58 protein-coding genes (2 of these 58 only partly in view) are annotated in these 56207 nt (G+C 61.5%); 29 read left to right on the top strand and 29 right to left on the bottom strand.

Features of this window, described 5'->3' with window-relative positions; all coding sequences use genetic code 11:
• The 4 genes from AC06G5_RS19570 to AC06G5_RS19555 all read left to right on the top strand — a co-directional run.
• Positions 1 to 1485, top strand: partial view of an amidohydrolase gene (locus AC06G5_RS19570; RefSeq protein WP_413705464.1) — the 3' portion only. The gene continues 312 nt to the left of window position 1, outside the view; only the last 1485 of its 1797 coding nucleotides appear in the window; its start codon lies beyond the left edge, outside the window; it ends in the stop codon at positions 1483 to 1485.
• Positions 1486 to 1503: 18 nt separating this feature from the next.
• A complete protein-coding gene (locus AC06G5_RS19565; protein WP_413426623.1) occupies positions 1504 to 3243 on the top strand; it encodes an amidohydrolase in 1740 nt (579 codons plus the stop codon).
• A 108-nt stretch (positions 3244 to 3351) separates the two neighbouring features.
• Positions 3352 to 4092 carry a TorF family putative porin gene (locus AC06G5_RS19560; RefSeq protein ID WP_413426621.1) on the top strand — a complete coding sequence of 247 codons (741 nt, stop codon included), beginning with the start codon at positions 3352 to 3354 and terminating at the stop codon, positions 4090 to 4092.
• A 46-nt stretch (positions 4093 to 4138) separates the two neighbouring features.
• Positions 4139 to 5527, top strand: coding sequence for a purine-cytosine permease family protein (locus tag AC06G5_RS19555; protein ID WP_413426619.1), 1389 nt, complete (start codon positions 4139 to 4141; stop codon positions 5525 to 5527).
• A gap of 28 nt (positions 5528 to 5555) precedes the next feature.
• Here the strand turns inward: AC06G5_RS19555 and AC06G5_RS19550 are convergent, their stop codons facing one another.
• The 7 genes from AC06G5_RS19550 to AC06G5_RS19520 all read right to left on the bottom strand — a co-directional run bounded on the left by AC06G5_RS19550 (position 5556) and on the right by AC06G5_RS19520 (position 12735).
• Positions 5556 to 6272 carry a L,D-transpeptidase family protein gene (locus AC06G5_RS19550; RefSeq protein WP_413426617.1) on the bottom strand — a complete coding sequence of 239 codons (717 nt, stop codon included), beginning with the start codon at positions 6270 to 6272 and terminating at the stop codon, positions 5556 to 5558.
• Positions 6269 to 7027 carry a M15 family metallopeptidase gene (locus tag AC06G5_RS19545; protein ID WP_413426615.1) on the bottom strand — a complete coding sequence of 253 codons (759 nt, stop codon included), beginning with the start codon at positions 7025 to 7027 and terminating at the stop codon, positions 6269 to 6271. Before AC06G5_RS19545 ends, AC06G5_RS19550 begins: the two co-directional genes overlap by 4 nt.
• A 31-nt stretch (positions 7028 to 7058) precedes the next feature.
• Positions 7059 to 8051 (bottom strand): lipoyl synthase, encoded by a 993-nt coding sequence (lipA, locus tag AC06G5_RS19540; protein ID WP_413426613.1) that lies wholly within the window; start codon positions 8049 to 8051, stop codon positions 7059 to 7061.
• A 139-nt stretch (positions 8052 to 8190) separates the two neighbouring features.
• On the bottom strand, positions 8191 to 9447 hold the full coding sequence (gene glyA / locus AC06G5_RS19535) for a serine hydroxymethyltransferase (protein ID WP_413704453.1): 1257 nt from the start codon (positions 9445 to 9447) through the stop codon (positions 8191 to 8193).
• Between the two features lie 30 nt (positions 9448 to 9477).
• Positions 9478 to 9861 (bottom strand): glycine cleavage system protein GcvH, encoded by a 384-nt coding sequence (gcvH, locus tag AC06G5_RS19530; RefSeq protein ID WP_413426609.1) that lies wholly within the window; start codon positions 9859 to 9861, stop codon positions 9478 to 9480.
• A gap of 381 nt (positions 9862 to 10242) precedes the next feature.
• A complete protein-coding gene (locus AC06G5_RS19525; protein ID WP_413704454.1) occupies positions 10243 to 11751 on the bottom strand; it encodes a sigma-54-dependent transcriptional regulator in 1509 nt (502 codons plus the stop codon).
• Positions 11752 to 11820: 69 nt separating this feature from the next.
• Complete coding sequence (locus AC06G5_RS19520) at positions 11821 to 12735, bottom strand: LysR family transcriptional regulator (protein ID WP_413426605.1); 915 nt, start codon at positions 12733 to 12735, stop codon at positions 11821 to 11823.
• 151 nt (positions 12736 to 12886) lie between these two features.
• Between AC06G5_RS19520 and speB the strand changes: the two genes are divergently transcribed.
• The 5 genes from speB to AC06G5_RS19495 all read left to right on the top strand — a co-directional run bounded on the left by speB (position 12887) and on the right by AC06G5_RS19495 (position 19746).
• Positions 12887 to 13885: an agmatinase gene (speB, locus tag AC06G5_RS19515; RefSeq protein ID WP_413426603.1), complete on the top strand. Its 999-nt coding sequence runs from the start codon at positions 12887 to 12889 to the stop codon at positions 13883 to 13885.
• Positions 13886 to 13950: 65 nt separating this feature from the next.
• A complete protein-coding gene (locus AC06G5_RS19510) occupies positions 13951 to 15462 on the top strand; it encodes an aldehyde dehydrogenase family protein (protein ID WP_413704455.1) in 1512 nt (503 codons plus the stop codon).
• A 333-nt stretch (positions 15463 to 15795) separates the two neighbouring features.
• The gene (locus tag AC06G5_RS19505) at positions 15796 to 17370 is read left to right on the top strand and encodes a purine-cytosine permease family protein (protein ID WP_413704456.1); all 1575 of its coding nucleotides are present in this window, start codon (positions 15796 to 15798) and stop codon (positions 17368 to 17370) included.
• Positions 17371 to 17387: 17 nt separating this feature from the next.
• On the top strand, positions 17388 to 19076 hold the full coding sequence (betA, locus tag AC06G5_RS19500) for a choline dehydrogenase (RefSeq protein ID WP_413426664.1): 1689 nt from the start codon (positions 17388 to 17390) through the stop codon (positions 19074 to 19076).
• A 211-nt stretch (positions 19077 to 19287) separates the two neighbouring features.
• Complete coding sequence (locus tag AC06G5_RS19495) at positions 19288 to 19746, top strand: GNAT family N-acetyltransferase (RefSeq protein WP_413426597.1); 459 nt, start codon at positions 19288 to 19290, stop codon at positions 19744 to 19746.
• Between the two features lies 1 nt (position 19747).
• Here AC06G5_RS19495 and AC06G5_RS19490 read toward each other — a convergent pair whose 3' ends face one another.
• Positions 19748 to 20065: an NIPSNAP family protein gene (locus AC06G5_RS19490; RefSeq protein ID WP_413426595.1), complete on the bottom strand. Its 318-nt coding sequence runs from the start codon at positions 20063 to 20065 to the stop codon at positions 19748 to 19750.
• Between the two features lie 216 nt (positions 20066 to 20281).
• Here AC06G5_RS19490 and AC06G5_RS19485 point away from each other — a divergent pair, with 216 nt between their 5' ends.
• From AC06G5_RS19485 to AC06G5_RS19475, 3 genes are all read left to right on the top strand, one after another.
• Positions 20282 to 20617: a hypothetical protein gene (locus AC06G5_RS19485; RefSeq protein WP_085718368.1), complete on the top strand. Its 336-nt coding sequence runs from the start codon at positions 20282 to 20284 to the stop codon at positions 20615 to 20617.
• A 188-nt stretch (positions 20618 to 20805) separates the two neighbouring features.
• Positions 20806 to 21468, top strand: a complete 663-nt coding sequence (locus tag AC06G5_RS19480) for an ATPase (protein WP_413426593.1) — start codon at positions 20806 to 20808, stop codon at positions 21466 to 21468.
• Positions 21469 to 21532: 64 nt separating this feature from the next.
• Positions 21533 to 21871, top strand: a complete 339-nt coding sequence (locus tag AC06G5_RS19475) for a hypothetical protein (protein WP_413426591.1) — start codon at positions 21533 to 21535, stop codon at positions 21869 to 21871.
• 170 nt (positions 21872 to 22041) lie between these two features.
• Here AC06G5_RS19475 and ppk2 read toward each other — a convergent pair whose 3' ends face one another.
• On the bottom strand, positions 22042 to 22959 hold the full coding sequence (gene ppk2, locus AC06G5_RS19470; RefSeq protein WP_413426589.1) for a polyphosphate kinase 2: 918 nt from the start codon (positions 22957 to 22959) through the stop codon (positions 22042 to 22044).
• 177 nt (positions 22960 to 23136) lie between these two features.
• Between ppk2 and AC06G5_RS19465 the strand changes: the two genes are divergently transcribed.
• The 4 genes from AC06G5_RS19465 (at position 23137) to AC06G5_RS19450 (ending at position 25554) form a co-directional block, all read left to right on the top strand.
• Entirely contained in the window at positions 23137 to 24066 is a 930-nt protein-coding gene (locus tag AC06G5_RS19465) for a Ppx/GppA phosphatase family protein (protein ID WP_413704457.1), read from the top strand.
• Positions 24067 to 24089: 23 nt separating this feature from the next.
• A complete protein-coding gene (locus AC06G5_RS19460; RefSeq protein ID WP_413428282.1) occupies positions 24090 to 24533 on the top strand; it encodes an arsenate reductase ArsC in 444 nt (147 codons plus the stop codon).
• Between the two features lie 62 nt (positions 24534 to 24595).
• Complete coding sequence (locus AC06G5_RS19455; protein ID WP_413428281.1) at positions 24596 to 24991, top strand: DUF1801 domain-containing protein; 396 nt, start codon at positions 24596 to 24598, stop codon at positions 24989 to 24991.
• A 173-nt stretch (positions 24992 to 25164) separates the two neighbouring features.
• On the top strand, positions 25165 to 25554 hold the full coding sequence (locus AC06G5_RS19450) for a c-type cytochrome (RefSeq protein WP_413428280.1): 390 nt from the start codon (positions 25165 to 25167) through the stop codon (positions 25552 to 25554).
• Here the strand turns inward: AC06G5_RS19450 and AC06G5_RS19445 are convergent, their stop codons facing one another.
• Entirely contained in the window at positions 25555 to 26430 is an 876-nt protein-coding gene (locus tag AC06G5_RS19445; protein ID WP_413428279.1) for a LysR substrate-binding domain-containing protein, read from the bottom strand.
• 134 nt (positions 26431 to 26564) lie between these two features.
• Between AC06G5_RS19445 and AC06G5_RS19440 the strand changes: the two genes are divergently transcribed.
• The 4 genes from AC06G5_RS19440 to AC06G5_RS19425 are packed head-to-tail and all read left to right on the top strand — an operon-like array spanning position 26565 to position 30806.
• Entirely contained in the window at positions 26565 to 27617 is a 1053-nt protein-coding gene (locus tag AC06G5_RS19440; protein ID WP_480458119.1) for an agmatine deiminase family protein, read from the top strand.
• A gap of 4 nt (positions 27618 to 27621) precedes the next feature.
• Positions 27622 to 28530: an N-carbamoylputrescine amidase gene (aguB, locus tag AC06G5_RS19435; RefSeq protein ID WP_413704459.1), complete on the top strand. Its 909-nt coding sequence runs from the start codon at positions 27622 to 27624 to the stop codon at positions 28528 to 28530.
• Position 28531: 1 nt separating this feature from the next.
• The gene (locus tag AC06G5_RS19430; RefSeq protein WP_480458116.1) at positions 28532 to 29632 is read left to right on the top strand and encodes an extracellular solute-binding protein; all 1101 of its coding nucleotides are present in this window, start codon (positions 28532 to 28534) and stop codon (positions 29630 to 29632) included.
• A 49-nt stretch (positions 29633 to 29681) separates the two neighbouring features.
• Positions 29682 to 30806, top strand: a complete 1125-nt coding sequence (locus AC06G5_RS19425) for an agmatine deiminase family protein (RefSeq protein ID WP_480458114.1) — start codon at positions 29682 to 29684, stop codon at positions 30804 to 30806.
• 146 nt (positions 30807 to 30952) lie between these two features.
• On the opposite strand, the gene AC06G5_RS19420 is transcribed toward AC06G5_RS19425, so the two are convergent.
• From AC06G5_RS19420 to AC06G5_RS19370, 11 genes are all read right to left on the bottom strand, one after another.
• Positions 30953 to 31381: a nuclear transport factor 2 family protein gene (locus tag AC06G5_RS19420; RefSeq protein WP_480458112.1), complete on the bottom strand. Its 429-nt coding sequence runs from the start codon at positions 31379 to 31381 to the stop codon at positions 30953 to 30955.
• Between the two features lie 2 nt (positions 31382 to 31383).
• A complete protein-coding gene (locus tag AC06G5_RS19415) occupies positions 31384 to 32118 on the bottom strand; it encodes an SGNH/GDSL hydrolase family protein (RefSeq protein WP_413704461.1) in 735 nt (244 codons plus the stop codon).
• Positions 32119 to 32145: 27 nt separating this feature from the next.
• A complete protein-coding gene (locus AC06G5_RS19410; protein WP_007988375.1) occupies positions 32146 to 32346 on the bottom strand; it encodes a helix-turn-helix transcriptional regulator in 201 nt (66 codons plus the stop codon).
• On the bottom strand, positions 32343 to 32717 hold the full coding sequence (locus tag AC06G5_RS19405; RefSeq protein ID WP_413428272.1) for a hypothetical protein: 375 nt from the start codon (positions 32715 to 32717) through the stop codon (positions 32343 to 32345). Before AC06G5_RS19405 ends, AC06G5_RS19410 begins: the two co-directional genes overlap by 4 nt.
• A gap of 131 nt (positions 32718 to 32848) precedes the next feature.
• Positions 32849 to 33427 carry a chorismate mutase gene (locus AC06G5_RS19400; RefSeq protein WP_413428271.1) on the bottom strand — a complete coding sequence of 193 codons (579 nt, stop codon included), beginning with the start codon at positions 33425 to 33427 and terminating at the stop codon, positions 32849 to 32851.
• 81 nt (positions 33428 to 33508) lie between these two features.
• Positions 33509 to 33799 (bottom strand): DUF7693 family protein, encoded by a 291-nt coding sequence (locus tag AC06G5_RS19395; protein WP_480458108.1) that lies wholly within the window; start codon positions 33797 to 33799, stop codon positions 33509 to 33511.
• A gap of 196 nt (positions 33800 to 33995) precedes the next feature.
• On the bottom strand, positions 33996 to 35546 hold the full coding sequence (locus AC06G5_RS19390) for an amino acid permease (protein ID WP_413428269.1): 1551 nt from the start codon (positions 35544 to 35546) through the stop codon (positions 33996 to 33998).
• A gap of 160 nt (positions 35547 to 35706) precedes the next feature.
• Entirely contained in the window at positions 35707 to 36867 is a 1161-nt protein-coding gene (locus tag AC06G5_RS19385; protein ID WP_413428268.1) for an iron-containing alcohol dehydrogenase, read from the bottom strand.
• Between the two features lie 3 nt (positions 36868 to 36870).
• Complete coding sequence (locus tag AC06G5_RS19380; protein WP_480458105.1) at positions 36871 to 38262, bottom strand: aldehyde dehydrogenase family protein; 1392 nt, start codon at positions 38260 to 38262, stop codon at positions 36871 to 36873.
• A gap of 7 nt (positions 38263 to 38269) precedes the next feature.
• Positions 38270 to 39643 carry a glutamine synthetase family protein gene (locus tag AC06G5_RS19375; protein WP_413428266.1) on the bottom strand — a complete coding sequence of 458 codons (1374 nt, stop codon included), beginning with the start codon at positions 39641 to 39643 and terminating at the stop codon, positions 38270 to 38272.
• 381 nt (positions 39644 to 40024) lie between these two features.
• Positions 40025 to 41614 (bottom strand): winged helix-turn-helix domain-containing tetratricopeptide repeat protein, encoded by a 1590-nt coding sequence (locus tag AC06G5_RS19370; RefSeq protein ID WP_413427532.1) that lies wholly within the window; start codon positions 41612 to 41614, stop codon positions 40025 to 40027.
• 262 nt (positions 41615 to 41876) lie between these two features.
• Here AC06G5_RS19370 and AC06G5_RS19365 point away from each other — a divergent pair, with 262 nt between their 5' ends.
• From AC06G5_RS19365 to AC06G5_RS19350, 4 genes are all read left to right on the top strand, one after another.
• Positions 41877 to 42629: an SDR family oxidoreductase gene (locus tag AC06G5_RS19365; RefSeq protein ID WP_413427531.1), complete on the top strand. Its 753-nt coding sequence runs from the start codon at positions 41877 to 41879 to the stop codon at positions 42627 to 42629.
• 43 nt (positions 42630 to 42672) lie between these two features.
• Positions 42673 to 43086, top strand: coding sequence for a cupin domain-containing protein (locus tag AC06G5_RS19360; protein ID WP_413704462.1), 414 nt, complete (start codon positions 42673 to 42675; stop codon positions 43084 to 43086).
• Between the two features lie 97 nt (positions 43087 to 43183).
• Positions 43184 to 44275 (top strand): HlyD family secretion protein, encoded by a 1092-nt coding sequence (locus AC06G5_RS19355; RefSeq protein ID WP_413704463.1) that lies wholly within the window; start codon positions 43184 to 43186, stop codon positions 44273 to 44275.
• Positions 44272 to 45840: a DHA2 family efflux MFS transporter permease subunit gene (locus tag AC06G5_RS19350; RefSeq protein WP_413704464.1), complete on the top strand. Its 1569-nt coding sequence runs from the start codon at positions 44272 to 44274 to the stop codon at positions 45838 to 45840. Before AC06G5_RS19355 ends, AC06G5_RS19350 begins: the two co-directional genes overlap by 4 nt.
• A gap of 69 nt (positions 45841 to 45909) precedes the next feature.
• Here the strand turns inward: AC06G5_RS19350 and AC06G5_RS19345 are convergent, their stop codons facing one another.
• From AC06G5_RS19345 to AC06G5_RS19320, 6 genes are all read right to left on the bottom strand, one after another.
• The gene (locus AC06G5_RS19345; protein ID WP_413704465.1) at positions 45910 to 46389 is read right to left on the bottom strand and encodes a phage infection protein; all 480 of its coding nucleotides are present in this window, start codon (positions 46387 to 46389) and stop codon (positions 45910 to 45912) included.
• 251 nt (positions 46390 to 46640) lie between these two features.
• Entirely contained in the window at positions 46641 to 47333 is a 693-nt protein-coding gene (locus AC06G5_RS19340) for an RES family NAD+ phosphorylase (RefSeq protein ID WP_413427527.1), read from the bottom strand.
• Positions 47327 to 47731, bottom strand: a complete 405-nt coding sequence (locus AC06G5_RS19335; protein ID WP_057399936.1) for an antitoxin Xre-like helix-turn-helix domain-containing protein — start codon at positions 47729 to 47731, stop codon at positions 47327 to 47329. Before AC06G5_RS19335 ends, AC06G5_RS19340 begins: the two co-directional genes overlap by 7 nt.
• Before the next feature lie 147 nt (positions 47732 to 47878).
• A complete protein-coding gene (locus AC06G5_RS19330; protein ID WP_413704466.1) occupies positions 47879 to 49468 on the bottom strand; it encodes an ArnT family glycosyltransferase in 1590 nt (529 codons plus the stop codon).
• A 195-nt stretch (positions 49469 to 49663) separates the two neighbouring features.
• Positions 49664 to 51160, bottom strand: a complete 1497-nt coding sequence (locus AC06G5_RS19325) for a methyl-accepting chemotaxis protein (RefSeq protein ID WP_413704467.1) — start codon at positions 51158 to 51160, stop codon at positions 49664 to 49666.
• Between the two features lie 295 nt (positions 51161 to 51455).
• Positions 51456 to 51590, bottom strand: coding sequence for a hypothetical protein (locus AC06G5_RS19320; RefSeq protein ID WP_413704468.1), 135 nt, complete (start codon positions 51588 to 51590; stop codon positions 51456 to 51458).
• A 58-nt stretch (positions 51591 to 51648) separates the two neighbouring features.
• Between AC06G5_RS19320 and AC06G5_RS19315 the strand changes: the two genes are divergently transcribed.
• The 3 genes from AC06G5_RS19315 to AC06G5_RS19305 all read left to right on the top strand — a co-directional run bounded on the left by AC06G5_RS19315 (position 51649) and on the right by AC06G5_RS19305 (position 52816).
• Entirely contained in the window at positions 51649 to 51843 is a 195-nt protein-coding gene (locus tag AC06G5_RS19315; RefSeq protein ID WP_480459911.1) for a hypothetical protein, read from the top strand.
• Positions 51844 to 51912: 69 nt separating this feature from the next.
• Positions 51913 to 52098 (top strand): hypothetical protein, encoded by a 186-nt coding sequence (locus AC06G5_RS19310; protein WP_480458099.1) that lies wholly within the window; start codon positions 51913 to 51915, stop codon positions 52096 to 52098.
• A gap of 190 nt (positions 52099 to 52288) precedes the next feature.
• Positions 52289 to 52816 carry a GNAT family N-acetyltransferase gene (locus AC06G5_RS19305; RefSeq protein ID WP_480457341.1) on the top strand — a complete coding sequence of 176 codons (528 nt, stop codon included), beginning with the start codon at positions 52289 to 52291 and terminating at the stop codon, positions 52814 to 52816.
• 93 nt (positions 52817 to 52909) lie between these two features.
• On the opposite strand, the gene AC06G5_RS19300 is transcribed toward AC06G5_RS19305, so the two are convergent.
• Positions 52910 to 53470 carry a lipid-binding SYLF domain-containing protein gene (locus tag AC06G5_RS19300; protein ID WP_480457339.1) on the bottom strand — a complete coding sequence of 187 codons (561 nt, stop codon included), beginning with the start codon at positions 53468 to 53470 and terminating at the stop codon, positions 52910 to 52912.
• A 388-nt stretch (positions 53471 to 53858) separates the two neighbouring features.
• Entirely contained in the window at positions 53859 to 54131 is a 273-nt protein-coding gene (locus AC06G5_RS19295; RefSeq protein WP_480458097.1) for a hypothetical protein, read from the bottom strand.
• A gap of 297 nt (positions 54132 to 54428) precedes the next feature.
• Here AC06G5_RS19295 and AC06G5_RS19290 point away from each other — a divergent pair, with 297 nt between their 5' ends.
• The gene (locus AC06G5_RS19290) at positions 54429 to 55787 is read left to right on the top strand and encodes an MATE family efflux transporter (protein WP_413427520.1); all 1359 of its coding nucleotides are present in this window, start codon (positions 54429 to 54431) and stop codon (positions 55785 to 55787) included.
• A gap of 102 nt (positions 55788 to 55889) precedes the next feature.
• A protein-coding gene (locus AC06G5_RS19285; protein WP_413704473.1) for a phosphoribosyltransferase crosses the window boundary here: on the top strand, positions 55890 to 56207 show its 5' portion. Its footprint extends 354 nt past the window's final position; 318 of the gene's 672 nt are visible here — the first part of the coding sequence; its start codon is at positions 55890 to 55892; its stop codon lies beyond the right edge, outside the window.

The following is a 56207-nucleotide window of genomic DNA, read 5'->3' as shown; positions in this document are numbered from 1 at the left end:
CTCGATGCCGAAAAGGACAAGGGCCCGGACGTGTGGCTGGAAGTCGGCAGCTGGGATCGCATGGGCATGACCGGGCTCGACGGCGACGCCGACAAGTCGACCCTGGACGCGCTCAAGACCAAGCGCCCGATCCAGGTGCGCTCCACCGACTTCCACACCGTGCTGACCAACTCTCGCGGTCTTGAACTGGCCGGGATCAACAAGCACACCGTCGATCCGGAAGACGGCAAATACCGACGTGACAGTGCCGGCAACCCGAACGGCATCTGTGAAGATGGCGCCGCCGAATCGTTGGCCGCTGTGGTGCCGCCCGCGACCGACGCGGAAAAACTCAATCAGGTTCGCGCAGCCCTCGACGCCATGCGCCAGCAAGGCATCACCAGTTTCTTCGATGCACTGTCCGGCCCGGAAAACGGCAAAGCCTTCACCCGCCTGCAACAGTCCGGCGAGCTGACCGCCCGGGCCTTGCTGTCGATCAAGCTGGACCCGGCCGCCGCTGCCGCCGACCCGGTTAAAACCATCGCCGAGGCCAAGGCCTTGGCCAGCACTTACGACCAGGGCGAAGTGAAAGTCATGCCGGGCGTGAACATGCGCCACGTCAAACTGTTCATGGACGGCATCATCAATGCCCCGGCGGACACCGGCGCCATGTTGACGCCGTATCTGCACAACAGCGGCACCGATCAGGCACCGAAGTGGACGCCGGGCAAAAACCTGGGCGAGCTGTACTTCCCGCCGCAGGTGCTCAAGCCGCTGTTGCTGCAAGCGGTCAAGGCCGGTTTCGATCCGCACCTGCATGCCACCGGCGAGCGCGCGGTACGGGACGCGCTGGACAGCGTCGCCTACGTGCGTCAGCAACTGCCCGGTCAAGACTTCCGCCCGGCCATCGCTCACGCCGAATCAGTCGATCCTGCCGACTATTCACGTTTCAAGGCCCTGGACGTCACGGCCACCATGTCGTTCCAGTGGGCGCAGCAGGCACCGTCCACGGTCGACGGCACCAGTGATCACCTTGGCGCCGAACGATTCGAACGCATGGAACCCTCGGGCAGCATCGCCCATGCCGGCGGTCGCGTGGCGTTTGGCAGCGATTGGCCGGTCGATCCCCTCGATGAGTTCCTGGCGCTGAAAGTCGGTGTCACCCGTTCCGGCGACCCCACCAACCCGCACAGTTATGGCCCCAAGTACGCCGGGCGACTCAATGCCGATCCGGCGCTGTCCCGTGCCGAAGTGCTGCGCAGCATCACCCTCAATGCCGCCGAACAGCTGAAGCTGGACGCCGTGGTGGGTTCGGTCGAAGTCGGCAAGTTCGCTGACCTGATCGTACTCGACAAGAACTTCATGCAGTTGCCCGAGGAGGAACTGGGGCGCAACGACGTGCTGCTGACGCTGGTCGGCGGCAAGGTCGTATGGGCCAGGGCGCCGTTCCTCGGGCTGGCGCCACAGGTGGTTTCCCAAGTCGTCAGTTCCCGATCCGTCCAATAAAAACCAGAGAGCGTTCCGATGCGATTCATTCCAAACCTGTTGGCCGCCGCGCTGGCCTTGTCCTCGCTACAAGCCATGGCCGCCGCCGACCTGGTGTTGTTCAACGGCAAGGTCTTTACCGCCGAACCTGGCCAGGCTCTGGTGCAAGCGGTGGCCGTGCAGGACGGCAAGATTCTGAAAGTCGGCAGCGATGCCGAAATCAATGCCCTGGCCGATGCCGGGACCCAACGTATCGACCTGGCGGGCAAGGTGCTGATGCCTGGCATGATCGACACCCACAGCCACCCGGTGGTGGGGGCGTTCGACAGCATGAAGGCCAACCTGCTGGACGAAGTCAAACCGATGCCGGAGCTTGAACAGTGGCTGATTGAGGAAGACAAGGCAGGGCGTGCCCGGGCCGGCGATGTGATCAGCGTCGCCGGGGTCAGCTCGGCCTACTGGGAGAAAAGCCGTGAGCTGGGCAAGGTGTTCAATCAGGGACGCTGGGCCGATCAGCCGATTGTCTTCAGCGGCATCGACGGACACACCGGTTGGGCCAACAACGCGATGCTCAAGCGTCTGAACATCGACGCCGCACTGGTCAAAAGCCTGCCGGAGAAGGAGCGCGGTTACGTCGGCCATGAAGCGGACTTCACCCCCAATGGCTACTTTGCCGAATCCCGCTGGGACCTGGTGCGCAACGGCATTCCTGCGCCAAGCCCGGAGACCATGCTCAAAGCCGCGAAAGAGGCGGTGCGGGTCAACAACCAATACGGTATCACTGCGTGGATGGACGCTGCGGCGAACGGCGGCAGTGAAGATTCGCTGTTTGACTTCAAAGCCACAACGGAAACCGTCGGCGTACTGCCGCTGTACAAGGCGCTGGCGCAGAACGGCGAACTGAGTGCTCACGTTGCCGCGTTGATGGTCACCAACCCGAAGAGCAAACCCGCCGATCTGGAAGTGATCGCCACGGTGATGAAACAGTTCGAGGGCGTGCCGAACCTGACATTCCCCGGCATCAAGGTGTTTGTCGACGGCATTCTCGAGTTCCCGGGGCAAACCGCTGCGGTCATCGTGCCGTACAAGAACAGCCACAAGGACGGGCAACTGCTGACCGACCCGGCGCACTTCGGTGAACTGGTGGTGGCGGCGGAAAAGCGCGGCTGGATCGTGCACATGCATGCGGTCGGCGACCGTGCCGTGCGTGAGTCGCTCAACGGCGTGGCGTATGCACGCAAGCTCAACCCGACGCCGGTGCCGCACAGCATCGCCCACCTGCAACTGGTCAATCCCAAGGAGTTTCCGCGCTTCAAGCAGTTGGGCGTGATTGCCTCCATGCAGCTGCTGTGGGCCACCGGCGAGTCTTACACCGTCGAATTGGTCAAGCCCTACATCAGTGCCTTTGCCTACGGCTACCAGTATCCCGCGCGGTCCCTGCATAACGCCGGCGCGACGATTGCCGGTGGCAGCGACTGGCCGGTGTCCAGCCCGAATCCGTTCAACGCCATCGCCCAGGCCAGCACGCGCAAGGGGCCATTGGGCGTACTCAATGCCAAGGAGAGCATCGACCGCCAGACCATGTTCTACGCCTACACCCTCAACGCCGCCAAAACCCTGCGCCTTGAGAAACAGATCGGTTCGCTGGCGCCGGGCAAGCAGGCCGACCTGATCATCCTCGACCGCGATGTGTTCAAGGTCAGCGATGACGAGCTGTTCGAAACCAAAGTCCTGAAAACCTTCTTCGCCGGCAAGCAGGTCTACGCCCCCGCGTCCTGACCTGCGCGCACCCCGACACACGTAAAAACCGCCAGCCCCTCGCAGCGCGAGGGGTATGGCATCGCCATGCCTGAAATTCCCCGTACGCCATAACAACAAGAGAATTGTATGAACGCATTTTCAGCATTGACCCTCGCTACGCTGGCTTTGGCTCCGTTGACCAGCCACGGCCTGGTCCTCAACGACGATTTCAGCCTGGACATGACCCTGGGCGTCGTCAGCGACTACCGTTCCCGCGGCATCTCGCAAAGCCTGGGCGATCCGGCCGTGCAGGGCGGCGCGACTCTGATGCACGGCAGCGGCCTGTACATCGGCGCCTGGACCTCCAGCGTGGATTTCGGCGGCGACTTCGATACCCGCCAGGAGCTTGAGTACTACGCCGGTTACTACTGGCAGGCCACGGACGCGATCAGCCTCGACCTGGGCTACATCAAGTACGACTACCCGAAGAATTCGGAATTCAACCTGAGCGAGATCTACGCCATTCTCGACGTCTATGGCGTGAAGCTCGGCGCCTATTACTCGAACGACACACCGAACGTTTTCGGTGAAGACCAGGACACGCTCTACACCTACGTCGGCTACAAGTTCACGCTGCCGGCCGAGGTCGGCCTGGAGCTGCGGGTGGGGCGCAATGACGTGAAAGACCCGGCCTTCTGGTCCGCCAACGGCGACAACCGCGAGGCTTACTACGAGTGGGAAGCCAGGCTGACCCGTGATTTCGTCGGCGTGACCTGGGGCCTGAGCTATGTCGACACCGACCTGACGAAAAGCGAGTGCAGTGGCTGGTACGGCTATGACGACCTGTGTTCGGTCACCGTCGTGGCGAGCGCCACCAAGACCTTCTAAGTTCTATCCCTGACAACAAAAACAGTTCCTCAAAGGAAACACCCTCATGAGTGCGCAACGCAGTCCGCTGATCGAGACCCGCTCGATTGATTTCATTCCCGAGGCTGAGCGTCACGGCAGTCTCTACAGCCAGTTCACCCTGTGGCTCGGCGCCAACCTGCAAATCACCGCCATCGTCACCGGCGCCCTCGCCGTGGTACTGGGCGGCGATGTGTTCTGGTCGCTGATCGGCTTGCTGGTCGGGCAGCTATTCGGCGGTGCGGTGGTGGCGCTGCACGCGGCGCAAGGGCCGAAGCTTGGGCTGCCGCAGATGATCTCCAGCCGAGTGCAGTTCGGGGTATATGGCGCGGCGATCCCGATCGTTCTGGTGTGCCTGATGTACCTCGGTTTCAGCGCCACCGGCGCGGTGCTGTCGGGGCAGGCGATTGCGCAGTTGATCAGTGTCAGCGACAGCGCCGGCATCCTGATTTTTGCGGCGAGCATCGCGTTCCTGACGATCTTCGGTTATCGGGTGATTCACCTGGTCGGGCGGGTGGCCAGCGTGCTGGGCATCATCGCGTTCGCCTACCTGTTCACCCGGTTGATGACCCTCAACGACATCGGCGTGCTGCTCGACAACCGGCATTTCGGCTGGAGCACCTTCCTGCTGGCGGTGTCGCTCTCGGCGTCCTGGCAGATCGCCTTCGGCCCTTATGTGGCGGACTACTCGCGCTACCTGCCGAGCAAGACTTCGTCGTGGAAAACCTTCGCCGCCGTCGGTCTAGGCACCGTATTGGGGGCTCAGGCTTCGATGGTGCTGGGGGTGTTCGCCGCCGCGTTGGCCGGGGCGAATTTCCGCGGGCATGAAGTGGCGACCATTGTCGGTCTGGGCAGTAGCGGTGTGATCGCGTCCTTGCTGTACCTGAGCATTGTGTTCGGCAAGGTCACGGTGTCCACCCTCAACGCCTACGGCAGCTTCATGTGCGTGGCGACCATCCTCAGCGGCTTTCGCCGTCATCTGGAAATCACTGCCCGCCAGCGCATGCTGTTCGTGCTGCTGATCGTCGCGGCGTCCACTGCGCTGGCGTTGCTCGGGCAGTACTCGTTCCTCAACTCGTTCAAGTACTTCATCCTGTTTTTGCTGACGTTCTTCACACCCTGGAGCGCGATCAACCTGGTGGATTACTACTTCATCAACAAGGAGCGTTACGACATCCCGGCGCTGTCCGACCCGAACGGGCGCTACGGTCGCTGGAACGTGCTGGGGATCAGCGTCTATGTGATCGGCGTGTTGATCCAGCTGCCCTTTGTCGATACCCATTTCTACTCCGGGCCGATGGTTGCGCAACTGGGCGGCGTGGATATTTCCTGGATCGTCGGGCTGTTGGTGCCGGGCGTGATCTATTACGCGCTGGCCAAACCGTCGATGAGTGCGGTGGCGGTTGAGCGGGGTTGATACCGGTAGCACCTATGGAAGTATTTGATTAACGCTTCGGTAGGCTCCAGCGCTCACGCAACTGTTCGTACTGCGCTTCGGGCAGTTGCACCAGCACCGGGGATTTGCCCGGGTCCAGCCAGTTGAACAACCGCGCGATATCCGCCGGGGCCATGGCGGTGCAGCCGCGAGTCGGCGCCGTGGGGCCGCGCCAGATGTGGAAGAAAATGCATGATCCGGCGGCGGGAGTGGCCAGGGTGTTGTGCCGGATGAATATGCCCTGGCGGTACAGGTCATCACTGCGGCGCATGCGTTCGGAACTGCTCCAGTCTCTTGCTACGGCCGAGCTGTCGACCAATTCGTTGTAGCGAGCTGACTGGCTGTCGTCCACGCATTCGATGGTCGCTGTCAGCGCCAGGTAGGGCAGGCGGGTTTCGGCTGAAGGTTCGTAGCCAAACGCCGTGCCCAGATCGAACACTCCAGCCGGGGCCTTGCCGTCGCCTTCCTGTTTGACCGGCCCTTCAGGTCGTCCGGGGTTGAGTTGGCCCTTGCCCCAGCCCATACCGTTCTTGCCGAGCACCACCGCAAAGGGGGCTTCGAATTTTTCAAAAGTCTGGCCGTGCCGTTCATAGCGCTGGGCAGTGGCCTGACTGTCATCCCAGCTTTTGCTGGTGACCACGATCAGTTGATCGCTGCCGTCGAGTCCTTGAGCCATTGCGGCCAGCGGAAAAATCGCCACCAACAGGGTCTTGAGGTGAATGTTCATGGCGCAAGCGGCGTGATGGGGAAGTCCATGACGTCCGGCTTCTGCGGATTCCCGCTGTACGTGAAGTGCCACCACTCGGCGGAGTAACCAACAAAACCTTCTTTGGCCATGGCCTGGGTAAGTCGCTGACGATTGGCCTTGGCCGTGGCGTTGATCAATGTCGAATCGGTGTGTGCACGCTCATCGAAGCAGTCAAAACCGGTGCCCATGTCGAGCGCACCGTCGTGCCAGCGCTGGCCGTAAGGCGCGGTGCAATCCACCGGCGTGGCCGCAGGTGTCCAGGTGTCGGCGGGCAGGGCGTCGGGGCCGGTCAGGGTCAGGTCGACGGTGTTGCCCCGGGAATGATTGGACACCCGGGCCACATAACCCAGGCGCCAGAAATCCTGCTTGTCGACCCGTGGATAGAACTCGGTCTTGAGCGGGTCACCGGGTTCGCTGGCAAAGCGGCCCATGTCCGCCACTGCACGGCTCGGGCGATAGCAATCGAACACCTTCAAACCGTAGCCCTCGGCTTCAAGCGCCGTTTGCACCCGGACCAGGGCGTTGGCGGCATCCGCCGACAGCAAGCATTCTGCCGCCTGGTAGCCGTCGAGCGGGTGCCCGGTAAAGTTGTGGGCGCTGGCGTAGCGAATGTCCTGCCCGATGCCCGGGGCAATGCTGCGCACATACACCATGTGCCCGGGTTTCGCCTCGTCGGCCATGCACGGCAGGGCAAGGCTCAGGCACAGCATCGACAGACAGGGTGAACGAAACATCGGGAACGGCTCCATGCATGACCAGTCACCATCATGATGGCTTGAAACCGTCTGCACCTCCATGAAGTTGTTGATCGGCGTGATAGGACGAACGCACCAGCGGCCCGGACGCCACGTTCCTGAAGCCCATGCGCGTGCCTTCCTCGGCGAACCAGGCAAAGGTGTCCGGGTGCACGAAGCGCTGCACCGGCAAGTGACTGCGCGAGGGCTGCAGGTACTGGCCGAGGGTCAGCATGTCGATATCGTGCTCGCGCATGCGCTGCATGACCTCGATGACTTCCTCGTCGGTCTCGCCCAGGCCCAGCATCAGGCCGGATTTGGTCGGTACGCGGGGCACGGCGAGCTTGAATTTTTGCAGCAGGTCCAGCGACCACTCGAAGTCCGAGCCCGGCCGCGCGGCCTTGTACAGGCGCGGTACGGTTTCCAGGTTGTGGTTGAACACATCCGGCGGCTCATCGGCGGTGATCGCCAGGGCCACGTCCATGCGTCCACGATAATCCGGCACCAGGGTTTCCAGTTGCACGCCGGGCGACAGCTTGCGGATCTCGCGCAGGCAATCGACAAAGTGCCGGGCACCGCCGTCGCGCAAATCGTCGCGGTCCACCGAAGTGATCACCACGTACTTCAGGCGCAGTTCGGCAATGGCCACGGCCAGGTTCATCGGTTCGTTAGCGTCCAGTGGCCTGGGCCGGCCATGGCCGACATCGCAGAACGGACAGCGCCGGGTGCAGATGTCGCCCATGATCATGAAGGTCGCGGTGCCACCGGAGAAACATTCACCGAGGTTCGGGCACGAGGCTTCTTCGCAGACGCTGTGCAGCTTGTGCTTGCGCAACAGTTGCTTGATCCGCTCGACCTCGGGAGAGACCGGCATGCGCACGCGAATCCAGTCGGGTTTGCGCGGGAACTCATCCGTGGGAATGATCTTCACCGGAATCCGCGCGACCTTTTGCGCGCCACGCAGTTTGGTGCCGACTTCCACTTTGGCCGGGCTGTTGCCGGCCGATTCGACAATGGCGTTCATGATGCTTTCCTTGTGCACAGACCTGTAGGAGCGAGCTTGCTCGCGATGGTCGCCAATGATTACGCGCGCATTCAGGATTAACGCGGTGCCTTTGGGTTCTTCGCGAGCAAGCTCGCTCCTACAGGGGGGTTGTGTTTGCTCAGTCGCGATAGACCGGGAAGTCCGCACACAGGGCGGCAGCCTGGCGGGCGACATTGGCCTCGATGTCGGCATCGCCGAGGTGATCGAGGATGTCGCAGATCCAGCCAGCCAGCGCAATGCTTTGCGCTTCCTTGAAGCCACGGCTGGTGATCGCCGGCGTTCCGATGCGCAGGCCGGAGGTCACGAATGGCGATTGCGGATCGTTGGGCACGGCGTTCTTGTTCACGGTGATGCCGGCACGCCCAAGGGCGGCGTCGGCATCCTTGCCGGTCAGGCCCTGGCGGATCAGGCTGACCAGGAACAGATGGTTGTCGGTGCCGCCGGACACCACGTCATACCCGCGCTCGATAAACACCTGCGCCATGGCCTGGGCGTTACGGATCACTTGCGCCTGATAGGTCTTGAAGCCTGGCTCCAGCGCTTCCTTGAAGCACACGGCCTTGGCGGCGATCACGTGCATCAGCGGGCCACCCTGACCGCCGGGGAACACTGCGGCGTTGAGCTTTTTCTCAAGCTCCGCATTGGCTTTGGCCAGAATCAGACCGCCACGCGGACCGCGCAGGGTCTTGTGCGTGGTGGTGGTGACCACGTCGGCGTAGGGCAGGGGATTGGGGTACAGACCCGTGGCCACCAGGCCGGCGACGTGGGCCATGTCGACGAAGAAGTACGCGCCGACCTTGTCCGCAATCTGGCGAAAGCGCGGGAAGTCCAGAGTCTTCGAGTAAGCCGAGAACCCGGCGATGATCATCTTCGGCTTGTGTTCGACAGCCAGGCGCTCGACTTCGTCGTAATCGATCAGGCCCGTGGTGGTGTCGATGCCGTACTGCACGGCGTTGTACAGCTTGCCGGAAAAACTCACCTTGGCGCCGTGGGTCAGGTGCCCGCCATGGGCCAGGCTCATGCCGAGCACGGTGTCGCCGGCCTGCAGCAGGGCCAGATAAACCGCCGCGTTGGCCTGGCTGCCGGAGTGCGGCTGGACGTTGGCGTAATCGGCGCCGAACAACTGTCTGGCGCGGTCGATGGCCAGTTGCTCGACCACATCGACGTGCTCGCAGCCGCCGTAGTAGCGCTTGCCCGGATAGCCTTCGGCGTACTTGTTGGTCAGGCCGCTGCCTTGCGCTTGCATCACCCGTTGGCTGGTGTAGTTTTCCGAGGCGATCAGTTCGATATGGTGTTCCTGCCGCGCATCTTCGGCGTTCATCGCCGCCAGCAGTTCGTCGTCATAGCCTTTGATCTGGTCGTGCTTGCTGAACATGGTGTGATCCTTGTGTGGAAGGGGTGGGCTTCAGGCGTCGGCGTGTTCTGCGGTCAGGCGCTCGTAGGCGTCCTGATCCAGCAAGTCGCTCAACGCCTCGACATCGACCGGTTTGAAGCGAAAGAACCAGCCTTCGCCCAAGGGGTCTTCATTGACCAGTTCCGGAGTGCTCTCGAGCGTCGCGTTGATCTCGACCACTTCACCGTCCAGTGGCATGCCGATACTGCTGGCGGCTTTCACCGATTCCAGCACCGACACTTCAGCGCCTGCAGCGAAGGCGCCCAGTTCAGGTACCTGAACGAATACCACATCCCCCAGCGCCTGCTGGGCAAACGCGGTGATGCCGACGGTGACCAGGCCATTGCTCTCAAGGCGCAACCATTCGTGATCGACGGTAAAACGCAATTGGCTCATATCAACTCCTTATTGTTTTAAGGCTCGAGGCGGGGCGACGAGCGGGGTTGGAGGAGTGATAGCAAGGGCGGTGCCAATGTTATTTATTTGTTTTAAATCAATCACATGGAGTGATTTTGTAAGGCGCTGGAGATTTCTGCTGTATTGAAATGAATACAGGTAAACCGGGCTGTGGGGGCGGACGCCGTAATGGCGGGTGGGAAAGGTTTTGTCTTGATTTCGCTACGCTGTATCGATTTGAAGACGAAGAACCCGGCAACAACACTGATCCCCTGTGGGAGCGGGCTTGCTCGCGAATGCAGTGTGTCATTCACCGTCAATGTCGCCTGACCCACCGCTTTCGCGAGCAAGCCCGCTCCCACAATTTTGACCGAGCCAGGTTCAGGGTTTGGCGGGAATCCCGTATTTGCGCAGGCGAATCGCAATCGCGCTATGGGACGTCTGCAACCGTGCAGCGAGCAAGCGGCTGGACGGGTAGCTGCGATAAAGCTGTTCCAGCAGGTTCTTTTCAAAGTCGCCCACAGCCTCTTCCAGGCTGCCGACTTCGCCGTCGTTTTGCCGTTCAACAGCGGTGCGGGCGATGTCGAGGTCGTCGATGTCCACCAGCGGATTTTCGCAAATCGCCGCCGCGCGAAAGATCACGTTTTGCAGTTGCCGCACGTTGCCCGGCCAGCGGTTGCCGAGCAGGGCGCCGAAGGTACTCGGTGCCAGACGACACGCCGGTCGCTGGATCTGTGCACAGGCCTGTTGCATGAAGTGATTGGCCATCAACAGGATGTCGTGACCGCGCTCGCGCAACGGCGGTACTTGCAGGTTGAGCACGTTGAGGCGGTAGAACAGGTCTTCGCGAAAACGCCCTTCGGCGACCATTTTTTCCAGGTCACGGTGGGTCGCACTGAGTACCCGCACATTGACCCGCACCTCCTTGTCGCCACCCACCCGACGGAAGCAGCCATCACTCAGAAAACGCAGCAACTTGGCTTGCAAGTACGGTGACATTTCCCCGACTTCATCGAGGAACACCGTGCCCTGGTCGGCCAGTTCCAGCAGGCCGAGCTTGCCACCCCGTTGCGCGCCGGTGAAGGCGCCGGGGGCGTAGCCGAACAGCTCGCTCTCGGCCAGACTCTCCGGCAGTGCCGCGCAGTTCAGGGCCAGGAACGGCGCGTCGTGCCGTGGGCTGATGGCGTGGCAGGCGCGGGCCACCAGCTCCTTGCCGGTGCCGGTTTCACCCTGGATCAACAGCGGCGCATCGAGGGCCGCCACCCGTTGCGCACGCGCCTTGAGCGCGCGGATCGGCGGTGATTCGCCGAGCAGCGCATCGAAGCCTTCGGCATGGTCGTGGTGCAGCGCCGACAGGCGTTCACCGATGCGATTGGGTTGATACAGGGTGAGCAGGGCGCCGGCGTCGGTGATCGGCATTGCATCGAGAAGAAACGTCTGGCCACCGAGACTGACCTCGTGCATAGGCAGGCGGAAATGGTGATCGATCAAGGTGCGTTGCAAGTCGGCATCGTCGAACAGCGCGGTCAGCGATTCACCGGCCGGTTCGCGTCCGCAGAGGGCGATCAGCGCCGGGTTGGCCAGCAGCACATGTCCACGGTCATCCACCGCCAGCACCGGGTCGGAACTCGCTGCCAGCAAGGCGTCCAGTTGCAGGCGCCGGCGTTGCCCCGGAAGGATGTCGACCATGGTCACCGCTTGCACGCCGCGTACGTCGAAAAGTGCCTCTCGCAGTTCTTCGAGCACGTCGGCGCCGAGGGTCGGGGCGTCGATGTAGACGTTCGGCGGCACCATCTCGACGGCGTCCAGATTGAAACTGCGTCCACCGAGCAGGGCCAGCACTTCCTGGGTGATTCCGACGCGGTCGATGAAGGTGACGTGGATGCGCATGACGGGCCTGCAAGGTTGGCGAACTAAAATCAGTATGCCCGGCAAAATTTGAATTTGGCGAGCGTCACATCAGGGCTTGGCGGTTTTACGGGCGCTGGCGGCCAGGTCCTCAAGGAACGCCTGCAGGATCGGCGGCGGTGCCGTGCCGCGCCGGGTGATCACATCGAACGGCGACTTCAGGCGCAGGCTCGCGGGTGCCAGTTGATGCATCTCGCCGCTCTTGACCCACTGGCTGGCGAAGTGCTCGGGCAGGAAGCCCACATAGGCGCCGGAGATGATCAGGATGGCCGACGCCTCGATGTTGTCCACGGTGGCCGCCGCCTTGGTGATACCCAGGTGTTCCAGGTCGTATTGCTGCATGTAGCCACGCACGACGATGCGCCCCGCGCCGACCTCTTCGAGCAGCTCGGCGCCCTCGGCCTGGCTGCCGAACAACGGGTGTCGCCGGCCGCAATACAAGCCCAGGGCTTCCTGGTACAGCGGCGATTGCAACAGGCCCGGCACATGGATCGGGAAGTGCCCGATAGCCAGGTGCAGGCGGCCGTCGAGCACCCGTTCTTCGAGTTCTGCCGGGGTGCCGACGTACACGTTCAGGTGCACGTCATGCCCGCGGGAGACGAAGCGCTGGGTGGTGCGCGGAATCGGCGAGTCGGGGTCGGTAATCGTGGTGTCGATGATCCCCAGGTTGAGCTTGCCGCTGATGTGCTGCTTGAGCACGTCGGCGTCCATACAGAAATTCTCCACCGCCGACAGCAGGCGCTGGGTGGCTTCATGAATCGCCACGCCTTGTTCGGTCAGGCGAAAGCCACTGCGCCCGCGCTGGCAGAGTTTGACCCCGAGCCGGGTTTCCAGGTGGGTCATCTGTTCGCTGATGGTCGACTGCCCGGCATTCAACGCTGCCTGCGCGGCCGAGAAGCCGCCGCAGCGCACAATCGTGGCAAACACCCTGAGCAGTTTCAGGTCGACATCGTGCAGCTGGATCATCGGGGACCTCCGGCATGGGGATGCATCGGTAATGCCGATATGAGTATCTGATGTTTAGCATTTTTTCCACGAAAACCTGCGCCCATAGTCTTTCCAACGGCGGTCGCCTTGCAGTCCGCCAGGCCGATAACAAGAAGTGGAGAGGCTAGAAATGTCGAACAACGGTTATGAATCCGGTCGCCTGAACCTGCCATTCGTGGGTCATTGCACCTTTGGCAAATCCCCGGTGTGCACCGATTGGGATGCACTGGATGCCGACGTCGCGGTACTTGGCGTGCCCAACGACATGGGCACCCAGTGGCGCTCCGGCGCACGCTTCGGACCACGAGGGATTCGTGAAGCATCGACGCTGTTTTCCTTCGGCCATGCCGGCGCCTACGATCACGAAGATGACGTGATGTACCTCACCGCATCGGATGTGCGCATGGTCGACGTCGGTGATGCCGACATCGTCCACACCGACATGGCCACCAGCAACAAGAACACCGAATACGCCGTGCGCAAGATCCTCGATGCCGGCGTGATGCCGGTGGTGCTCGGCGGTGATCACTCGGTGCACGCGCCGGTGATCAAGGCTTTCGAAGGGCGTGGCCCGATCCACATCATTCACTTCGATGCGCACCTGGACTTCGTCGACGAGCGCCACGGTGTTCGCTACGGCCACGGCAACCCGCTGCGCCGCGCCTCGGAAATGAATCACATTGTCGGCATGACCCAGATGGGCATTCGCAACGTGTCGTCCTCCAACCGTGATGACTATGAGGCAGCCCACGAAGCCGGCTCGAAAATCCTCTCGGTGCGCGACGTGCGTCGCCTCGGCGTCGAGGGTGTGCTGGCGCTGATCCCGCAGAACATCAACTACTACATCACCATCGACATCGACGGTTTCGACCCGTCCATCGCCCCCGGCACCGGCACCCCGAGCCACGGCGGCTTCCTCTACTACGAAGTGCTGGAAATCATCCAGGCCCTGGCCAAGCGCAGCAAAGGCAACATCGTCGGCATGGACCTGGTGGAAGTGGCACCGGTCTACGACCCGACCGGCATGACCTCGATTCTCGCCGCGCAACTGCTGCTCAACAGCATCGGTTTCATCTTCCACGAGCGGGGCAAGGTGCGGGCCGCCGAGAGTGAAGCCGTTCCGGTCTGACAGCCTTTCCGATCATCGAAACCAGTGACCCGGCAGGACCTGTCTGCCGGGCAGAGAGAACAAAAATGGACACGATCGTCAAAAATTACCTGCAGAAGTTCGGCGTCAGCGAAGCCACCCAGACCTTCCTCGGCAAGGTCCAGAAAATGTTCATCGGCGGCGCCTGGGTCGAGTCCGGCAACGGCGAAACCTCCGATGTTATCGAACCCTCGACCGAAGGCCTGCTCACCCGCATTCCCATGGGTACCGTCGATGACCTGGACCGCGCCGTACAAGCCGCGCGCGCCCAGTTCGACGGCGGCGCCTGGCGTCAGGCCAAACCGGCCGAGCGCGAGCGGATGATGCAACGCCTGGCCGACCTGATCGAGCAGAACGCCGCCGAACTGGCGCAAATCGAATCGATCGACATGGGCAAGTCCGTGGCCTTTGCCAGGGACGTGGACATCCAGGGCACCGTGGATACCCTGCGTTACTTCGCCGGTTGGGCCACCAAACTGCATGGGCGTACCGTCGAGCCTTCGCTGCCGGGCAACTACCTGGCCTATACCCGCAAGGAAGCGGTGGGCGTCGTCGGCGCCATCGTGCCGTGGAACTTCCCGCTGCAGACCATGGCCTGGAAACTCGGCGCGGCGCTCGCCACCGGTTGCACCGTGGTGGTCAAGCCCGCCGAGCTGACCTCGCTGTCGGCCCTGCGCTTCGCTGAACTGGTGCAGGAAGCGGGCATCCCCGACGGCGTGATCAACATCGTCACCGGGCGTGGCAGCGTGGTCGGTGCGGCCATGGCTACCCACCCCGGCATCGACAAACTGACCTTCACCGGTTCGACCCCGGTCGGCCAGACTGTCGGCCGCGCAGCGCTGGATGACATGAAGCGCCTGACCCTCGAACTCGGTGGTAAATCACCGGTCATCGTTTGCGCCGACGCCGACATCCCGGCCGCCGCCCAAGCGGTCGCCAACGGCGTGTTTTTCAACTCCGGGCAGGTATGCGACGCCGGTACGCGGGCCTATATTCATAGCAGCGTCTACGACGAATTCCTGCGTGAGCTGATCGCCTACACACGCACCCTGAAAATGGCCCCGGGCCTGGACCCGGACTGCTTCATCGGCCCGCTGGTCTCGGCCCTGCAGAAGCAGCGCGTGACCGAGTACATCGAAACCGGCAAGGCCGAAGGCGCCGAGCTGGTCTACGGCGGCCAACCGGTCGATGGCCCAGGCTTCTTCGTCGAGCCGACCATCTTCGCCCACTGCCGCAACGACATGCGCATTGTCCAGGAAGAGATCTTCGGCCCGGTGCTGGTCACCGCACCGTTCGACGATGAAGAAGAGGCACTGGCCCTGGCCAACGACTCGCCTTATGGCCTGGCTGCCGCACTGTATTCCAACGACCTCGGGAAAGTGCACAGCCTGATCCCGCGCCTCAAGGCCGGCTCGGTCTACGTCAACGCCCACGGCACCCTCGATCCGTCGATGCCGTTCGGTGGCTACAAGCAGTCCGGATTCGGCAAGGACCTGGGCGCCGAGCAGCTCGATTACCTGCTCGAAACCAAGGCGGTGTGGATCACGCTGCCAGGCTGACCCGCCCTCTGTAGGAGCGAGCTCGCTCGCGATGAACCCGGGAACACCGCGGGGTGTCAGGTTGCCAGCGTTATCGTTGACGACCATCGCGAGCAAGCTCGCTCCTACAGTCCGGTACGGTTTCAGCAACAACGCCAGGTAGGCACGAGTGAACTCAATCCCTGTAGGAGCGAGCTCGCTCGCGATGAACCCAGGAGCAACACGGGGTGTCAGGTTGCCAGCGTTATCGTTGGCTACCATCGCGAGCAGGCTCGCTCCTACAAATTAATCGGCACGGACGCGCGAAAAGAACGCGGTTATCTCGTCATGATCTTCCAACAATAAGAGTCCGTCATGAACACTAACGCCAAGTCCGCCACGAGCGTGTCCGCCCTCGACGAAAAATCCGTCGTCGAGGGGCATTCGATCGACTTCATCCCCGAGAACGAGCGCACCGACAAACTGTCGAGCCAGGGCCCGTTCTGGTTCCTCGGCAATTTCACCTTCTTCACCATGACCATCGGCTTCGTTGGCCCAAGCGTCGGCCTGACCGCGCTCTGGACCACGCTCGCCGGCACGCTGGGCATCATGTTCGGCACGCTGTTCATGGCGTTTCACGGCTCGCAAGGCCCGCACCTTGGCCTGCCGCAGATGATCCAGTCCCGTGCGCAGTTCGGTTATCGCGGGGTGATCCTGGTATTGCTGGCGACGCTGTTCGTGTTCGCCGGCTTCAACATCGTCAACCTGGTGCTGATGATGCAGGGGCTGCACACACTGTTCGGGTTCAACCCGGCGGTGATCGCGGTGGCGGTGACCATACCGGCGGCGGTGCTGGCGATTCTCGGCCATGACTGGATGCACCGCAGCTTCAAATGGGCGTTGTTCCTGTCGCTGCCGCTGTATGGCCTGGTGACCGTGGCAGTGTTGATGGGTTGGGTGCCGGACGCGGCCATGCCGGCGCTGGCGGCGGGTGAAGCGGCCCCGGCGCCACTGGGTTTCAACTGGACCGGTTTCATCGCGCAGTTTGCCGCAGCCGCCAGTTACAACATTGCCTATGCGCCTTATGTGTCGGACTACTCGCGCTACCTGCCAAAGAACACGTCCAGCGGCAAGTTGATCGCGGTGGTGTTCCTCGGGGCTTCACTGTCCGGTGCGTGGATGATTTCGGTAGGCGGCTGGTTGGCCGATCACCTGCACTCCACTGACGTGCTGGTCGCCCTCGGGCAAGTCGGCAACACCGTGTCGCCGCTGGTGGGCACGGCGGTGGTGGTGGTCACCATCCTGGCGTTCCTGCCGGTGATCGCGATGAACATCTACAGCGCCAAGCTGACCACGCTGACCTGCGTCGACTCGATCAGGCACATCGAACCGACGCGCAAGGCTCGCATCCTCGCCATCGGCTTCGTGATCCTGCTGCAACTGGGCGTGGCCCTGAGCATCCAGAGTTCCGGCAAAGGCCTGTCGGTGCTGGGGATCTACCTGGTGGTGATGCTGTACTTCCTGGTGCCCTGGACCTCGGTCAACCTCACCGACTACTTCTTCGTGCGCAAGGGCCGCTACGCCATCCCGCACTTCTTCATGCCCCACGGCAACATCTATGGCAGCTGGGGACTGCGCGGTATCGCCGCCTATGCCATCGGTTTTGTCTCGATGATCCCGTTCTTCTACATCTTCGATGGCGTTGAACAGCGCGAGGTGTATGTCGGCCCGCTCGCCAAGGCGCTAGGCAGCATCGACATTGCCTGGCTGGTCGGGCTGATCGTGTCGGGACTGGCGTACTACTGGCTGAGCCGCTCGATCGACCTCAAGCGCGAAGAAGCGGTTATCCAGCAGATCGAAAAGACCTCCCCGCAATACACCACCGGCGACACGCTGACCCACAAGCAGCAACCACTGCCGGTATTCACTGAATCGACGGTCGGGAGATAGTCATGACCACGCAAAAAATGGCAACGCAAAAATACGACTACATCATCATTGGCGCAGGATCGGCAGGTTGTGTGTTGGCCAACCGCCTGAGCGAAGACCCGGCCACCTCGGTGCTGGTCCTGGAATTCGGCGGCAGCGACAAGAGCGTAGTGATCCAGATGCCCAGTGCCTTCTCGATCCCGATGAACACCAAGAAGTACAACTGGCGCTACGAGACCGAGCCGGAGACTTACCTCAACGGCCGGCGCATTCACTGCCCACGGGGCAAGGTGCTGGGCGGATCGTCGTCGATCAACGGCCTGGTGTACATCCGTGGCCATGCGCTGGACTTTGATGAGTGGGAATCCCTGGGCGCTGAAGGCTGGGGCTATCGCAACTGCCTGCCGTACTTCAAGCGCGCCGAGAGCTATGAATCGGGTGGCGACAGCTACCGCGGGCAAACCGGGCCGCTGCACACCACCAACGGCAACCACATGAAAAACCCGCTGTACGGTGCCTGGGTCGAAGCCGGTGCGGAGGCGGGCTACATCAAGACCGAAGACTGCAACGGCTACATGCAGGAAGGCTTCGGTGCCATGCACATGACCGTGAAGAATGGCGTGCGCTGCTCCACCGCCAACGCGTACCTGCGCCCGGCCATGGGCCGGCCGAACCTGACGGTGATCACCCATGCGATGACGCGGCAGGTCATCCTCGAAGGCAAGCGTGCGGTCGGGGTCATGTATGACCAGGGTGGCCAGACCCATCAGGTGTATTGCAACCGCGAAGTGCTCATCTCGTCCGGGCCGATCGGCTCGCCGCACCTGCTGCAACGCTCGGGCATCGGCCCGGCGCACGTCCTGCGCAAGGCCGGGATCGGCATACGCCATGACCTGCCGGGAGTAGGGGAGAACCTGCAGGATCACGCCGAGGTGTACATCCAGTTCGGCTGCAAGGAACCGGTGACCCTCAACAGCAAGATGGACCCGCTGAGCAAACTGATGATCGGTCTGCGCTGGCTGCTGTTCAAGGACGGCCTGGGCGCCACCAACCACTTCGAGGCCGGTGGTTTCATCCGCTCCGAGAAGGGCCTGCGCTGGCCGGACATCCAGTTCCACTTCCTGCCGGCAGCGATGCGCTACGACGGCAACAAGCCGATCAAGGGCCACGGCTTCATGGTGCTTACCGGGCCGAACAAACCGAAAAGTCGCGGCTATGTGCGGGTTCGTTCGGCCGACCCGTACGAGCATCCGGAAATCCGTTTCAACTACCTGGAGCGGGAAGAGGATCGCGAAGGTTTCCGCCGCTGTATCCGCCTGACCCGCGAGATCATCGGCCAGAAAGCCATGGACCGTTTCCGCGACGGCGAAATCGCCCCGGGCGCGCAGGTGACCAGCGACGAAGACCTCGACGCCTTCGTGCGCGACAACCTGGAAAGCACCTACCATCCCTGCGGTTCGTGCCGCATGGGCGAGGACGACATGGCGGTGGTCGATTCCCAATTGCGCGTACATGGCATCGCCGGTCTGCGGGTGATCGATTCGTCGGTGTTCCCGACCGAGCCGAACGGCAACCTCAATGCACCGACCATCATGCTCGCCGAACGCGCCGCCGATCTGGTGCGTGGCGTGCAGATGTTGCCGGCGTCGGATGTACCGGTGGGGCTGGTCGAAGGCTGGGAGAGCAGCCAGCGTACTTCGCTGCCGGGGCGTAACGTGCGGGTCTGACCGCAACCCGCGATCCAATGTGGGAACTCAGTGTGGGAGCGGGCTTGCTCGCGAAAGCGGTGTGTCATTCAACATTTATGTCGACTGACACGACCTCTTCGCGAGCAAGCCCGCTCCCACAGTGGACGGCGGTGAATTCAGAAAGTTTTACCCCGCAGTTCCGTCGCCATTGCTAGTCTGTAATTCCTTGAGACCGCAATGGAGCACCCTCATGGCTATACAGGCCCTGCGCGCCGACGCATCGCATATCGACCAGATCGCCCCTTTGTTTGACGCCTACCGGATGTTCTACGAGCAGCCGTCGAACCTGGCGCAATCGCGCGCCTTCATCGCCGAGCGCATTGCCCGGGACGAATCGGTGATCTTTCTTGCCCGGGACAGCGACGGCGAAAACCTCGGCTTCGTCCAGCTGTTCCCGACCTTTTCCTCCATCGACGCGCACCGCACCTGGCTGCTGGGTGACCTGTTCACTACGCCCGCCGCCCGGGGCAAAGGCGTCGGCACATTGCTGATGAACACCGCCCGGGACTTTGCCAAGCTGGCCGGCGGCAAAGGCATGACCCTGGAAACCGCCACCGACAACTTCACCGCCCAGCGTTTGTACGAATCCCTGGGCTGGGTGCGTGACCCCGGTTACTACACCTATTGCCTGGATCTGAAAAAAGACTGAATCAGCGATCCTGTTCGCCAAATACCGGCCGCATGAATGAACGCTCGTAGCTGAGGATGAATTTCTTCTCTTCGGCATATTTGAACGCCGCGAGGCACTGCGGATCGTTCATCGACTGCTGCCGGTAATGCTCGTACGCCGCCAGGCTGGGGAAGGTAAACAAGGCGATGGCGATGTTGTTGGCGCCTTCGGACGGCAAAAAGTAGCCGTGGTGCTGGCCGCCGAATTTTTCCACCAGGGGAATCCACAATTTGCCGTAGTGCTCGAAGGCGTCGAGCTGGTAGGGATCGAGTACGTATTTCAGGTAGCAAGTGACCATTTCTCTCTCCTTGATTGAGGTGCTCAGGACCGTCGTCACTCTAATGTGCATCCGGTGCGCGGCACAGCAGCGAACGCGACTTTGACCGGTGAATTTTCGCCGGATGCCTTGGGTGGACTGTTTTTACCATGGAGACAATGTCAATAGGCCATCATTTTCGTTAGAATGCGCGCCGTCCGAGAGATGGATCCCGGGCGTTTTCCAATGGAGTCTTCAGTGAAATATCTCAGTAAAGTGGCCGCGGTAACCCTGTTCGGTCTGGTGCTTGCCGGTTGCAACAGTGCTCCCATGAATACCCAGCATTACGACAGCAGTCAGTACACCGTCCTGGGCCATAGCGAAGCGAGCGCCACTGGCCTGTTGCTGTTCGGCGTCATTCCGATCCGTCAGAACAGCCGTTTCGTGCGTGCGCAGGACGAGGCGATCAAGGCCAGGGGCGGTGACGCCATGATCAACACTCAGGTGCAGGAACGCTGGTTCTGGGCGTGGGTTCTGACCGGTTACACCACCAAAATCTCCGGCGATGTGGTCAAGCTGAAGAACGTTCAATAAGCACACGAACGTGCCCCCAGTGGCGAGGGAGCAAGCTCCCTCGCCACAAAGTGCTTGTCGCTGGTTGACGTCGGCGGCCCCGCACTATCGGTTCAGTCAATAGTCACCATCAAGAATCGCAAGTTCTGTTTTTTGTGCAAAGGCGGAAAATCGCCTGCATTGAATACGCTGCTCAAGGAACCTGCGCGATGAAAATGTTGACCCGACTGGCTGTGATTGCCCTGTTGCTGGGCAGTGTTGCATCCACCGCATCGGCCTACGCCGAGGGCGCGCGCGACTGCCATTTGCCGCCCATCACCGGGAGCCAGGGCGGGCTGCAATACGGGCAGACGGTCGGGGTGCTCTACAGCGAAAACACCCTGGAAAACCTGCAATACCTTGAGCAATACCACTCGGTCGCGGTGAACGGCGCGAAGAACGCACTGGATGCGCGGATTCGCCAGGCGTTCGTCAACAGCTCAGATCCGGACCTGGCCATCGACTGGCTGATGAGTTCGCTGCACCACACCTTCCTGTCGGTGACGGTCTACGACAACCTCGATGCCCTGGTGCAGGCCCACCCGGATGTGGTGGTGATGCTCGATACCCACAACCAATTGCTGACCCAGCGTAACGACCGGGTCGAGGCGCGTTTCGCCGCGCGGTTCTACGACGCCAATCTGCAATACATCGGCAAGGCCGAAGGCGCGGTGGAGAAACAACTGCCGTCGGTGTGGGTACACGACAAGGCCGCGCCCGAGATTGCCGCGCAAATCGAACAGCAACGCGACCTGCAACTGACTGCACTGAAACAGTTCGATGCGTCGTTGAAGGCGCTGGTAACCGCCGGATTGACCGCTACGACAAATTAATTGGCCCGGCGTCCATTGAGCGGCGGGCAACCCGAACCGTGGATTTCTTTTCAGGACCTGATTCATGCGCACTTTTTTCGCCCCAACCCTGGTATTCGCCCCGTTGCTGCTGGCCGGTTGTGCCACACCGAACGATCCGACGCTGACCTTGCAGACCAGCAAGTCGCCTGAGGAATACACCCATTGCGTGGTGCCGAAGTTGCAGCACGATGCGCTCAACCCAACGGTGTCGCAGACCCAGCGCAGCTACCGGATCGTCGTCCCGAGCAAAGTGGCGGCGGACAACGTGCTCGAAACCTACAAGGCCTCGAATGGTGGCAAGGTGTTCCTGTACGAGCGCAAGCTGCTGGCGTCGGCGTTCGTGCCGTCGACGTTCGAGCGAGCGGCGCAGGAATGTCTGTAAGCACAATTTCAGGCAAAAAAAAGCCGCCGGGAGAGGCAGCAGAAAGTTAAAGCACGCATTGGATGGCCTGAGTATGGCGCCTGGTACATGACGATTCGATGACGGATTGATGGCCTTTCATCGGGTAACCCTGCTCATCGCCAAGCAGGGCACCGCTGATTCATGAGTGTTCAGTAAATCTCCGGCACGATGATTTCCTGCGGTACCGGCACCCGCGAATAGTCTTTCTGGCGCACACGCTGCGGCAATTCGATCGTGGGCAACTCGACTTCTTCATAAGGCATCTGGCTGAGCAGGTGATGAATGCAGTTGAGTCGGGCCTTCTTCTTGTCGTCGGCCTGCACCACCCACCAGGGCGCTTCGGCGATGTGGGTGCGTTCGAGCATGATTTCCTTGGCCTTGGTATAGGCCTCCCAGCGGCGGCGCGACTCCAGGTCCATGGGGCTGAGTTTCCACTGCTTGAGCGGATCGTGAATGCGGCTGAGAAAACGCAGGTTCTGTTCCTGGTCGGAAATCGAGAACCAGTACTTGATCAGCTGGATGCCGGAGCGGGCGAGCATGCGCTCGAACTCCGGCACGGTGCGAAAGAATTCCTCGTACTGGTCGTCATTGCAGAACCCCATGACCTTTTCGACCCCGGCGCGGTTGTACCAGCTGCGGTCGAACAGCACGATTTCCCCGGCAGCGGGCAAGTGCGATACATAGCGCTGGAAATACCACTGCGTGCGTTCGCGGTCATTGGGTGCGGGCAGGGCGGCCACCCGGCAAACCCGGGGGTTGAGGCGCTGGGTGATGCGCTTGATCACGCCACCCTTGCCGGCGGCATCGCGGCCTTCGAACAAAATCACCACTTTGTGCCCGGTTTTCACCACCCAGCTCTGCAATTTCACCAGTTCGCCTTGCAGGCGAAACAGTTCGGCGAAGTAACGGCGCCGGGCTTCTTTCTCGCTGCCATCCTCGATGTGTTCATCGAACAGTGCGTCCAGGTTGTGTCCGTCTTCCGATAATTCCAGTTCCAGCTCTTCGTCACTGATATCGAGCAGCTCGCGGTGGATGCGCTGGATCAAGGTGTCCTGATTGGAAAGCATGGTGAGACACTCGCGTCATGGGTGGCACAGCCGACGTTAGTCACAGTTTGTTACGAAGTGGTGATGCCCAGCGTTGTCATCCGGGTGTCATCGAAGCAATGGCAAGATCCTCGCAATCCGTCTTGAGTCCCCGGCGGCCGCCAGCCTGCCGGCAGATGAATGTGCAAGGAACCCCGTATGAAAGACGCCCCGCTGTTTGCCGCCATCGACCTGGGCTCCAATGCGTTTCGCATGATGATTGGCCAGTCGGTGCGACGGAACCAGCAGATGGTCATCCAGGAAGTGAAGACCCTGCGTGAGCCGGTGCGTCTGGCCGAAGGCCTGCAGGGCGGGGCACTCGATGAGCTGGCGCTGGACCGGGGTTGGCAGGCGCTGGCGCGATTCGGCAAGAAATTGCGCGGTTTCGAGGCCGGGCGCGTGCGGGCGGTGGCCACCAGTGCCGTGCGCGAAGCGGACAACGCGCCGCTGTTCCTGGCCAGCGCCGAGCGCCACCTGGGCTTTCGCATCGACGTCATTTCTGGTCACGAAGAGGCGCAACTGGTCTACGCCGGCGTGGCCCACACCTTGCCGGCGCAAAGCACGCGGCTGGTGGTGGATATCGGCGGCGGCTCCACGGAAATGATCATCGGCCGTGGCGACCGGTTGCTGGTCACCGAGAGCATTGCCATCGGCAGCGGAACCTTCGGTGCGCATTACTTCCACGGCGGGCGGATCGTGGCCGAAGCGCTGCTGGAGGCCGAACGCGCAGCCACGGTGCAATTCGAACGCATTGCCCGGCGTTACCGGGCCATGGGCTGGCAGCAGGCGATCGGTTCCTCAGGCACGGCGCGGATGCTGGCCAAGGTGCTCAAGGCCAATGGCCTCAATGACGACGGTCAAAGCGGCATCACCTACGGCGGCCTGTTGCGCCTGTCGTTGCGCCTGCTGGAAGTCAAACATGTGAAACACCTGAAGTTGGCGGGTTTGCCCACCCACCGCCTGAGCATTCTGCCCGGTGGTCTGGTGGTGATGCTGGCGGCGTTCAAGGTGTTCGGGATCACGCATATGATTGCGTCTGAACCGGGTTTGCGGTTCGGCGTGCTGCACGGATTGATGAGCAAACACTGAAACCTGCCAGCCGAGGTAAACCCATGACCGACCCCCGTCGAGTGCTGTTCGTCTGTGCCAGAAACGATGTCCGCTCACCCATGGCCGAAGCCTTGCTTCGCCACACCGACCCTGCCGACTTCCAGGCTTACAGCGCCGGGCTTGAGGCCACCGAGATCGACCCGCGCACCTTCGAATCCCTTGAACACATCAATGTCGATGCCAGCGGCTTGCGCAGCAAGTCCCTCGAGGATTTCGAAGGCCAGGTGTTCGACTACGTCATCACCCTGTGCGACAAGTCCTCCGAAGAGGCCTCGCGCATGCCGTTTAGCGGTGAGGTGATCGTCTGGAGTTTCGAAGACCCGACCACCAGCGAAAGGCACGACCCGTTCCGCCATACCCTTCAGGAAATCGGCGACCGCATCAAAATGTTCGTCATGGTGAAAACCCGACACGTGGCCCAGGCGCCGTCAGTCAGCGATTCCTGAAAAGCTTCGAACACCGTCTACCCTCATCGGTCACAACCCTCATGAAGAAGGTGGAGGCGGGTATGCAAACGGAAAAGGTTGACTCAAATGAAGCCTCGGCGCTGATCGACGAGCGAATCCGCGAACTGGCCGACTGGCGCGGCGAAACCCTGGCCCGCATCCGCAGGATCATCCGCCAGGCCGACCCGCAAGTGATTGAAGAGTGGAAGTGGCGGGGCGTGCCGGTGTGGTCCCGTGCCGGCATCATTTGCACCGGCGAGACGTACAAACAAGTGGTGAAGATGACCTTCGCCAAGGGCGCTTCGCTGGACGATCCGTCGAAGCTGTTCAACGCCAGCCTTGAAGGCAATACGCGGCGTGCGATCGATATCCGCGAGGGTGAGCAAATCGATGAAAAGGCCCTGGAGGCGTTGATTCAGGCGGCAATCGAGCTCAATACATCCCGATCCAAAAAGTAAGCCAGCACACAGATCCCCTTCTGTGGGAGCGGGCTTGCTCGCGAAGAGGCCATCACCTCCAACATCGCAGGTGGCGGGTTGACCGCCTTCGCGAGCAAGCCCGCTCCCACAGGGAATGCACATCATTGCCGGTCATGTTCCAATAGCGAGCAATCGCAGACTGGAAATGGAACATGAAGAAACTCACAGCACTGACCCTCGCCTCGGCGCTCACCGCTGGTCTGTTCAGCATACCCGCCCTTGCCGCAGGCGATGCACAAGCCGGGGAGAAAGTGTTCAAGCGCCTCTGCAGCGGCTGCCATCAGATCGGCGAAGGGGCTCGCGCCTTCTTTGGCCCGCAGCTCAATGGCGTGATCGGTCGCCATTCCGCCGTGACCACGGACTACGTGTATTCCGATGCGATGAAATCAGCCAACCTGGTCTGGGACCGCGAAACCCTGATCGCCTACCTCGAAGCACCGAAGAAAGTCGTCCCCGGCACTCGCATGATTTTCTGGGGCCTCAGTGACCCGGAAAAAATCGAAGACCTGCTCGCCTACCTGCAAACCTTCCCGGCGCAATAATCACGCGGTGGCCTGCTGGTCGGCCGCCAGGTTGTCCACCAGCCACTCGGTGAAGGCCCGCGCCATCGGGATGTTCTCGCTGTCACGGTGCGTCAGCAGTGCCCAGTTCGGGCCGCGGATGGTTTGCTCCACCATCGGCTGCAACAGCCCGGTGGCCCGTGCCTGCCGACTCAGCAACTGGCTCACCAGCGCAATGCCGAGCCCGGTGCAGGCCGCGTCCAGCAGTAAACCCGGATCGGAAAAATTCAGCCCCTGATCCATCTGCCCCACATCAATTCCCGATTCCACCGCCCAGTGGCTCCAGTCCATTTCCCGCTCGCCATGCAGGGTGGTGCGCTGTTCCACGGGCACGGCCAGCAGGCTCGGGTGACACGCCGGGTAGAGGCGGTCGGCGTGCAGCACCTTGAAACTGCATTCGGCCTGGGAGCTGATGTCGTCGCGCACCGCCAGGTCGATGGTCTGGCTGGCCATGTCCGGCACTTCATTAGTGCTGAAAACCCAAAGGTCGACCTGCGGATGCTGCCGACGAAAATCCCCCAGGCGCGGCAACAACCAGTGCCGGGCAAACGCCGGGGTGGTGTTGAGCACCAGTTGATTGGGCTTCTGGTATTGCCCCAGCCGGCGAATGCCCACCGCCAGTTGCTGCAACAACGCCTGGGTGGTGCTCAGCAGATCGTGACCGGCATCGGTCAGGCTGACGCTGCGCCCGCTGCGATAGAACAGCGGTTGTTCAAGGTAAGCCTCAAGGCTACGGATCTGCTGGCTGATCGCCGATTGGGTGAGGTGCAACTCTTCGGCGGCCTTATGAAAACTGCCCAGCCGGGCGGCGGCTTCGAAGCCGCGCAGGGTGCTCAGGGGCGGCCAGTGTTTGAGCATATCGATAAGTTCCTCTAATCAGTTGCCTGCAAAATCCATCGTTTGTTTGCCCGTTTTTCCAGCCGTAGCATGCATGCAAAGACCGCCAAGGCCGTTTTCATTGAACACAATGACTTAACTTAGAGGTACTTGTCATGCAGCAGAACGCAATTCAAAACAGCGGTTGGATGATGCCAGCCGAGTGGGTCACCCACGCCGCCACCTGGATGGTCTGGCCGCACAACAAGACCCTTTGGGAGTCAGGCTGGCGGGTGACACTGCCACAGGTCCAGGAGGACTTCGCCCGCGTGGCCAACGCCATCGCCCGTTTTGAGCCGGTGAAACTGGTGGTCGACCCGTCAGCGGTCGCCAGTGCCAAAGCCTTGTGCGGACCGAACATCGAGTTGATCGAACTGGCGGTCAACGACAGCTGGTGCCGTGACTCCGGCCCGAGCTTCGTCTGCCACCCGCAGCAAGGCCTGGCCGGTGTGAGCTGGCGCTTCAATGCCTGGGGCGGCAAGTCGGCCCACGATCTGGACGAAAGCCTGGCCCGTCGCGCGCTCAACCAGTTGGGGCTGGAGTGTTTCGGTACGGCGCTGAGCAACGAGGGCGGCGCCATTCACGTGGACGGCGAGGGCACGCTGATCACCACCGAGTCGGTGTTGCTCAACCCCAATCGCAATCCGGGCGTGACCAAGGCCGAGATCGAAGAGATCTTCACCCGCTTGCTGGGCGTGAAGAAAACCATCTGGCTGCCGGGCGACCCGGACTACGTGACCGGCGACATGACCGACGGCCACGTCGATGGCGTGTGCGCGTTTGCCCGTCCCGGCGTGTTGCTGGTGGACGCGACCCACGACAAGCAATCGGTGTACGCCGAAGTGGCCCGCGAGAACCGCCGCGCCCTGGAATTGGCCACCGACGCCCAGGGTCGCAAGTTCGAGCTGATCGAACTCTATGAAGCCACCGACGCGGTGGACACCGAGGCCGAAGTGTTCTGCGCTTCCTACACCAATTTCTACATCGCCAACGGTGCGATCATCATGCCGGCCTATGGCATCGATGCCGACAACGTCGCGGCCGAAGTGCTGGCGCAGGCATTCCCGGGGCGCGAAGTGGTGCCGGTGCGGATCAACCATCTGGCCCATGGCGGCGGCGGTGTGCATTGCATCACCCAGCAACAGCCGGCCTGGCCGGTGCGGGGTTGATGCCATGACACTGCTGACTATCGCCACTACCCAGATGCCCTGCACCTGGGACCTCAGACACAACCTCGACCAGGCCGAGCAACTGGTCCGCGAGGCCGCGGCCAAGGGCGCGCAGGTCATCCTGCTGCAGGAGCTGTTCGCCACGCCGTATTTCTGCATCGAGCAACACCACAAGCACCTGGCGCTGGCCGAGGAGTACCGCGACAGCCACGTGCTCAAGCGCTTCGCCGCGCTGGCCCGGGAATTGGGTGTGGTGCTGCCGCTGAGCTGGTACGAGAAGGCCGGCAATGCGTACTTCAATTCATTGAGCGTGGCCGACGCCGACGGGCGCCTGTTGGGTGTGTACCGCAAGACCCATATCCCCAACGCCATCGGCTATCAGGAGAAGGAATACTTCAGCCCCGGCGACAGCGGTTTCCGGGTCTGGGACACCGCGTTCGGGCGCATCGGCCTGGGCATCTGCTGGGATCAGTGGTTTCCCGAAACCGCCCGCTGCCTGGCCCTGATGGGCGCCGAAGTGCTGCTGTTCCCCACGGCCATCGGCTCCGAGCCTGGCTGCGCCACCCTGGATTCGCGCGATCACTGGCAGATGACCATGCGCGGCCACGCCGCCGCCAACCTGCTGCCGGTGGTGGCCGCCAACCGTGTCGGCCGGGAAGCGGCGACCACCGACCCGACCCTGCAAATGAGCTTCTATGGCTCGTCGTTCATCTGCAACCACAAGGGCAAGTTGCTCGCCGAAGCCGACCGCGACAGCACCGGCGTGCTGGTCCACAGCCTGGACCTGGCGGCCATGCGCGAAGACCGCCTGACCTGGGGCATCTACCGCGATCGCCGTCCGGAAATGTACGGCGCCTTGTTGACCCAGGACGGTCGTCAGATCCATTCACGCTGGGCAACCCAAGGGGTGTGACATGAACACGATCAACAAGCTGTGCCTGGCCATGGGGCTGGCGCTGACCTGTGCGGTGCCTGCGCTGCACGCCGAGGAGAAAACCCTGCGGCTGTACAACTGGGCCGATTATTTTGCCGAGGACACCCTCAGCAGGTTCACCGCCGAAACCGGGATCAAGGTGATCTACGATGTCATGGATGGCAGTGAAACCCTGGAAGCGAAAATGCTCGCTGGCGGCAGTGGCTACGACCTGATCTTCCCCGGTGACACCGTGGCTGAACGCCTGATGCGCGCCGGCAGTCTGCAGCCGCTGGATCAGTCCAGAATCACCGCCCTGAACGACGTCGAGCCTGGTTTGCAAAAGCTGCGCTCGCACTATGAGCATTCGAGCAAGGCCACGGTCCCGTATACCTGGGGCACCATCGGCCTGACCTACAACGCCGAACAGATTGCCAAGCGTGCGCCAGACGCGCCGGTAGACAGCCTGGACATGCTGTTCAAACCGGAACTGGCGGCGAAGTTCGCCGACTGCGGCATCTCGATGATCGACTCGCCGGACGAAGTGCTGGCCGTGGTGCTCAACTACCTCGGCCGCGATCCACGCAGCGCCAAACCGGCCGACCTGGCGGCGGCGAGCGAGCTGCTGATGAAACTGCGGCCGTACATTCGCAAGTTCCAGTCGCAACCGGTGACCGACCTGGTCAACGGCAACCTGTGCGTGTCCCTCGGCTACAGCGGCGACATGACCCAGGCGCAGCGCACCTCTGACAGCGCCGGCAAGAAAACCACCTTCCACTACCGCATTCCCCGCGAAGGCACCACGGTGTGGATGGACACCATGGCCATTCCCGTCGACGCGCAGCATCCGGAGTACGCCTACGCGTTCATCAACTTTGTGATGCGCCCGCAGAACATGGCAGCCATCAGCAACTTCACCGGCTATCCGACCTCCAACGCCAAGGCGCGGCCGGACGTCGATGCCGTGATGCGCAACAACCCGGACATCTACCTTGATGAAGCCACTTACGCGCGGCTGATTCCCGGCAAGGACATCCCCCAGTCCGACATGCGGGCACGCATGCGCACCTGGACCAAGTTCAAAACCGCTACCGTTAAATGATCACTGGCCGGCCCGAGGGCCGGCCACACCCGAGATTTCAGGAAAATACATGCCGACACGTCGAACATTCATCAAGCAGGTATCGGTCGCCGCCGGACTGGGCGCAGTGGCGTCCTTGGGATTGGGCTTTGCCTCCCTGCCGGTGCGAGCGGCCGGTAATGGCAGGTGGCACATGCCCGATGAAGGGGACAAACACCAGCGGGCCTTCATCGCCTTCGGCGCACAGGCCGCGATCTGGGAGGATTTCACGCCCCACGTGCAGGACGCCCTTGGCCGGATCGCCCGCAGCATCGCCCAATACGAGCCGGTCACCGTGTTCTGTCGCCAGAGCGAACGACGCCTGGCCGAAGCCAAATGCGGCAGCCACAACACGACCTTCGTGATCGCCGAGCTGGATGACATCTGGATGCGTGACATCGGCGCCAATTTTGTCGTCGATGACAACGGCGACCTTGGCGCCGTGGACTTCAACTTCAACGGCTGGGGCAACAAACAGCAGCATGAGGAGGATGCGCAACTGGCCGCCCGGGTCGCCGGAAACGCCAAGGCGGATTACCTGCGCAGCGAACTGGTGGGCGAGGGCGGTGGCATCGAAGTGGATGGCCACGGTACCGGGATCATGACCGAAAGCAGCTGGATCAACCGCAATCGCAATCCGGACTGGACCAAGGCCGAGGTTGAAGCAGAACTGAAAGAACGGCTGGGCCTGCGCAAAATCATCTGGCTGCCGGGCATCAAGGGCAAGGACATCACCGACGCCCATGTCGACTTCTATGCGCGCTTCGTCAAGCCCGGCGTGGTGATCGCCAACCTCGACAACGACCCCGAGTCCTACGACTACAAGGTCACTCGCGCCCATCTGGAAATCCTGGAAAGTGCCACGGATGCCGATGGCCGCAAGTTGCAGGTGCACACCGTGTCGCCACCGCTCAAGCCGCGCAACAGCAAGTTCAGCAAGGACAACCCGGATTTCGCCGCCGGCTACATCAACTACTTCGTGATCAATGGCGCGATCATCGCACCGCAATTCGGCGACAAGGAAGCGGATGCCAAAGCCTTCGACCTGCTGTCCGAACTCTACCCGGACCGCGAGGTGGTGCAGATCGACATTGACGCAATCTCTGCGGGTGGAGGCGGCATTCACTGCGTAACCAGCCACCAGCCGATGGTGTGATGACTTCCGGTTTTACACAAAACCTGTACCTGTAGGAGCGAGCTTGCTCGCGATGGTCGTTAACGAAAACGCGTGCTTGCTGGCTAAACGCGGCGCTCTTGAGTTCATCGCGAGCAGGCTCGCTCCTACAGGTGGGGATCAGGACGTCAGGCCTTGCTGGCCTTCAGATAAGCCCCCAACCGCCGTCCCATTTCCTCACCCAACGCCTGCAAGCCACTCAGCGGCCGCACCATCACTTCAAACTCGACGATCTTGCCTTGTTCGTTGAAGCGGATCATGTCGATGCCCTTGAGCTCTTTCTCGCCGACTTTGGCGCTGAATTCGAGAATCACGTTCAAGCCATCCGGCGTGGCCAACTCACGGTGATAGGCAAAATCCTCGAACACGTTCACGACCGTGTTGAGGATCATCGAAACCACCGGCGCCCCCGGATACGGCGTGTGTGCCATCGGCGAACGGAACACCGCCTGCGGGTCGAGCATTTCGGGCAAGGCGCTCAAGTCGCGCTTGCCGATCATCGCGTGCCACTGCTTCAGGGACGTTGCGACGTTGGGGTTCAGGTTCAGCTCAGACATCTTCAACTCCTGTTTTTTATTGTTGTGGTGCGAAAACGTTGGTCGATCACCCTGGCGGCATCGTCGGCCCATTGACGGTAGAGCATCGGCCCCGGATGAAAACCATCGCTGGCCATCAAGCCCGGTTCGGGTGCCAGCGGGGTGCTCAGCATCGTACATTGATCCACGCGTGCGGCCAGGTCCGCAAGATGTGCATTGAAACGACGCGCCCTGAACCCCAGGAACCAGCGCAGCGGCTGCGGCAGGGCGGGGAACAGGTGCATGGGCGGAAGCGGCGACAGCACAATCTGCCTCACCGCGAATCTGTCGCATAACAGCGCGATCAATCGCTGTTGCCGAGCGAGCCACTGATCCAGGGTGAGTGAGCTGGTGACGTCGTTGACACCAATCGACAACAGCGCCACATCGAACGGCTCCGGGGCGTGCTGTTCCAACAGCTCCAGCAACCCTTGCGAATCCAGGCCGGAGCGCGCCCAGAGTTTCCATGACACCTGATAATCATCGGCCAGGCGCTCGACCAGCCGACCGCTGAGGGCTTCACCTTGAGTCGCCGCACCCACGCCGGCAGCAGCGCTGTCGCCCACAATCAACAGGCGCAGAACGTCGCCACTGCCAGCCTCGCCCAGGCGTTCACCTTCGGCCTCCGGCAACCGGGGCGTCACCCGCCGTGTGTACAGGCCCTGCACCAGCAACAACGGGCCGAGCAGGATTTTGGCGAGGGTTTCGGTGCGGCTCATGGACAGGCGCCTGATTGAAGAGGGAGATTACCCAGCGAACTCATCGTCGAAAATGCTCTCGATTGGCAGCGCAAATGCCCGGGCAATCTGAAACGCCAAGGGCAGGCTGGGATCATAGCGGCCATTTTCGATGGCATTGATGGTCTGCCGCGAAACATTCAACAACGCCGCCAGATCGACCTGAGACCACTTGCGTTCGGCGCGCAGTTCCTTGAGCCGGTTTTTCATTGATACCGCCGCTTGGCAAGTCTGAGCCCGATCATCCACATCAGGCCCATCACTGGCCACACACAGACCCAGGACACGTGCGGAAAGCCGACATTCTCCAGAAAACCATAGGTGAAGGTCAGCAATGCCGAAGCGGCAAAGGCAAAACCGAGCGCTTCGTACTGAATACGCAGGTGCATTTCGTCCAGCGTGCGCATATTGCGCACCACTGCCCAACACATCAGCCCCGCAGGAATTACAGGCAACAGTGTGACGATGACCTTCAGCGCCATGGCCATTTCTTGCTGGTCTTTAAGCAAAATCACCGACACCAGCAACAACAGGGTGTACAGCGTAATCGCGACGCCCATTTCGATGTAGAAGCGTTTCATTGCATCCTCCTGATGTAAAAGTCCCTTTACATATTCGCCGGAGAATTCACGGATGTAAAGGGTGTTTTACATCGTCGGCCGGAGCATGAAAAAGCCCGGCTGATCAGGCCGGGCTCTTCGTCTCGATCACATCACTGCCATCGACCCACAACACACAACTCCCCGGTTGCCCGAATCAACGCCTGATCATGCAGGTCATCCTTGATCAGCGCGGAGCGTTCCGAGGCCAGCCATTGCGGGCAGTTCGGGTCTTTGCGGTAGGGCAGGAAATCGGCGTACTGCTTGAGCAGCAGGTTTTGCAGTTTGTCGAGCTTCGGCCGGATTTCGTTGTTGAGGTCCGGCCGTGGTGTGTCCGGTGCCTTGTGCGCGGCTTGCCATTGCGCGAGCCGGCCGTATTGCACCAGTTTGCTGGCCTCGATCTGGGCGGCGATCAGGTCGGCGACGTCGTCGGGGTCGAGCTTGCGCTCGGCCGCCTGCTTCCTGGCGTTGGCGATGACCTGCGCTTCCCGGGCGTTGTCCTGGACCGGTTTGCCGCTGTCCCACTTGGTCAGCGCCACCAGTTCACTGATGTTCAACCGCTCATTCATCGTTGCCAGCAAGGGTTGCAAGGCATCGGGCGCCGGGGGCGTCGTGCTGGCCTGGACACCGCCAGCGGACAAAGCGAGCAGGGCGCAGGCCAGCCAGTGCGGCAGGCGTGGGGAACGGGGCATGGGCAGAACCTCCTTGGACGCAAAAATCACTGCGGCTTGTGTACCACAAGTGCGGCCAGGGAACGACAGGTTGCGCAGGATTCAGGCCAGCAGCCGTTCGATCTGCGCCAGTTCCCAGGTGCTGAGCAAACTCACCGGATCGGTGCCGAAGCGCTGCCCGCTGTCGAACGCATACTCGCGGCCATCGGGGCTCTGGCCGTGCAGGCAGTGGCGCAGGTGGCCGGCGTCGACGTCGAGCGTCAGGCGCCAGCCGTCAATGTCGACCTGTAAAGGATTCGACGCACAGTGTTCATCGAGGCGCTTGAACGTGCGAATGCCCTGGGCGGCGTCGCGCAACTGTTGGTAAACCTCGCGGGCGGTGAGGGCGGGCACGGGTGTCTCCGGGGCGGAATCGGGGAGGCACAGGATAGATCATCAGCCTGCAAAAAAGCCCGGTTGATGACGCCCGAACCCTGTAGGAGCGAGCTTGCTCGCGATGGACTCAAGAGCACCACGTTTAGCCAGTAAACACGCGATATCGTTAACGACCATCGCGAGCAAGCTCGCTCCTACAGTGATTCCCTTTAGATTATTTGTTCAACGCCGCTTCCGCCGCGGCAATTTCAGCCTGGCGCTTGACGATCATGTCGCCCACCGGCGGCCCCTGGAACCGTCGTGCTTCAAAACCGAACCAGACGATGGCGGTCAGGATCAGGAAGCCGATGGTGATGTACAGCGCCCAATCGTTGGGTGGCTGGATGCCGATGACGAAGATGATGATCATCGACAGGACCGAGAGGATGGCGAACACCGAGTACCAGAAACGCCCCATGTTCCACGGCCCCATGGTCGGCCATTTCGAAGTCCCGAAGGTAAACAGGCCGAGCACGATGGGGATGGCGAAGGAGAAGAACAGGAAGATCACCGTACAGGAGACGACGATCGTATAGACCGGCGTTGCCCCGACCGAGATCACCGACGAGCCCCAGTCGAACAGCACGGCGAGGGTGGCACCGGTCCAGATCGCCGCCACCGGGCTGCGAAAGGTTGGCGACACCGAGGCCAGCGCTTTCGAGCAAGGCAGGCCGCCATCCCGGGAGAACGCGAAGATCATGCGTGAAACCGAGGTCACGGTGGCCAGTCCGCAGAGCACCTGCGAGATGAAAATCGCCACATACAGCACATCCCGAAGCAACGGATTCACTTGCGTATTCATGGCCCAGAAAAACACGTTCCAGCCTTGTTTGGCCGCGTCGTCCATGCTCGGCAGCATCAGCACGAACGCGCTGAGCATCAGCCAGCCGAACAGCAACGACCAGACCACCGACATGACCATGCCACGGGGCACCGACATGGCCGCATTGCGGGTTTCCTCGGAGGTATGCGCAGAGGCGTCATAGCCGGTGATGGTGTAGATCGGCAACAGCAGGCCGAGCATGAATATCCAGCCGTTCGAGACCTGCGGCCAGACACTGCCGCCCAACTCGCCGGAATAGTTGTTGAAGGTCCACAACCGGGCGAACTCGTAGCTGGGCGCCGAGATCAGGCAGACGATGGTCAACGCCAGCGCCGTGGCGAAGATCAGGTAGCCGGAGAAGTCGGTGAGCTTGGCGGTGAGCCCGATGCCCAAGTGGTTGCACAAGGCCTGCAGGCCGGTGAGGATCGCCAGGAAAATCACCCTGACCGTGGTCGTGTCCTCCATGCCCAGTGCCGGTCCGAAGGCCCCGAAAAAGAAGTAATAGGTGCCGACGTTGATCGCCCCGAGTACCGTGACCAGCCCCAGCAGGTTGAACCACGCGGTCAGCCAGCCGGTGAAGCGGTTACCCAGGATCGAGCCCCAGTGGTACAGGCCGCCAGCGGTGGGGTAGGCCGAGGAAATCTGCGCCATGGCCATGGCGAACACCCCGGAGATCAGGCAGCCGATCGGCCAGCCGATCCCGATGGATATACCCCCCGCGCCCGAGGTGCCCTGGGCCAGGGAGTTGATGCCACCCGAGAGGATGCAGATGATCGAAAAGGAAATGGCAAAGTTTGAGAAAACGCCCATTCGTCGTGAGAGTTGCTGGGCATAGCCCATGCTGTGCAGCACCTTGACGTCATCGTCGTGCGCGTCGGTGCCGGGCTGGCTTGCTGGGTTCATGATGTGTGCCCCTTCAGGTTTTGGACAGGCCGAACTGAGCCGCCGTAGGCTCGACCTTGGTTTTCTGTAGGAGCGAGCTTGCTCGCGATGAGCGTCAACGATGACGCGGGGAGCCTGACACCCCGCGTCATCCTCAAGTCCATCGCGAGCCGGCTCGCTCCTACAGACGGCCGTGAAACGCCGCGTCGAAAATCCTTGCCACGCCGTCCCGGGTCAATGGCAACGGGTTACCACCGGCGGAGGGGTCGACAATCGCCATGTCCGCGATCAGGTCGGCCTGCCGGTCATCCACGCCCAGTTCAACCAGGGTATGGGGCACGCCGATGTCCTTGCGCAGCTTGAGGACGAAGGCCTGGAAACTGTCGAACCCCGGGGAGGGCAGGCGCAGGTACGCCGCCAGGCGGGTGATGCGCTCCTCGATGGCCGTGCGATTGAACTGCAGGACGTAAGGCATGAAGGTGGCATTGGTCATGCCGTGATGGGTGTCGTACAGCGCGCCCACCGGATGCGACAGCGCATGCATCCCGCCCAGGCCTTTCTGGAATGCCGTGGCGCCCATCGCCGCCGCTGCGAGCATTTGCGCGCGTGCCTCAAGGTCCGACGGCGTGTGTACCGCCTTCACCAGTGAATTGGCCACCAGGCGCATGCCTTCCACGGCAATGCCATCGGCCAGGGGGTGAAAGCCGGGGGCGCAGTACGCTTCCAGGCAGTGGGAGAATGCATCCATGCCGGTGCCAGCGGTGATTTTGGCCGGCATGCCGACGGTGAGGGCCGGGTCGCTGATCACCACGCGCGGCATCATCTTCGGGTGGAAGATGATGCGTTTGGTGTGGGTGCGTTCGTCGATAATCACCGCCGCGCGACCCACTTCGGAACCGGTTCCCGCCGTGGTCGGTACCGCAATGACCGGGGCGATGCGGCTGTCGTCGGCGCGGGTCCAGTAGTCGCCGATGTCTTCGAAGTCCCAGACCGGGCGGGTCTGGCCGCTCATGAACGCAATCAGCTTGCCCATGTCCAGGCCACTGCCGCCGCCGAAAGCGATCACGCCGTCGTGCCCGCCGGCACGCCAGGCGTCGAGCCCGCCGGCCAGGTTGGCTTCCACCGGGTTGGGCTTGAGGTCACAGAACAGCGCGACACCAAGACCGGCGGCACGCAACGCGTCCAGCGCCGCCGTGGTGATCGGCGCGCGCGCCAGGCCGCTGTCGGTCACCAGCAACGGCCGCTGGATACCCTGGCTGCGACAGACGTCGGCCAGTTCGGCGATGCGCCCGACACCGAAACGAACGCTGGTGGGGTAGTTCCAGTTTCCTGTCAGGTTCATGGTCTACACCTCGTGACGCAGATGAAAGGATTTGGCGCGGGTCAGGTGCTCGTAGCCCAATGGCGACAGAGTGACGCCGCGCCCGCTGTGCTTCACGCCGGTCCAGGCCAGTGCCGGGTCGAGGTAATCGCAGCGGTTCATGAATACGGTGCCGGTGGCGATCTCGTTGCCCAGGCGTTCGGCCGCTACGAGATCCCGGGTCCAGATAGAAGCGCTGAGCCCGAATTCACTGTCGTTCATCAAGGCAATGGCCTCGTCATCACTGGCCACCGGCATGATGCCGACCACCGGGCCAAAGCTTTCATCGCGCATGACCGACATTTGATGGGTGACATCGACCAGGACCTGCGGCGCGAGGTAGGCACTGCCCGGTACGTCGGCGGTAAATGCCTGCGGATCGATCAGCGCCGTTGCGCCCTGGGCCAGCGCTTCGGCGATCTGGCCACGAACGAAGAATGCGGCGCCCGGTGTCACCAGCGGACCGAGGGTGGTGGCTTCGTCCAGCGGGTTGCCCAGCACGTACTGGCGGGTCAATTCGGCGAAGCGCTCGACAAACACCGGGAAGATTTTCTGGTCGACGTAGATACGTTCCACGGCGCAGCAACTCTGCCCGGAATTGAAGAAACTGCCGTCCACCAGATTTTCCACCGCATGTTCAAGGTTGGCGTCTGCGCGGACATAGGCCGGGTCTTTTCCGCCGAGCTCCAGGCCCATGCCGAGAAATTGTCCGCTGGCGGCGCTTTCCATGACTTTGCCCGCCTCCACGGAACCGGTGAAGTTCACTTGCTGCACGCGCCCGCAAGCGATGATCGCCCCGGTCGACACATGGTCGAGCAGCAGATTCTGGAACAGCCCCTCGGGCAGTTTTGCGCGACGCATGGCCTCGGCGAAACGCTCGCCCACCAGCAGCGTCTGGGACGCATGTTTGAGGATCACACTGTTGCCGGCCATCAGCGCCGGGATAATCGTGTTCACCGCCGTCAGGTAGGGGTAATTCCACGGGGCGACGACCAGCACCGTGCCCAGCGGCTCGCGCTTGATATAGCGTCGAAATCCCGCCACGGGTTCTGGTTCCACAGCGGCCAGGACCTGCGGCGCGATAGCGATCATGTGCCGGGCGCGTTCGGCGAAACCGCGCAGTTCGCCGGCGCCATAACGCACCGGGCGGCCCATCTGCCAGGCCAGCTCCGGCACGATGTCCGCCTGCATCGACAGCATCGCGTCCACTGCGGCAGTGCAAAACGCTGCGCGTTCGCTCAGTGAGCGGCGTTGCCATGACACCTGTGCGCTGGCAGCGGCCGTCAGCGCCTGCTCGACCTGCGCCGCATCGGCCACCTCGCGTTCGACGTACACCCGGCCATCGACCGGGGAGATCAGTTGAACCTTCGCAGTCATGATGTTCTCAATAGCGCTCGAAGCCGCGCTGCAATTCCCAGTCGGTGATTCGCCGGTCGTACTCTTTCTGCTCCCACTCGGCGGTGTGCACGTAGTGATCGACCACCTCATCGCCGAACGCCTTGCGCAACATGCTGGAGGCCTTGAGTGCGGCGCTCGCCTCGCGCAGGGTCTTGGACACTTCCGGCAAATGCTCATCCAGGTAGGCGTCACCTTCGAACGGCGGCGCGAGGTCGAGCTTCTCGTCGATACCGGCCAGGCCCGCTGCGATCAACGCGGCGAAGGCCAGATAGGGGTTGAGGTCGGCGCCACCGATGCGGCATTCGATGCGGATCGCCTTGCTGCCTTCGGCACACAAGCGAAAGCCGGCGGTGCGATTGTCGCGGCTCCACACCGCCCGGGTCGGCGCAAAAGTGCCAGCCTGAAAGCGCTTGTAGGAGTTGATGTAGGGCGCGAGAAAGCAGGTGATGTCGTTGGCGTACTTGAGCTGCCCGGCGACCCAGGCACGCATCAGTTTCGACATGCCGAATTCGGCTTTGACGTCGAAGAACAGCGGCTTTTTGGCGTTCTTGTCCCACAGCGAATTATGGATATGACTGCTGGAGCCGGCGGCGTCGTAGCGCCACTTGGCCATGAAGGTGATCGCCTTGCCCTGCAACTGCGCGATCTCTTTGCAGGCGTGCTTGATGATGACGTGGTGGTCGGCCATGGTCATGGCATCAGCGTAGCGGATGTTGATCTCTTCCTGGCCCGGGCCCCATTCCCCCTTGGAGTTTTCCACGGGAATTCCCGATGCCTGCAAATGCTTGCGAATCGCCCGCAGCACTGGCTCTTCGCGAGTGGTCTGCAGGATGTTGTAGTCCTCGATGTAATGGCCGGCGGTTTTCGGTTTGTGATAGTTGCGCTCGTGGATCGCCTCGTAGCTCTCATCGAACAGATAGAACTCGAGTTCCGAGGCAAACATGCCGGTATAGCCGCGCGCGTGCAGGCGCTCGACCTGTTTTTTCAGAATCGCCCGAGGGCTGTGGGGCAGGTCCTGGCGATGGTGATGATCGAGCACGTCGCACAGCACCAGCGCCGTGCATTCAAGCCAGGGAACGCGCCGCAGGGTGGACATGTCCGGCTTGAGTACGAAATCGCCATAGCCCTTGCTCCAACTGGCTGCGGCGTAACCCGGCACCGGCTCCATGTCAATGTCATCGGCCAGCAGGTAGTTGCAGCAGTGGGTTTCTTCGTGGCCGCTGTCGATGAAAAACTCGACCTGGAATCGTTTGCCGACCAGGCGTCCCTGCATGTCGATCATGCAGACCAGCACGGTATCGATTTCGCCGGCAGCCGCGGCGCGCTTGAGTTCATCAAAACTGAGGAGGGGCTCGGTCATCACGTCAATCCTGCGTGAAAGGTTTGGGCCAGTCTGAGATCGCTGTTGCAGACGCTCTCCAGAAACACCCAAAACCTGCAGAACCGAGCATCATGAGCAACGAGTTGATCAAAGCTTAGCCTACCGTTGCAAACTGTGAGTTTTGCCAGGTGAAAGCCAACGCACGACCGAAACGGCGTATGAACTTTGATGCCGGACCCTGAACCCTGAACCCCGAACCCTGTAGGAGCGAGCTTGCTCGCGAAGGTCGTCAACGATTACGAGGGGCTACTGGCTAATCGTGGTGCTCTTGAGTTCTTCGCGAGCAAGCTCGCTCCTACAGGTAAAGGTAAAGGTAAAGGTACAGGTACAGGTACAGGTACAGGTACAGGTCAGGGGCCTTCACTCCGGTAGGCCGGCCAAGCGCAGTCCATCGGCGAAACGGGCGAAGTCTTCAGGCCGTTGAATGGGCAGCCAGTCCTTGAGGGTGCACAGGCGCAAAGAGGGATCCAGCGCTTGCAGGCGTTGCATCGCCCACTTCGCTTTGTCCATTCGTCCGCCGAGTGCATGACTGGCCGCTACCAGCGTCGCCGCGGGCAGCAGGCTGGGCAGGTTGCCCAGTGCCTTTTCCGCCCAGTCTGCAGCGACATCGAAGTGCCCGGCGAAGAAATGCGCAAGCGCCATCCCGACCTGCATCCTGAACATCTCCGGATCCAGCGGGCTCAAGCGCACGGCATGGTTCAAATGCTCGATGGCGGCGTCTGTTTCACCGTGCAGCGCTCGCAGGATACCGCCCAGAAACCAGGCGGGGGCGAGGTTGGGATTGAGCAGGCGCGCCCTGTCGAGCAGGGCAATGCCGCTGTCGATTTCACCGGCGAGATGGCTCAGGGCATGTCCGCCGCGCGTCAGTGCAACCGCATCATCCCGGCCGAGGGCCACCGCCAGACGCGCCAGCCGTATGCCCTCGGCGATTTCTGCAGGCCGGTCGATCATCCAGCCATTGATCTTGCGCCAGAAGTGGCACCAGGCGGCCATGCCATAGGCCGAGGCAAATTCCGCATCGAGTTCTATAGCCTTGTAGAACATCGGCAGCGCCTGCTCGATGGCTTCCCGACCGCCGCTGTGCAGTTTTGCCGTGCCGCGCAGGTAATAGTCGTAGGCGTCCAGGCTTTCCGTCGGCTTGCGCTTGGCGCGTTCGATTTCCGCCCGTTCCAGTTGTGGCGCGATCGCGCCGACGACGCTTTCGGTGATCTGGTCCTGCAGCTCGAAGATATCGTCGAGCGTGCCTTCGAAGCGCTCCGCCCAGATGTGCGTCCCGCTGGTCGCGTCGATCAGTTGCCCGGTCATGCGCACCTTGTTCCCGCACTTGCGCACGCTGCCTTCGAGCACGTAGCGAACGCCCAGCTCCTGGCCGACACCCTGGGCGTCCACCGACCGGCCCTTGTAGGTGAAGCTCGAATTGCGCGCGATGACGAACAGCCAGCGAATACGCGACAGGGCAGCGATGATGTCCTCCACGACGCCATCGGCGAAATATTCCTGCTCCGGATCGCCGCTCAGGTTCTGGAAGGGCAGGACAGTGATCGAGGGTTTTTCCGGCAGGACGAGCGTAGGGGAGGGGATTTGTTCCGGGGCGGCGGTCGAGCGCTCATCGATATCAGGCTGTTTCGCTTCCCCGGTCATGTCGACCTGGACCCGGCCAACGAAGCGGTAGCCCTTGCGGGCGACGGTGCGCAGCAGGCGCTGCTCCTCACCGGTATCGCCAATGGCCTTGCGCACCGCATTGATGTGGCTGGTGATCGTTGACTCCGAAACGATCCGGCCGCCCCACACCGCCTTGAGCAATTCGTCCTTGCCAAGGACGCAATCGGGATTGTTGACGAACAGCAGCAACAGGTCGAAGACCTGCGGTCCGACGGCCACGACCTGCCCGCGCAAGGTCAGCTCCCGGCGTTTTTGATCGAGTACGTAGTCTTCAAAAGCGAATTGCAAATCGAGCATCCCCTGGCGAAGCGCCCTCAACGCCGTGTCCCGGGCGGCTGGCGGCTGTTAACTGTGACGGATGATACGGCAGCTCGACACCCGCTGCACCGTCCGCGCCAGAGGGGTGGGACGAACAGCCTCTGCCTTGGACGTATTTCAAGGCTTTCTCCAAGGCAAATCCAAGCCCGGCACAAGGACTTCCCTCCTGCACGCAGGCACTCTCCTACACACCAACGCAATGGTTGCGTTCGACAAGTGGAGAGAGAAAACCATGAAGATCGTCGTCATCGGAGGCTCCGGCCTCATCGGATCGAAACTTGTGAACACCCTGCGCGAGCGCGGCCATGACGCACTCGCCGCCAGCCCCAGCACGGGCGTGAACAGCATCACCCGCGAAGGCCTGGCCGAAGCGATGGATGGCGCTGATGTGGTGGTCGACGTGGCGAACGCGCCGTCGTGGGAGGACCAGGCCGTTCTCGATTTCTTTGAAACGTCGAGCCGTAACCTGCTGGCCGCCGAAGCCGCTGCCGGGGTTCGTCATCATGTTGCCCTGTCGATTGTCGGCAGCGAACGGCTTCCCGATACCGGCTATTTCCGGGCCAAGGTCGCGCAGGAAGCCCTTATCAAGGCGTCCGGCATGCCTTACACCATTCTGCGTGCCACGCAGTTCTCCGAGTTTGCCGGCGGCATTGTCCAGTCGTTCGCCGTTGGCGAGGAAATTCATGCTTCGCCGGCGCTGATCCAGCCGATCGCCTCCGACGACGTGGTAGCGGCGCTGGCCGATGTCGTGCTGGCAGCAGCGGTCAATGGCACGGTTGAAGTCGGCGGCCCGGAAACCATGCCGATCGACGAACTGGCCAGGCGTTATCTGAAAGCGACCCAGGATAGCCGCAAGGTCGTGCCGGACGTGCATGCGCGCTACTTCGGGGCCGTACTCAATGACCAATCGCTGGTCACCGGCAAGAACGCACGTCTGGGGGCGATTCGCTTCGACGACTGGCTGGCCCGGTCGACAGCGCAGTAACGGATCGCACTCTTACATTTCCCACGAATCCAGGAGAAATCCCATGGTTACCCGATTGCTGATGGCCGCCGTCTTCGCAGTGCTCTCGATCAGCGCCGCCTCGGCCGCCGAGCCGCCCCCCGGCAAGGTGACGGTGGTGTTCGACCGTCCCATTCCCAACATCCCCGGCAAGAGCATGAGGGGCGTGGTCGTCGAGTATGGGCCGGGTGCCGCGTCGCCGGCCCACACCCATCCGAAAACGGCCTTCATCTATGCAACGGTGCTGGAGGGTTCGTTTCGCATCCAGGTCAAAGGCCAGCCGGAAAAGATCTACAAGACCGGCGAAAACTTCGTAGAGGAACCGGGCTCCGTGCACCTGGTCAGCGCCAACGCCAGCGACACTCAACCTGCACGCCTGTTGGCGGTGTTCGTCCTCGACACCGACGAAAAGGTACTCGTGACACCGATCAAACAGTGAGCCGATCAACGCGCTCATGAGGGCTCGACAGCCGGGCGGCAGACCACTGCCGCCCTGTGGCTGCTGGAGTTCCAGGTACTGCACAGGAAATGAAAAAATGAACGCGCTCCAGGACAACGCGGCCATTGCCGCCAGCACCAGCACCCCGGGCGGCGTGGTACCACGTAGCCGGCGCAAGACCATCGGCGTGTTGCTGTGCGTCAGTGCCCTGGTGGTCGTGGCGGCCTGGGGGGCGCTGGCGTTTTCAAGTGGCGTGACCTCGACCGACAACGCCTATGTCCGCGGGGACGTCACCTCGCTGGCCGCCAAGGTCGCCGGCTATGTCACGGCGCTGGAGGTCGAGGACAACCAGACCGTGCACGCCGGTGATGTGCTGTTTCGGATCGATGACCGCGACTATCGCGCCAGACTCGCGCAAGCCGAGGCCAATGTCAGCGCCGCCCAGGCGCGCCTGACCCATGTCGATGCGCAAATCCAGCTTCAGCATGCGCTGATCCGGCAGGCCGAAGCGCAAAGACGCTCGGCCACCGCCGACATGAACCTGGCGACCAAGACCCACGACCGCAGCCGCAAACTGATCGTCAGCAACGCGGTCAGCCAGGCCCTGGTCGATGAAACCGGCACGGCGCAATCCAGAGCCGCCGCCTCGGTATCGGCCGCTTCGGCAACGGTCGAGGCGCAACAGCAAAACATCGCGGTGTTGGTGGCCGAGAGAGGGGCGGCCGTAGCGGCTGTAAGCCAGGCAGAGGCCGCGCGCGATCTCGCCCGGATCGATCTCGAGCACACCGTGGTGCATGCGCCGGTGGACGGCGTGGTCGGCAACCGTCAGGTCCGCCTCGGCCGCTTCGTCACGCCGGGCGTATCCCTGCTCGATATCGTGCCGGTCAAGGATGTGTGGGTCGTGGCGAACTTCAAGGAAACCCAGCTCGAACAGATTCGCCCCGGCCAGCACGTGCGCGTCACGGTCGATGGCTACCCCAATGCGGCACTCAATGGCGTGGTCGACAGCTTTGCACCGGGCAGTGGCTCGGCGTTCAGTCTGCTGCCACCCGACAACGCCACCGGGAACTTTGTGCGAGTCGTGCAGCGCGTTCCGGTGAAGATCCGCCTGGCTGACAACCCGCTGCCGGGGCGCATCGTGCCGGGCCTGTCCGCACGGGTGGAGGTATCACAAGGGGCCGGGTCATGAGCCGCGCCAGGCCGTCGACCGGCATCCTGCTCATCGCGGGCATCGTCCTGGCGGCATTGACGGAAGCGATCGCCAGCACCGTGCTGGCCCTCGGCCGCAGCGACATCATCGGCGACACCCATGCCACGCCCGACGAGTTCGCCTGGCTGGATGTCGGCTACATCGCACTCAAGCTGATCGGGTTCATGATCGCTCCTTGGCTGATGCAGCGATTTTCTGCGCGCAATGTGATCATCGGCGCCACCCTGGCCATGGGCCTGACGTGCGGTGTGGCTGCCATCACCGCTCGGCTGGAGTTGCTGATCACACTGCGCATCCTGCAAGGCTTCGCTGGCGGTGCGCTGCTGGTGGCGGGCCAGGCGATCATCTTTCGTGGCTATCCACGCGCGCTTCAGCCAATCCTGCAAGCCCTGTTCGCCATGGCGGCGGTGGTCGCGTCGGCGACCCTCGCGCCAGCCCTGCAAGGGTGGTTGATCGATAGCCAGTCCTGGACCTGGATCTTCTTCAGCGTGGTGCCGCTGGCCCTGGCGGCGACCGGCCTCTTGCTAATCGCTGACCACCCTGTGCCTGCCCGGGGCCGGCAACGTTCGTTCGACTGGCTCGGGTTCTCGCTGCTCTCTGTAGCCCTGTTCTGTTTCACCTACGTGCTCAGCCAGGGCAGTCGCTGGGACTGGTTCGAGGAGCCGCGCATCCTGATGCTGACGGTGATCGGTAGCGCCGCGCTGCTGGTCTTTCTCGGCCAACAGGTGTTGGCCAACGGCCAGGGGCTGCTCGACTTCAGCCTGTTCAGATCAAGCGATTTTACCTTTGCTTTTTGCGTCAGTTTCGTTGCCGGTGCCGCGCTGTTCGGCAGCGCCTACCTGATCCCGGCGTTCGCCCTGTCGGTACTCGCCTTCACACCGACCGATGCCGGCTTGCTGCTGTTGCCCAGTGGCGGTTTTTTTGTCGGTTCGCTGCTCATCGCCGCCTATCTGTTCAAGGTACGCCGCGTGCCGCCGGTGGCGACCGTGCCCTTGGGCATCCTGCTGATCATGGCAGCGATGTGGATGCTGTCCGGCTCCACCAGCGAAAGCGGCAGCGACGACATGATGGCGGCCATCCTGTTGCGCGGCCTGGGGCTTGGCTTCCTGTTTCTGTCGATCACGCTGATTGCCTTCAGTCACCTCAACAGCCGCAACCTGGCCAGCGGCATCGGCCTGTTCAATACAGGGCGTCAGTTGGGGGGCCTGATGGGGGTCGCCGGGCTACAGACCTTGATCGACCATCAGGTGGTCAGCAATGGCGTGGTCCTGGGCGCCAACGTCACCCCGGGAGGGCACGCGCTCATCGAACGGCTGATGACCACAACCACGATGCTGGCAGGGAAGGGCATGGATCAGGTGGCCGCTGGCCGGGCAGCCACGAGCCTGCTGGGCAAAGCGGTGTCAGGTCAGGCCACGGTGATTGCCTTCGATACGGCATTCTTCGCCGTGGCCCTGCTGTTCGTCTTTGCCGCGCCCATCCTGGTCGGCATCAAAATTGGCCTCTCGCGATACGCGAAAGTGCATGAGCAAGCGGCGAATTGATGACCCGCACGAAAAAGCCCGGCTGTTGAGGCCGGGCTTTTCGTTGAGTCCTGCGGTAAAGCACTGCATTCAGACAGCGCGGCTTTCGATCAGGCGATCCGAACCGCCTTCGGCAACGCGGTTTTGCAGCAGTTTGTCAGAGCCGCCTTCAGCGACGCGGTTCTGCAGCAGTTTGTCGGAGCCGCCTTCGGCGACACGGTTTTGCAGCAGTTTGTCGGAACCACCTTCGGCGACGCGGTTTTGCAGGAGCTTGTCGGAGCCGCCTTCAGCGACGCGGTTCTGCAGCAGTTTGTCGGAGCCACCTTCGGCTACGCGGTTTTGCAGCAGTTTGTCGGAACCGCCTTCGGCCACACGTTTTTCCAACAGGCGATCCGAACCACCTTCAGCCACACGATTCTCGATCAAACGATCGGAACCACCCTCGGCGACAAGGCTTTCAATCAGACGATCCGAGCCGCCTTCAGCGACCACAGGTTGAGCAGAGGTAGCGGCGAAAGCGTTAACTGCGAAAACCGAGAAAGCGATGCTGAGGAGGGTTTGGCGTTTCATGATGGTGTGCTCCGGGGTGCTTATGGGTTGGTATGGAGCAGATGTTACGCCGGAGATTTTTTAAGAGAACTTCATTGAATCAATGGTGACTATCGACGCAGTCAATGGATCGCAGATCCCTGTGGGAGCGGGCTTGCTCGCGAAGAGGCCGGCACATTCAGTATCGTTAGCGACTGACACGCCGCCTTCGCGAGCAAGTCGGATCGCCGCACCGCCGCTCCCACAGGTTTTCATGTGTCTGACAACGGGGCTCAAGCCTCACTAATCTGGCTCACACTGGTGATCTGCCCATTCCAGACCATCTCGTAATGCGCCGTCTGCACAATCGACGAAACCGGTCGCGGTGTCATCAGCGCCCAGCAATGACTGCCCGGCATCCGCACCGAGTGATATCGCAGACCGGGACAACCGGCGTCCCGCACCGACCGCCCCAGGACTCGGGAATGGCTGTAGTCGTCCGGCGCATACACCGGATCGCTTATCGGCAGGGCCGCAGCGTCCTTCATCCCGCCATCGCCAAACGCACACGCCAACCCGCGAAACACAAAGCGCTCATAGTTCAGGCTCGGCACCTTCGACCAATACAGGGCCTGGTGATGCCGTACTTCGGCCAATGCCGCTTCCATCGAATCCGCCAGGTACAACACACCAAAACTGCCGTCACTGAAACGCGAGCCCGCCGGATTCACATGGGTAAACGGCGCGATGGCGTAAGAGCAACCCGCAATCCCGAACGGAATCTCGCTGCGCGCAATCAACTCAAGCTGACCTACTTCATTCTTCAACCGCGGATTGGTCAGCGCCTGAATCTCGAACAACACTTCAAATTCATCCGCGTCCGCCACGTCATCAAACAACGCAATGGGCGGAAACTTCGAATTGACCAGGCGATAAGCCTGCAACGACTGGCCGGCAAACACCGTCAGCTCACTCGCCATCACCATTGCGCCCCCCGCAACATGTCGATGCGGCGGAAGGTTTCATACAGCGAAATCATGTCGCCCTGGGCCATGATCTCCAGCGGCGAACGCCCGTTGAAAAACTCGTTGTCGTTGGCCATCGAGGCAAAGCCATACACGTTGTCCGGGTTGTCGAACACCAGCCGCAACGTCGCATGAATGTTCAGCACAAAGCTGATGCGCTGCATCTGGTCCGCATCCAGCGCCACCGCCCAATCCGGGTCACGCTGACGGGCGCGGGTGTAAGTGCTGCGGGAAATGCGCAGGATGCGACAGGCCTGATCGCCGGTGGCCTTCCACTTTTCCAGAATGCTCACCGCGGCACGCAGGCCGGTGACGCATTGGTTTTTTGTGAAGGATTGGGCTTGGATGGGGACGGCCATGTTTGTGTGCTCTATCTGAATCTGTAGATTCAAATGTAGTTTTATTGAATCTGTAGAGCAATATTGCCGCGACCAGTGGACTTTCGCACCTAAACAAACGGACGCCCCCTTAAGCGCCCGTTTTTGTTGATAGCTCACCTCAATACATCATTGATCCAATGCCTGCGTTACCGCTTGCCCGGTCACCGCCGTTTTCCCATGGGGAATGAAGGCGGCACTGCCATTTTCTGTTGAATGGAACAACCGGGCGCCGTTGTTGGGCTTGGTGGTGATCAACTGATGGTCGGCCGTCAGATAATCCAGCGGCAATTGATGGATATCCTTGTATTGCTCCACGATGATCGTGCGGTCCGGATTCCAGGTCTCGCCACTTTTCTTTTCCAGCCACGCCATCAGCGCAGCACTGTCACCGGTTTGTGGAATGTCCGAATCCGGGAGCACGTAGTAGAACGGCGAGCCGTGATTTTGCAGGTACATGGGCAGCTTGTTGTCGACATCCACCAGCACCATGCGCCATTCGTTCCATGGCGCCGTCTTGATCGCTTCGGCGCGCACATCCTGGGTGAACTGAATGACTCCGCCGCCACCGCCATTGGTCCAGGGGTAGACAACGCCAAGGATCAACAACAAGAACCCGGCTGCCCCGGCAATGCCTTTCGTCCAGCCGGGGCCGCCGGCTTTACCGGCCGCCTGACGTGCGGCCATGCGCCGAGTGACCCACCAGGCCGCCAGCAATTGCGCAAACGGCACCAGCGGCAACACGTAATAGCTGCGCCGGCTGCCGCTGGCGGTGAAGAACAGGAACAGCAGGCCGAGGCCCAGGATCAGCCAGCGAACGTTGGCTTCGGTGTGCTTCCAGCCTCGCACTGCCAGCCACAGGCCGAGCATCCAGCAGGGCGCCCAGGGCAGGGTATAGACCGGCAGATACAGCAGATAGGTATAGATCGGCCCAATGTTGTCGAATGGCTTGAAGAATCGAACCACGTTCTCCTGAAACACCAGGCCCAGCCCACTTGGCCCAAAAGTCGGCGTGCCGTAACGTTGCGACAATATGAACGGCAGCATGTAGACCACGCCACCCACCAGCATCGCCAGGAACAGACGTGGATTGAGATGGTTTTTCCAGCGTCCCTCGCCAAGCAGATGCGGCAACAGCATCAGCCCCGGCAGGATGAACCCGATCAAGCCCTTGAACAGCGAGGTCAGTGCCAGCATCAGGAAAAACACGCAGTAGCGACTCAGGCGCGTGTCATCCGGGCCGCGCCAATACCACCACACTGCCGCCAGCACACCGCAAACCGTCAGCACGTCTGCCGTGGCGACCCGCGCCCAGAACACGAAAAAGAAGGTCGTCGCCAGAAACCAGCCGGCAATCAAACCGGTGCCTTTGCCATAGAGCCGTTCACCGATCAGGTAGACCAGCCAGACACTCAACCACGCCGACAGAACTGAAGGCAGGCGTAGCGACCAGTGCCCGAGGCCACCCATCAGATGGGCAGTGGCGGTAATCAACCAATAGGACGGCAGCGGCTTGTCGTAATAGGGCATGCCCTTGAGGTAAGGGTCGAAATAATCGCCGGTCTGCAACATCTGCAACGCGATATTCGCCCAGCGCGTTTCCGCCCCCCAAAGCTCCCTTGCGCCCAATCCGAAAAGCAATAGAAGCGCAGATACGCCAAGCAAGAGGATCAGCGCACCCTGGTCACTTTTCACAAACCGGACTAACGAATTTTTCATCACTGTTTCGCACGTTGCGCTCACCGTGGCGACGGAGAAGCGGCTGGAGCAACAAGGCTATCGGGCGAAATGTGATGGGATTGTCAGCAGATTGCGAATAAACCATTAGCTCTGGTCTGGAGCTGGCCGCTACATCAATAGGCGCAAGGCCGTGATCTGCACGATGAACAATTATTCATGCAAACCACGGCTCCATCATTGATGAAAAGTACGCCCCAACGCATCCAGGCGCGTGGCAATGGGTGGCAAGCGCCGACTGCTCGACGCCAGCGTCTGCACATCATCGGCCGTGTTCTGCGCAATGCTCTGCACCGACTGCAAGCGCCCGACAATCTCGAAGCTCGCCGTGGATTGTTCGCGGGTGGTAGTGACAATTCGCCCATTGAGCTCATCGATCTGCGAGATGTCGCTGCCTACCGCCCGCAACATCGCCGCCGCCAACTGACTGTCCTCGACACAACGCTCCACACCTTCGCGACTGTCCTGCATGGCCTCCACGGCTTTGCGGCTGCCTTGCTGCAAGGCCTCGATGATAGTGCGGATTTCCTTGGTGGAAACCGCCGTGCGCTGCGCCAGGCTGCGCACTTCATCGGCCACCACCGCAAAGCCCCGGCCTTGCTCGCCGGCGCGCGCGGCTTCGATGGCCGCGTTGAGCGCCAGCAAGTTGGTCTGCTCGGCAATGCTGCTGATCACCTCCAGCACCGTGCCGATCTGCAGTGCCTGCCCGGCCAGCACCTGCACGGTTTCATTGGTGCCTTTCAGGCGCGACGCCAACTGAGTGATTTCCTGCTGCGCACGGTTCACGCTTTCCTGCCCGCGGGTGATCTGCACAGTGGCCTGGCCCGCGTGCTCAACGGCATGCTCGACATGCACCGCAATGTGCTCCATCGCATCGCCCATGCGCTGCATCGACCCGGTCATCTGGGCGATTTCCGTCAACTGATGCTTCGCGCCTTTCTCCAGCGTGTTACTGGCCTTGGCCAACTCCTGGCCCAACTCACCCAAACCCTGAGAGTCACGCACCACGCCGTCCACCAACGCAGTGATCTGCATCAGGAACTGATCGAAGCGCTGGGCCAGCGACACATGCACCCGCGCCTTGTCACCCTGGCCGGCACCGCCGGTGAACTGAGACGTGGTGGCGAGCATCTTGTCCAGCATGTCCTGGCTCTCCACCGCATCGGCCTGGCTGTGCACCGCAAGATAGAGCAGCGCGACCGTCTCCATCAGCACATAAAAAGCGTGAACGAACACCATCGTCCAGCCCCCGTGATGCGCCATCACATACACCGGAAAACCCTGATGCTGCAGCACATGAAACGCCACGTGATGCAGCGCAATCGTCACCGCAGCCACCAGGATCGGCAGCCAGTCCCGATAAAACGTCAACACCGCCAACAACGCAAAAATCCCGAAGTGCGACTCAATGACCCCCTCGGCCTGATTGATATGCAGCGCGGCCATCACCATCAGGCCAACGCCCAGCAAACAGCGCATCCACCGCGACCCGCCGATGGCGCGATACAACAGCGTCAACAGCACACTGGTACCACCGCCCACCAGCAATGCCTGCATGAAGGTGTCGTGCCAGAACGCCAGGCCCACCGCGAAGACGAACATCAGCCAGATCAGGCCCAGCATGATGCGGTCGGCTTTGCGGTAGTGGTCTAGGAAACGAGGGGGGAAGGGCATGTACGCTTACTCCATGTAAATGAGCCAGAAAAAGCAGGGTTTATGGCAACACGGGACATCGCGAAGGCTTGGGTACGTTAAGGGGGCAGACATTTTCAGAGTCAGGGGTGCGAATCTGTTGGCGGCATGGCCTAGCTGTATTTGAGACGCCGTGGAGAGCGTAGCCCTTGGCCATCATTCTTGGCAGGTACGACGTCGCACGTGGAAAAAATGTCCGATATAGAGGCAATTAATGCTGAATTGGCGGGGGACTACGACGGGCTCCATTGCAAAGCCTGTCGTACTCCAGGGGCAATTACGATTTCTTCGGCGGATAGTTGCCGCGCAGGCGACCGGACTTGTTGCCGGTTTTGCTCCGCAGGTTCGGTACAAGCGGGCGAGATCTGGGTTGGGGGTTGGAGCGGCTTTGGGGTTGCGGTTGTTTGCTCATGGTTCGCCTCCTGAATTTTCAGGGATTTGCGAAGTGGGTTATTGGTGAAGTTTAGCTAATTGACTGTGGGCTGGGTCGTTTGGCGCTTGGGGAATGTGCTCTGAGTGAAATCCGAAGGTTCATGGCCGAAACCCGCAAATTCATGGCGGAACAAAGCAAACTCAAGCAAGAGACCTTCTGGTATCCGTTCGCGGTAGAGGCTGGCAGGGTGACCCCCATTGTCGCCGCTGTCGGTCTTTGGGCGAAGTTCTGAGCCTCGGTACTTGCCCAATATGAGCTCACGCAGCAGACATGCTCCGTGACCTGTACAGGAAGTAGCATCATGTCCACACAACCTGCGAATCAATCCAGCATTGAACAACTGCACCGCGACGTTGCAGCTTTTGCCGAAGAGATGCGTAGCCCCGCCCCGAACGCGATCCGCTCTGCTGTGGTGTCGTTCAGCATCGGTGCCGCGCTGGCACTGGCTACCTTTGTCGTCGTCACGGTTGTGGTTCGACTGATCTAGTCTCTTGCCCTCACTCCGATTTCTGCCTGTCACCAAGGGCAGCAACCGACCCATAACGGCCGCTCGCGACGGACCGTCTATGATTCCAAACGGCAGTTGACATATGTCCACAAACATCCAGAAGCTTAATCTTTACTGAGCGCACAGCTGTCAAATCCATTTTTCCACCGAGCCACAGAACAGAAATCTCATGCCTGCACACATTCGCCTGGCTGTGCCCGCTGATGCGTCGTTGTTGCCCCGCATTGAACGTTCCGCTGCGCAGGCATTCCGTTCGATCGAAGGACTGGGTTGGCTTGCGGATGCCGCCACCCTGACAGTCGATCGCCATCGGCAGTTAATCGCGCTATCGATGTGTTGGGTTGCCGTGGATGCTCAAGGGCAGCCTCAAGGCTTCCTGAGCGCAGAACGCCATGGCAGTGATCTTCATATTGATGAGTTGTCGGTCAGACAGTCCATGCAGGGCCAGGGCTGGGGGCGAAAGCTGGTTGAAACGGCGATGGACCATGCGCGATCCAACCAGCTGCGTTGCGTGACTCTGACGACCTTTACCCAGGTGCCGTGGAATGCCCCCTTTTACCGGCGTCTAGGGTTCCGGGAAAACGCCGGGGCAACATTGGATAGGCGTTTGGCAGACATCCTGGCACAAGAGTATGGCCACGGTTTCGAACCCGGTAGCCGATGCGCCATGTCGTGGCGGGTGCCCCAATCCCCATAGCGTTCACTCAGCAACAGAGCCATTGCTCAATGAACGCTTTTGACTGTGGATTCAACCGGTATGCAGGCGGTTGATTGTCCTGCGGGGCCGGTTTTAACGCTTGATCAGGGAAATCTTGGTGCCTTCGATGCTGATCCCGGCCATTAACCCTTGCTGATCGAAGATAAACGCGTACGCGTCGTCCTTCAGCGTCGAACTGGACAGGTTCTTCGCAACCCCTTCATCAACCACCACAACCGTTGGTCCTATGCCGATTTCCCAACCCTTGGTTTCAGCGACATATTTCACGGCTTTGTCGGTCATCAGGAAAACCACATAGCCATACGACTGGGCGCCTGCCTGTAGCCCCCATGAACCGCTGACGGAGTTGTAGTAATCCTCTACTTTCGCGCCCTTCATCAATACGCCTTCGCCATAGCTGCCGCCGAATACAAGGCCCGCCTTGATGATTTTCGGGAAGACAAGCACAGCCTTGGCTTTGTGCGAGATGGTTTCAGAAAAGGGCTGGGTCTTGTAGAGCGTTTGTAACGCTTGCCGAGAGTCGGCATTCAGATCTTCGGCGGTGGCCGCACCCGCAGTGTTCAGGAGACTCGCCGAGGCCAATGATGCCGTTGCGAGGAAGATCGACAGGAAGAAGCGCATTGATTGAGTCATTTGCGTACTCCGACAAGGGGGTATTGGATGAAAGCAGCAGTCCGCGCCCGCGTTGGACAGGACCGAACCCACTGAAAGTTATCCGGCGCACCCTAAAGTGTGTGATTTGCAAGCGTCGCGCTTGAGTGGAGCAGACCGAGGGCCTTTGATCAGCCGCGATGCCATCATTTGTTGTGACCACGGTGTAAGGGCCAAGGTTCGTCGTCAGAGGCTGCTTTTGGCCGATTTCTGCCTTCCTCGACCGGTTGAATCCACAGCCGAAAGCAGACAAGGTTTTTGCCACTGTCTGGTCCTGAAACAGGTGTAAACCTTACTCAGGACGTGACACAGAAAAAAAACCCGTTTTTCTCGCAGGACAAAAAAACGGGCACCTTCAGCGCCCGTTCATTCACTCCGCCGCCTGCGCCCGCAACCTCCGTCCAATCACATCCATCAAGTCACAACCATCGCGCAACGGAATGACCAGCAATCTGGAAAAGTCCGACAACACCACCGTGTCGCAACCAATCTCAGCCCTGTAGGCAATATTCTCCAACACCTGCGTAACCGTACGAATACGGTAGTCCGCCATGGCTTGCAGCACGTCGAGTGGCGCTTCGGTATCAATGAGCAGGGAAGCCGGAACCAGGTCGATTCCGGTGAGGGGCATGTATCGATTCATTTTGAATGATCTCTGTTAGATGGGCTCAAGGCCGTCAGTCGGTCATTCTCTGTTGTCAGGTCGCCAAACCCGAATCACCATAATGGGCGACGGCGCCGACTATAAGCCGCACGAGATCAGCGCGGGAAGGTGAGGCATTCCGAGCTTTGTGTAGGACCTTTGACGATGAAACTTCAGACCTTTCACATCACGTCGCTGGAAATACAAACACAGACCTGAGATGTTCACTGCCGTTTGGTTTCAGCCACCAACGCTATCCTTAATCATCGCTCCTGCCGTCGAGATGGACCTTCGCTCATGCAAACCGCAACCCCCCAACGCCCCCTCTGGCAAACCTACCTGCTGTTTCTCGCCCCGATGGTCCTGTCGAACTTCCTGCAATCCATGTCCGGCACGGTCAACAGCGTCTACATCGGCCAGATGCTCGGCACCCAGGCCCTGGCGGCGGTGTCGGGGATGTTCCCCATCGTGTTTTTCTTCATCGCCCTGGTCATCGGCCTCGGTGCGGGGGCTGGTGTGTTGATCGGGCAGGCGTGGGGTGCGCGGGAGGCGCATCTGGTGAAGGCGATTGCCGGGGCGACGTTGTTGTTGGGGGTATTGATCGGGTTGGTGGCGGCGGTGGTGGGGAGTGTGTTTGCGCGGTCGGCGTTGGTGGGGTTGGGGACGCCGACGGATGTGCTGGACGATGCGGTGGCGTATGCCCATGTGATGTTGTGGATCATGCCGTCGCTGTTGGTGTTTGTGTTGTTCACGCAGTTGTTGCGTGGGGTGAGCGATACCTTGTCGCCGTTGTTGGCGCTGGTGGTGTCGACCATTGTTGGGCTGGCGCTGACGCCGGCGTTGATTCGCGGGTGGTTGGGTTTTGCGCCGATGGGGATTCAGAGTGCGGCGTTTGCCGGGTTGGTGGGTAACCTGGTGGCGATGGGGTTGCTGGCGTGGCGCTTGATTGGCAAGGGCCATCCGCTGGCGCCGGACCGGGAGTTCTTTGCGGCGATGAAGCTGGACATGGCGATTCTCGGCAAGGTGCTGCGCATCGGGTTGCCCACCGGCTTGCAGATGGTGGTGTTGTCGCTGTCGGAACTGGTGATTCTGGCGCTGGTGAACCAGCACGGTTCCCAGGCGACGGCGGCGTATGGCGCGGTGACGCAGATCGTCAATTACGTGCAGTTCCCGGCGCTGTCGATTGCGATTACCGCGTCGATCCTCGGGGCGCAGGCGATCGGGGCCGGGCGCATCGAGCGCATGGGGCCGATTTTGCGCACGGGGTTGATGATCAATGTGTGCCTGACCGGTGGCCTGGTGGTGCTGGGGTATTTGCTGTCGCATTGGTTGCTGGCGTCGTTCCTTACTGAGGAGGCGACGCGGAACATGGCTCAGCACCTGTTGCACATCATGCTCTGGAGCCTGTTGGTGTTCGGCTTCCAGGCGATTATCGGCGGCATCATGCGTGCCAGCGGCACGGTGATGATGCCGGTGGCGATTTCCATTGTGTGCGTGGTGGGTGTGCAGTTGCCGGCGGCATATCTGCTGGATGCGAAGTTCGGGCTGCAAGGGGTGTGGATGGCGTTTCCGGTGGCGTACCTGGGGATGCTGGTGTTGCAGACGCTGTATTACAAACTGGTGTGGCAGCATCAGAAGATTGAGCGGTTGGTGTAGGCGGGACGAAGGGGGCGGATAATGCTATGCACCGAAACCTGTGGCTACAGAAGGCAGGTTTGGCGGAAGTTGGCAGGCGTGTTCGCCTGGGGAGGTTTTTACATGAGCCCCTTGTCCCATTCCATCCTGCAAGACCGGCCGGCGGCCGGGCGGCGTTTGATCGAGCCGCTGCTGCCTTACGCCCAGCGGGCCGATGTCATCGTTCTGGCCTTGCCCCGTGGCGGTGTACCGGTGGCCTATGAAGTGGCTACGGCGCTGAAGGTTCGCCTGGACCTGATGCTGGTGCGCAAGCTCGGTGTGCCGTCCCACCCGGAGTACGCCATGGGCGCGATTGCCAGCGGCGGTATCCGGATTCTCAATGAGGAGGCGCTGCGGGTGCACCCGATTGATCGCGCGGCGTTCGACGCCGTGGTCGAACGG

The sequence above is a fragment of the Pseudomonas sp. WT-JTC genome, assembly GCF_056711565.1.
This window is presented reverse-complemented; position numbering and strand designations above follow the sequence as displayed.

Coding starts and splice junctions, on each gene's coding strand:
- AC06G5_RS19565 (WP_413426623.1), top strand. CDS start 1,504: ATGCGATTCATTCCAAACCTGTTGGCCGCCGCGCTGGCCTTGTCCTCG.
- AC06G5_RS19560 (WP_413426621.1), top strand. CDS start 3,352: ATGAACGCATTTTCAGCATTGACCCTCGCTACGCTGGCTTTGGCTCCG.
- AC06G5_RS19555 (WP_413426619.1), top strand. CDS start 4,139: ATGAGTGCGCAACGCAGTCCGCTGATCGAGACCCGCTCGATTGATTTC.
- AC06G5_RS19550 (WP_413426617.1), bottom strand. CDS start 6,272: ATGAACATTCACCTCAAGACCCTGTTGGTGGCGATTTTTCCGCTGGCC.
- AC06G5_RS19545 (WP_413426615.1), bottom strand. CDS start 7,027: ATGTTTCGTTCACCCTGTCTGTCGATGCTGTGCCTGAGCCTTGCCCTG.
- lipA (WP_413426613.1), bottom strand. CDS start 8,051: ATGAACGCCATTGTCGAATCGGCCGGCAACAGCCCGGCCAAAGTGGAA.
- glyA (WP_413704453.1), bottom strand. CDS start 9,447: ATGTTCAGCAAGCACGACCAGATCAAAGGCTATGACGACGAACTGCTG.
- gcvH (WP_413426609.1), bottom strand. CDS start 9,861: ATGAGCCAATTGCGTTTTACCGTCGATCACGAATGGTTGCGCCTTGAG.
- AC06G5_RS19525 (WP_413704454.1), bottom strand. CDS start 11,751: ATGCGCATCCACGTCACCTTCATCGACCGCGTCGGAATCACCCAGGAA.
- AC06G5_RS19520 (WP_413426605.1), bottom strand. CDS start 12,735: ATGATCCAGCTGCACGATGTCGACCTGAAACTGCTCAGGGTGTTTGCC.
- speB (WP_413426603.1), top strand. CDS start 12,887: ATGTCGAACAACGGTTATGAATCCGGTCGCCTGAACCTGCCATTCGTG.
- AC06G5_RS19510 (WP_413704455.1), top strand. CDS start 13,951: ATGGACACGATCGTCAAAAATTACCTGCAGAAGTTCGGCGTCAGCGAA.
- AC06G5_RS19505 (WP_413704456.1), top strand. CDS start 15,796: ATGAACACTAACGCCAAGTCCGCCACGAGCGTGTCCGCCCTCGACGAA.
- betA (WP_413426664.1), top strand. CDS start 17,388: ATGGCAACGCAAAAATACGACTACATCATCATTGGCGCAGGATCGGCA.
- AC06G5_RS19495 (WP_413426597.1), top strand. CDS start 19,288: ATGGCTATACAGGCCCTGCGCGCCGACGCATCGCATATCGACCAGATC.
- AC06G5_RS19490 (WP_413426595.1), bottom strand. CDS start 20,065: ATGGTCACTTGCTACCTGAAATACGTACTCGATCCCTACCAGCTCGAC.
- AC06G5_RS19480 (WP_413426593.1), top strand. CDS start 20,806: ATGAAAATGTTGACCCGACTGGCTGTGATTGCCCTGTTGCTGGGCAGT.
- AC06G5_RS19475 (WP_413426591.1), top strand. CDS start 21,533: ATGCGCACTTTTTTCGCCCCAACCCTGGTATTCGCCCCGTTGCTGCTG.
- ppk2 (WP_413426589.1), bottom strand. CDS start 22,959: ATGCTTTCCAATCAGGACACCTTGATCCAGCGCATCCACCGCGAGCTG.
- AC06G5_RS19465 (WP_413704457.1), top strand. CDS start 23,137: ATGAAAGACGCCCCGCTGTTTGCCGCCATCGACCTGGGCTCCAATGCG.
- AC06G5_RS19460 (WP_413428282.1), top strand. CDS start 24,090: ATGACCGACCCCCGTCGAGTGCTGTTCGTCTGTGCCAGAAACGATGTC.
- AC06G5_RS19455 (WP_413428281.1), top strand. CDS start 24,596: ATGCAAACGGAAAAGGTTGACTCAAATGAAGCCTCGGCGCTGATCGAC.
- AC06G5_RS19450 (WP_413428280.1), top strand. CDS start 25,165: ATGAAGAAACTCACAGCACTGACCCTCGCCTCGGCGCTCACCGCTGGT.
- AC06G5_RS19445 (WP_413428279.1), bottom strand. CDS start 26,430: ATGCTCAAACACTGGCCGCCCCTGAGCACCCTGCGCGGCTTCGAAGCC.
- AC06G5_RS19440 (WP_480458119.1), top strand. CDS start 26,565: ATGCAGCAGAACGCAATTCAAAACAGCGGTTGGATGATGCCAGCCGAG.
- aguB (WP_413704459.1), top strand. CDS start 27,622: ATGACACTGCTGACTATCGCCACTACCCAGATGCCCTGCACCTGGGAC.
- AC06G5_RS19430 (WP_480458116.1), top strand. CDS start 28,532: ATGAACACGATCAACAAGCTGTGCCTGGCCATGGGGCTGGCGCTGACC.
- AC06G5_RS19425 (WP_480458114.1), top strand. CDS start 29,682: ATGCCGACACGTCGAACATTCATCAAGCAGGTATCGGTCGCCGCCGGA.
- AC06G5_RS19420 (WP_480458112.1), bottom strand. CDS start 31,381: ATGTCTGAGCTGAACCTGAACCCCAACGTCGCAACGTCCCTGAAGCAG.
- AC06G5_RS19415 (WP_413704461.1), bottom strand. CDS start 32,118: ATGAGCCGCACCGAAACCCTCGCCAAAATCCTGCTCGGCCCGTTGTTG.
- AC06G5_RS19410 (WP_007988375.1), bottom strand. CDS start 32,346: ATGAAAAACCGGCTCAAGGAACTGCGCGCCGAACGCAAGTGGTCTCAG.
- AC06G5_RS19405 (WP_413428272.1), bottom strand. CDS start 32,717: ATGAAACGCTTCTACATCGAAATGGGCGTCGCGATTACGCTGTACACC.
- AC06G5_RS19400 (WP_413428271.1), bottom strand. CDS start 33,427: ATGCCCCGTTCCCCACGCCTGCCGCACTGGCTGGCCTGCGCCCTGCTC.
- AC06G5_RS19390 (WP_413428269.1), bottom strand. CDS start 35,546: ATGAACCCAGCAAGCCAGCCCGGCACCGACGCGCACGACGATGACGTC.
- AC06G5_RS19385 (WP_413428268.1), bottom strand. CDS start 36,867: ATGAACCTGACAGGAAACTGGAACTACCCCACCAGCGTTCGTTTCGGT.
- AC06G5_RS19380 (WP_480458105.1), bottom strand. CDS start 38,262: ATGACTGCGAAGGTTCAACTGATCTCCCCGGTCGATGGCCGGGTGTAC.
- AC06G5_RS19375 (WP_413428266.1), bottom strand. CDS start 39,643: ATGACCGAGCCCCTCCTCAGTTTTGATGAACTCAAGCGCGCCGCGGCT.
- AC06G5_RS19365 (WP_413427531.1), top strand. CDS start 41,877: ATGAAGATCGTCGTCATCGGAGGCTCCGGCCTCATCGGATCGAAACTT.
- AC06G5_RS19360 (WP_413704462.1), top strand. CDS start 42,673: ATGGTTACCCGATTGCTGATGGCCGCCGTCTTCGCAGTGCTCTCGATC.
- AC06G5_RS19355 (WP_413704463.1), top strand. CDS start 43,184: ATGAACGCGCTCCAGGACAACGCGGCCATTGCCGCCAGCACCAGCACC.
- AC06G5_RS19350 (WP_413704464.1), top strand. CDS start 44,272: ATGAGCCGCGCCAGGCCGTCGACCGGCATCCTGCTCATCGCGGGCATC.
- AC06G5_RS19345 (WP_413704465.1), bottom strand. CDS start 46,389: ATGAAACGCCAAACCCTCCTCAGCATCGCTTTCTCGGTTTTCGCAGTT.
- AC06G5_RS19340 (WP_413427527.1), bottom strand. CDS start 47,333: ATGGTGATGGCGAGTGAGCTGACGGTGTTTGCCGGCCAGTCGTTGCAG.
- AC06G5_RS19335 (WP_057399936.1), bottom strand. CDS start 47,731: ATGGCCGTCCCCATCCAAGCCCAATCCTTCACAAAAAACCAATGCGTC.
- AC06G5_RS19330 (WP_413704466.1), bottom strand. CDS start 49,468: ATGAAAAATTCGTTAGTCCGGTTTGTGAAAAGTGACCAGGGTGCGCTG.
- AC06G5_RS19325 (WP_413704467.1), bottom strand. CDS start 51,160: ATGCCCTTCCCCCCTCGTTTCCTAGACCACTACCGCAAAGCCGACCGC.
- AC06G5_RS19320 (WP_413704468.1), bottom strand. CDS start 51,590: ATGAGCAAACAACCGCAACCCCAAAGCCGCTCCAACCCCCAACCCAGA.
- AC06G5_RS19310 (WP_480458099.1), top strand. CDS start 51,913: ATGTCCACACAACCTGCGAATCAATCCAGCATTGAACAACTGCACCGC.
- AC06G5_RS19305 (WP_480457341.1), top strand. CDS start 52,289: ATGCCTGCACACATTCGCCTGGCTGTGCCCGCTGATGCGTCGTTGTTG.
- AC06G5_RS19300 (WP_480457339.1), bottom strand. CDS start 53,470: ATGACTCAATCAATGCGCTTCTTCCTGTCGATCTTCCTCGCAACGGCA.
- AC06G5_RS19295 (WP_480458097.1), bottom strand. CDS start 54,131: ATGAATCGATACATGCCCCTCACCGGAATCGACCTGGTTCCGGCTTCC.
- AC06G5_RS19290 (WP_413427520.1), top strand. CDS start 54,429: ATGCAAACCGCAACCCCCCAACGCCCCCTCTGGCAAACCTACCTGCTG.